The following is a 54,718-nucleotide window of genomic DNA, read 5'->3' on the forward strand; positions in this document are numbered from 1 at the left end:
GTTTCTGTAGCTGAAACGCTTACTCCTCTGCAAGCACCTCGTTCCCGAACGCCGTCAGCGCCGGCTTTGGATCGCGGCCGCTCAGACCGACGATCACGTGATCGACGCCCAACTGCGCTATTCGCTCGAAATACTCACTGAACCACTCGATACCGGCCCGGTATCCCTGATGGATCGGCTCGGGATCGGCCGTCGGATCGTCCGCGAGTTCGGCCTGCAGCGCCATCGCGAACGGCTTTTCGCCGCCGGCATCCCGCCAGTCACCGAGAAACGACGCCAGCGTCTCGTCGGGAAGATGATAGAACAGCCAGCCATCGCCGTGTTCACCGATCCAGTCGAGGTCCTGTCTGGCGTGGCCGGTCGGGAGCAGCGGAATCTCTCCCGTCGGCTTGGGGACGAGATCGACGTCGCCGTCGAGACGGCCCCACGGCCCGTCGAGCGCCGGGAATTCTTCGGTCCACAGGCTGCGCAGCCAGCGGACGCTCTCTCGGAACAGTTCCCCACGCTCCGCTGCGTCGATCCCGAAGGCGTCGTACTCCGGGTCGCGGTCGCCCGTCGCGACGCCCATGACGAGTCGACCCTCCGAGAGACGATCGATCGTCGCCGCACTCTTCGCGACGTGGATCGGATGCCGCAACGGCAAGACGACACTCGCGGTTCCGAGCGCGATGTCGTCGGTTCTGGCGGCGACAGTCGCCAGCCACGGCCAGGTATCGAACGTCTGGCCAGCGTCGCCGAATTTCGGCCAGTACAGCGGCACGTCCCGCGCCCACAGCGCGTCGAAACCGACGGACTCGGCGTGGACCGCGAGTTCGAGTTCCCGGCTGATCGAGGGCCGAGACGTTCGGGCGTCCGTGAGTGGGAAGCCGACACCGACCGTGAGTCGGTCGGTCTCGAACAGCGTCTGACCGCCCGAATCGGGGCTGTGCTGAGACACGTCTGTTGTTCGGGTCCGGACGCTCAAGTGGCCACCGCTGTCGGCAGTCTCGCGCCGGGAAGAGCCATCAGCTATCCCCCAGATGCGTACGTTTATGACGCTCTCGCTGCGAGAAGAACGCATGAACCGACGGACGTTCATCGCTTCGGGGCTGTGTGGGGTGGCGGGGGCGCTCGCGGGTTGTCTGGACACCGACGACGAAGACGGCTCCGAGGATGGACCGTCCGCGTCGGGTGATCATCGGGACGTAGAGGTCGAGGCGGAGAATCTCACGCGCGAGGCCGACAACCGAATCGTCGAAAACGGGCAGGTTTCGGTCATCCTCAAGGTGAAAAATGTCGGCACCGAACCCGAATACGCGGACGTTTCCTTACAGATGCGCGACCGCGAGGGGGCGGATCTCGGCTCGGTATACACCAGACAGTACGGCCCGATTGCACCCGACGATATCGCCGAACTGCGTTTCGATGTCGGAGAGGCTGAAGACCAGATCGGCGGCTACAGACTCGTCGTTCGCAGCGGGGACCCGCCCGACGACGACACTGACAACTCCTCGACGGAGTGAGTTCGACCCGGACCGAAACCGGTAATTAGGAGCCGTTCGGCTGGGCGGATATGCGAGTGGTGGTGAACGCGGCGACAAGTGCAGACGGCAAACTCTCCTCGCGCGAGCGCGAGCAGATCGCTATCAGCAACGCGGCGGATTTCGAGCGGGTCGACCGACTCCGCGCCGACAGCGACGCGGTGATGGTCGGCGTTGGGACGGTGCTCGCGGACGATCCCTCGCTGACACTGGACGACGAGGAACTGATCGCCGACCGGACCGACCGCGGCGACTCGCCGCAACCGGCCCGCGTCGTCGCGGATTCGCGGATTCGAACCCCGCCGGACGCTGCCGTCCTCGACGACGATGCCGAGAGCTATCTACTGGTCAGCGAGGCGGCCCCGGCCGATTTCGTCGCACAGATGGAAGAATCCGGCGCGACAGTGATTCAGGCCGGTCAGTCTCGCGTCGACCTCGCGGCCGCGTTCGACGACCTCGCCGACCACGGCGTCGACCAACTGATGGTCGAGGGCGGCGGTGAGATCATTTATTCGCTGTTCGAGGCCGATCTCGTCGATCGCCTCTCCGTGTTTGTCGGCCCGATGATCGTCGGCGGTCGAGACGCTCCGACGCTGGCCGACGGCGACGGCTTCACCGAGGATTTTCCGGCGCTGTCGCTCGAAGATATCGAGCAACTCGGTGAGGGGGTTGTCCTCACGTATACAGTCGAGTAACTAGGTTCGCAGTCGCCTGTTCAGTGCTCGTGACCGACCATGTCGGCGAAGGACTGGCCGAATCGCTCCTCGAACAGTTCCATCGTCTTCTCCTCGGCGGCCTCGACATCCTCGCCGACATCCTCCTGCGTGTGGTGGATGATGCCGTGGATCTGCTGGGCGACGCCGAGCAGCGCCAGATCGCCTAGCACTGTCGGAACGCCTTCGTCGCTCTCGTTGAGCAGCTCGATTGCGTCGACCGGAATCTCCAGTTCGTCTTCGTCCTCGTCGGTCTCGATGGTAACGGTGACTGTTTCGGTTGCCATACATTCGATAGGGAGTGGCGGACATAAACATCTCCGGATCGATTCCCAGACTCTGGCGTCGGAGGCGCTATCTGTCCTCCCAGTTGGGGTTCGAATTGTTCTCTTTCTGTATCGCCTTCCGTCCATTATGTTTCCGGATAAGACAACTAACAACCGTAGAATGCACGCTTCTTTGTCAGTTTGTCTGATCGTGGGCCGTAAGATTGAACACCGCAACCACCGACCACCAGATATGGCACGCGAGTACACCATGGATCGGCGAGCGTACCTCACGACGGTCGGTGCCGCGGGAGCGACCGCGATGCTAGCTGGCTGTACGCAGGAAGGTACCGGCGGCTCCGATTCGGAAACGCTAGTTCCCGGCACTGCCCCCGGATTCGCACCGTTCGAGTTCAAAGAGGGCGGCGAACTGACCGGCTTCGACATCGACCTCCTCGACGCCGTCGCCGAGGAGGCCGGCTACGAACTCGCCGAGTGGACTGAACTCGACTTCGAGACACTCATTCCGTCGCTGACCGAGGGCGATATCGACATCATCGCTGCAGGCATGACGATCACCGACGAACGAGCCGAGCAGATCGCCTTCTCTGATCCGTACTTCGAGTCAAACCAGTCGGTTCTCGTTCAGGAAGGCGGCAGCTTCCAGCCCGGGTCGGAGAGCGATCTGTCGGGCAACCGCGTCGGCGCACAGTCGGGAACGACCGGCGAGGGGGAGGTCGAACGGATGATCGAGGAGGGGACGCTCAGCGGTGACAACTTCCGGCAGTTCGAGAACTACCCACTCGCGATCGACGCACTCGAAAGCGGCGATGTCGCCGCCGTCGTCGCAGACGTTCCGGTGGCCGAGAACTTCGCTGGCTCCCGCGACGTGGAGATTGCCTTCACGATCCAGACGAACGAGAACTTCGGGTTCGGGATGCGACAGGACGACGACCGGATCGAAGACATCAACGACGGGTTGAGTGCAGTCCAGGAAGGCAGCACCTACGACGACCTCGTCAGCGAGTACTTCGGCTAAGTAGCGATGGATCCGATCGTCCTGCAGGGAAGCGACTGGGCGTTCATTCTCTCGAACTGGGACCAGCTACTGCTGGGGACTGCCGTAACGATTCTGCTGACGATCTCCAGTCTCCTCGTCGGCTTTCTGGCCGGATTTCCGGCCGGCGCAGCCGAGGTGTACGCCCCTGGCTGGCTCCGAACGCCCGTGAACACTGCGGGCGTGATCCTCCGCGGCACGCCGATCGTCGTGTTGATCTTCCTGTTTTTCTTTCTGCTGCCGATCCCGCAACTCGGGACGTTCATCATCATCGATGCCAAGGTGAAGGCCTTCGTCGTCGCCACGATCGCACTCGGCTTGCGGTCGGCGGCGTATCAGGCGCAGGTGTTCCGCGGCGCGATCCAGTCGATCGACGAGGGACAGATGGAGGCCGCCCGCTCGATCGGACTCACGAAGATCGGAGCGATCCGTCACGTGATCTTTCCGCAGGCGGTTCGGCGCTCTGTCCCCGGGTTTCAAAACGAGTTCACGATTGTCCTGAAGGATACGAGCATCGCTTTCGCGATCGGACTGGCCGAACTGCTCACCCGGTCCGAACAGCTCTATCTCCAGCCCGGTCACGATTCGGCAGTGACCGAGGTGATCATTACGATCTCAGTCATCTACTTCGTGCTCACTTTCACGACGAACCGCGCGCTCGACGCGCTCGAAGACAGATACGCGATTCCAGAGGGATCAGCATGAGTCTGTTAGACGTTGATTCTGTATACAAATCCTACGACGAAGAGGAGGTACTGCAAAACGTCAGCTTCGCGCTCGACCAGCAAGATGTCGAAGTGATCGTCGGCCCGAGTGGGTCGGGGAAATCGACGATGCTCCGCTGCGTGAATCGGCTGACAGAAATCGACGACGGGACCATCTCTCTCAACGGCGAGGACATCCACGACCTCGACGAGAACGAACTCCGGCGACGGGTCGGGATGGTGTTTCAGGACTCGAATCTCTTCGCTCACCTGAGTGCCCGCAAGAACATCACGCTCGGACTCCGCGAGGTGCTCGGCGTCCCCGCCGAGGAGGCCCGCGAGCAGGCGATGGAGTACCTCGAACAGGTCGGCCTCGCAGCGCAGGCCGACTCCTACCCTGCGGAACTGTCCGGCGGACAGAAACAGCGGGTCGGCATCGCCCGCGCCCTGGCGATGGAGCCCGAACTCATCCTCTTCGACGAGCCGACCTCTGCGCTTGATCCGGAACTGATCGGCGAGGTGCTGACGGTGATGCGTGACCTCGCCGAGAAGGGAATGACGATGCTCGTCGTGACCCACGAGATGGACTTCGCCCGGTCGGTTGCCTCCCGAATCATGTTCCTCGACGAGGGACAGATCGTCGAACGCGGTCAGCCAGAACAGCTCTTCGAGAACCCCCGCGAGGAACGAACGAGACAGTTCCTCGGCGAAATCGCCGAGATCTACTGATGGCGAGCACTGTCGAGACGCGCGGCACGGCGGTCGGTCGTGTTTCCGGGTCGGGACGGCTCCTCGTCGCCCTGCTCGGGGGGCTGTTCTGGTTGTGGCTGCTCGCCCGGTGGGCGTATCACAACACGCTGCTCGACTGGCTGTTCAGTACGCTCGGCTTTCCCGATCTGATCCAGTCCGAACTGGGGATTCGACGGCGCGAGCCGTGGATCCCGGCGGAGCCGTTCCAGTCGGCCGCGGACGCGATCGGGGGGCCGATCGGTGGCGTCTTCGAACTGGCGGCCTTTGCGACGACGACCGGCCCGGAACTCGCTGCCGGCGCGTTCATCACCGTCTACATGACGATTCTCGGTATGTTGTTCGGCCTCGTGATCGCAGTCCCGCTCTCGGTTGCACGGGTCTACGGCGACCGCCTCGCACGCACGGCCTCACTCGTGTACACGGAGCTGATCCGCGGGACGCCGCTGCTCGCACAGCTGTTTTTCTGGTTTTTCGCACTGCCGCTGGCCGGCTATTTCGAGGCCATCGGCTTCGTCGGCCGCGACGGAATCCCCCGGGCGGCGGTGATGGTCGCCATCGTCGCCTTCACGATCAACTCCTCGGCGTATCAGGCGGAGTATATCCGATCGGCGCTGGAGTCGGTCGAGGAGGGCCAACTCACCGCCGCCCGGTCGGTCGGCCTGACCAAACGACAGGCGATCCGTCACGTCATTCTGCCGCAAGGACTCCGGTACGCGATTCCGGGCTGGACGAACGAGTTCGTCTATCTGGTCAAATACTCCTCGCTGGCCGCCTTCATTACTGTCCCCGAACTGTTCCGGCGGGCGCGGAACGTCGCCTCGGATACGTTCCTCTACGAAGAGATCTACATCGTCGTCGGCGTCTTCTATCTCCTACTCGTACTGACGATTGCACTGGCGATGGGGGCGCTCGAAAAACGCGTTGCCCTTCCAGGCGTCGGCAAATCAGCAGATCAAAACTAACGTCGATCAGTCGTCGCCCGCCGCTTGCGTCTCTGCCGCGGCCGTCTCCGCTTCGGGGAGATCTTCGAGATAGTCGTCGATATCGAGTGCCGCTTTCGTCCCCATCCCACCGGCGGTGACCGCCTGCTGGTAGTGATGATCGACCACGTCGCCGGCGGCGAAGATGCCCTCGACGGCCGTCTTCGTCTGACCGCCGCCGTCGCCGCCTTTCGTCTCGACGTAGCCAGTCTCGTCGAGTTCGACGCCCGTGTCTTCGAGATACTCGGTGTTCGGCGTGTGGCCGATGGCGATGAAGACCGCGCCCACGTCGAGGTCGACCTGTTCGGTGTCCTCGTCGTCGAGATTCTCCGACGGATACCCCTCCTCGTTGCGGGCGAGGGTGACGTGATCGACGCCGTCTTCCTCGGAGCCGTGGACCTCCAGCAGTTCGGTGTTGCGCATGATCTCGATGTCGCCCTCTTCGACCTGTTCCTGCACCCGGTCGACCCAGTACTGCTCGGCGCGGAAGTTCTCGCGGCGGTGGGCGATGTAGACGGTGTCGGCGAACTTCGTCAGGAAGCTTGCTTCCTCCATCGCGGCGTCGCCGCCGCCGACGACGAGCATATCCTCGCCGCGGAAGAAGGCACCGTCACAGGTGGCACACGTCGAGACGCCGTAGCCCATGAGTTCGTCCTCGCCGGGCACGCCCAGCGTCCGGGCGCTGGCACCCGAGGCGGCGAGGAAGGCATCCGCGGTGTAGACATCGCCGTTGGTCAGTTCGACACGGATCTGGCCGTCGTCCTGTCGCTGCACGTCCTCGACGACGCCGTGAGCGAGGTCGGCCCCGAACTGGCTGGCCTGGTCTTTCATCCGCTGGATGAGTTCCGTGCCGCCGATGCCGTCCGGAAAGCCCGGATAATTGGCGACATCGGTCGTCAACGTGAGTTGCCCGCCGGGTTCGTCCCCTTCGAGAACGAGCGGATCGTTGTTGGCACGGCCCGCATAAATTGCGGCCGACAATCCTGCAATTCCCGTCCCAGCGATGATCAACCGCCGGTGTTCGACTGGCTCTGTTGTCATACCCGAAAATACGGTAACCGACCGTTTGTAGGTTGCGCTGTTGTGACTGTACTGTGCCAGACCGCTTATAGGACGAACAGCCCGGCAGTCCCGGCGAGTCCGCAGACGACTCCGACCGCCCCCAGCACGCGGCCGCCCAGTCCGTCAGCCAGCGGATCGAGGTCGACGGCAATCGCTACTGCGAGGACGGCCAACAGCCCTCCAGCCGCGACTTGCACTATCGCAGACGGGCGCGTAAATCCGTCGGCGAGAAAGATCGGCATCGCGGCGAACAACACTCCGACCAGTGCGTAACCACCGACAGCGAGCCACTTGTTCATATGCAGTGGGCTCTTGGCACCCACAAAATAATTTCGCTCGCTTCCAGAAACACACAACTCCCCGCCGCCCGAACGGCGGGTATGACCGATCTTCACGACAAGACCGATAAATACGAACAGTTGCTCGCTGAGGCACTCGACGCCGCAGAGATTGCGGCGCCCGAGGAGACGCCACTCGCAGAGGCGGCCGCCGATTGTGAGGAGATGGCTCGCTCTTATCTCGAAGACGGCCGCCATTTCCGGGAGAACGACGACGCCGTCAACGCGCTGGCGGCGTTTTCCTACGGTCACGCGTGGCTGGACTGCGGCGCTCGGATCGGCCTGCTCAACGTGCCGACTGAGGGCCATCTGTTCACTGTCTGATCAGATGAGCGGACAAGCATCCGCGAGCGAAGCGAGCGGTTCACTGAAGCCGACCGAAGGGAGGCTTCAGCCTTTTTAGCGTAGATTTTTGCGGTGAGCGGTGGGCGAGCGAAGCGAGCGCACCCGAGGCGCAAAAAGGTACTATCGCCCGGTCCACCTGAGCAGCAGTAAGGTCAACTCGAACAGGGCGATCATCGTCACCGCCACGAGGACTGGGGCCATCCCGGTCGGGTCGGGGCTGAAGAGAAAGGCCACCCCACCGAAGGAGGCCCAGAACAGGAGCCGGCGCTGTTCGAGCCACTGTCGGGTCACCAGTCCCATCATGATCGCGAGCATGATGAACAGGGGAATCTGGAACACTGCGGCGAACAGCCCCATCATCAGCAGGATCATGTCGAAGGTCTCCTGCAGGCCGAAAGCGATGGTCGCCACGTCCTGCGAGTAGTAGAGGAAATACGAGAAGATGATCGGGAGGATCAGGAAGTACGCGAAGGCGACGCCGACCAGCGCGAGCACCAGACTCGTCGGGACAGAAGCGAGATAATACCGCCGCTCTTTCGGATACAGCCCCGGCCGCATGAACAGATACGTCTCGTAGACGAACACAGGCAACGCGATGATGAAGCCAGCCAGCGAGGCGACCTTGAGTCGCGTGAGAATTAGCCCGAGGGGGTGATAGACGCGTGGGCAGGCGGTCGCATCTGCACCGGCCGTGACACAGGCCTCGGGGTCGTTCCCGCCGACATCCAGGAAGGAATACCACAGAAACTCGACGGCCCGGTCCGCGAAGGGCCGGGAGGGGTTGGGAATGATGAACATGATCGCGCTCACCGCCCCCATCACGAACAGAACGACGAGCAGCCGCTGAATCATCTCCCTGATGTGTTCGGTCAGGGGCATCTCCTCGTCGTCGGGCGCGCCGCTGAAGGAATCGGATTCGGGCGAGACGCCGCCGTCGCTGACCGGGCGGCTGTCACTATCGGCGTTGCCCTCCGCCATTGCTCGCTGGTTGTGTGGCTGTTCTTGTAAGCCTTCTTCTCTCGCGTACGCCGACAGGTCGAGAGGAATAGATTGATAACGACAAGTCAGTAAATGCCGAACAGATGTCTGGCGCTCTTGATGAAGATACTGCGCAGACGCTTGCGAGCGGCCGCCAGACCATCGGTGCCATGCTGTCAGCCGCGCAGGACAATCTCAAGCGCGCCTTCCTCGTCTTCCTGGTCTTCTGGCTGGGTTCGTTCTACGCTCTGCGGTTGTTCGTCTGGGATCGCCTCCGGCGTGATCTCGTCTACAACCACATGAACGACAAGGTCCGGGAAGCGACGGAAATCGTCACCACGAACCCCTTCGAGGTCATCCTCTTGCAGGTCAAGATTGGGGTTGCCGTCGGAATCGTCGGCACCATCCCGGTTCTGATCTACTACAGCCGCGATTCACTCAAGCGACGGGGTTACTGGCCGGATTCGTACATTCCGCGCTGGAAGATCTGGGGGTTCATCACGGCCGTTATTCTGCTGTTTCTCGGCGGCATGGCGTACGCCTACTTCCTGTTTTTCCCGATTATGTTCAACTTTCTCGCACAGAACGCCGTCCAGTCGGGATTCACCCCAACGTGGTCGATTGCGATGTGGACGGAGTTCATCTTCTTCCTCGCACTCTCCTTCGGGATTGCCGCCCAACTGCCGCTGTTGATGAGTTCGCTGGCGCGGTTGAATATCGTCGGCTACGAAACCTTCCGTGACAAGTGGCGCTACGCCGTCGTTGCGATTTTCGTCTTCGGCGCGATGTTCTCCCCGCCGGATCCGTTTACTCAGATCATGTGGGGGGTGCCGCTGGTTTCGCTGTATTTCATCAGCCTCGGTATCACCAAGGTTGCCGTCCTCTCGAAACAGGCCGGTGAGCAGGTGTCGACGAAAGCCATCGCCCGCGACCGAATCAATATCCTCGGCGGCGGATTTCTCGTCCCCTTTGCGGCGATATACATGTACCTGCTGGAGGGCGGACTGGAGGCGACCAACGGCCTGCTCAGCGCCGTTGGATCCTCCTACCGGTTCCCAACGGCAGGCGACCTCGGTGTCTTCGGCGGCCCGCCGGTTGCCACCGCAGTCGCTGTCGGCGTGTTTGTCGGCCTGCTCGCAGTCGTTATCCTGCTGTTCTATTACCGGATCGTCGAACTCGAACGGCTGACGACCGAGGAGGAACGACAGGCGGCGCTCGCCGGGGAACTCGACGAGGACGAAGAGGAGGAGGAAGAAGAAACGACTCCGGATCCCGGCGACCCAGCGACGGTCAACATCGGCGCGGCGAGCGCGGGCGCGCTGCGACAGATTCCGCTGGAGGAGTTCGCCAGACTCGATCAGGAGCGAGCCCTCGAATACGCACAGGCGGCCGTCGACAATGATAACGCCGAGAAGGCCCGCGTGATCATGGATCGCTTCGAGGAGAGCCAGCAACTCGACCTCGAAGAAGAGGAAGAAAACGTCGTCACTTCGACGACGACCGGGATGCTCGATGCCTTCACCGACGACGACACCGACGAGGACGATATCGGCGGCTACTACTACGATCTGGCCTTCATTCTCGATTCGCTGACCTCGAAGACCATCTGGATCGTCGCCGTCTTCATGACCGTCCTCGCCGGCTCCTTTATGTTCCTGTTCTACGGCGGCATCGAGCAGGCACAGAGCGTCTTCTTCCGGAACGTCCCGGACGAACTCTTTCAGGAAGTCGAGATTGTCGTGCTCCACCCGGTCGAGGCACTGATCTTCATGATCAAGTTCTCGACGCTGCTCGCTATCGTTTCGATCCTGCCGGTGGTGCTGTACTTCGCGTGGCCGGCCATCGAGGAACGATTTGGCACCGACGGCGACCGCAACATCCTGCTGGTCTGGGGCGGGACGCTGTTCGCCGCGCTGGTCGGTGGGAGTGCCCTCGGGTTCGTCTATATCGCGCCGACGGTCATCTCGATACTCGCGCTGGATGTTATCTCCTCGAACATGATTATCGCCTACCGGATCAACAGCTTCGGCTGGCTGGTCATCTATCTCACCGTCGGCATCGGATTCATGACGATGATCCCCACGACGATGTTGCTGTTCCATCACGGCGATATCATCCCGTACCGACGGATGCGCGAGAGTTGGCGCGGGGCCGTGCTGGCCTTCTTCGCCGCTGCCGGCTTGCTCTCGCCGTCGGGTATCTTCACGATGTTCATCGTCGCCATCCCGGCGAGTCTGGCCTACGGCTTCGGGCTCGGACTGCTGTGGATCTACGACAGCGTCGACCGCCGCATCTCGACGACGCGGCGAGGCGAGAGCGAGGCCGCCGACTGACGTTCAGTTCTCGCCGTGTCCTGCCCAAAATGAGTCGATTTTCCCGCCAAGAAACTCCGGCGTGAGCCTGACGAACTCCGACTGCTCTCCCGGTGAGAGATACGGGTGGACTGAATGGCGGGCATCCGGAACGTATCGGCGGCCGACCAGCGCCCGCACGCCTACCTCGTCGACGCCGCGGATCACCCGGCCGAGAGTCTGGCGCGCTCGTCGGACCGCCGGCACGGTCAGGGCGTACTCGAAAGCGTCGCCCTCGCCGAAGGCATCGCCATAGGCGCGCTGGACCGCCCGAACCCGGGGCGAACCGATATTCACCAGCGGCACCCCGACCACGGCACAGGTACTCAGCTTCTCGCCGTCGTAATCGACGCCCTCGGTGAGCGTCCCGCGCGTGCTCGTGACGAGCACCTTCCCATCCCCGGCGAAAAAGTCCTGTTTCAGCGCCTCGGTATCTTCGTTCGAGGAACTCTCGTCGACCAGCACTGGCTTGTCGACCACGTCGTCGAGATACGAGCCAGCCCACCCGGCTTCCCGGTAGTTCGGCATCGCGATCAGGACGTTGCCCGGCGAGCGGGCAAGTGTCCGAAGAACGTGGGCGTACTCGTCGCGGGTCCGATTCCACGTCTCTGGATTGCTATTCTCGTCGGGGTCGCCGCGATTGCGGGCGGTAAATGGCGTTGTATCGACCAACAGACTCGCCCGGTTCTCCTCGGGGAAGGGCAGGTCGTAGGTCCGCTCGACGACCGGCCGGTTCGACTCCCGCAGCGCTTCCAGCCCCGAGACTTCGGTGAACACGTCCAGCGGCTCCAGGGTGGCGCTCATCAACATTCCGCCGCCCAACCCATCAAAAATCTGCTGGAGGGTCTCGCCGGGCATGCACTCGAAGAGGATCAGTCCGGCCGTGTAGTTGGCCTCCCACGGCTCGCTGACTGACCGCGGATCCTTCGGCGCGTGTTCGAGTTCGATCTCTCGGAGATGGCTCGCGTGATCGGTCTCCCACCAGCGAGCGAGCAGCGCGCCGACGGCCGTACAGACCGGCGTCCGACTCAGTCCGGCGGCATCGATGGTTTCCTCGACTGCAAGTCCGATCTTCGACAGCGACCGCCAGAGATCACCCGTGTACCCCTGCTTCTCGGCCCACGCGGTCAGGTCGTCCTGTTGGACGGTCTCGGGATCACGCAGGGGAATCTCCATCGAACGGTCGGGAAGGTTGTCGGGCGCGCCGGCCCGCCAGCCCTGTCCGACCTCCTCGTCGAGATGGCGGGCGATCCGGTCGTCCAGCCACGAGAGCAGATCATCATAAAAATCGTGAGCGCGCTGGACCGCTTGCAGCGGTACGTCGTGACTGGCGAGTTCGTCACGCAGTTGGGATTCGTTGCCGCTGCTCTCTCGGGCCTGCGTGAGAATCGTGTTGAGGTCGTTGCGCGCTCGCGTCAGTGTCGACCGGCCGAGTCGATCCGAGAGCAGGTCACGGACACGCTCTTCGAGGCGGTGGGCCTCGTCGACGATCAGGAAGGTATCCTCGTCGAGAATCGCCTCGACCAGCGGCCGGGAGTTGGGGTCGAACAGATGGTTGTAGTTGCCGACGACGATGTCGGCCGACTCCAGCAACACGCCCATTGCGCGGTGGGGACAGATCCCCCGCTCGGTCGCCTGCGGGAGGTACTCGTCGGCGGTCAGGACGTGGTTCTCGCCCGCGGAGAAGTCGAACGGCGAGCCCTTATTGCGGGCGTACCAGTCGGCCTCGAACGGACAGAACAGTGGCTCGTCGTCGCCCTCAGTCATCGAGTCGGGAGCACTCGGTTGGCTCCGAAAATATGGACTGGAGGCTCCCGCAGTTTCGAGCGTATCGCCCCCGATCTGTTGCTGGCCGGCCCCGCCCGGGCGGGCGTGCTTCACGAGATCACTGGCTCGCTGGGGATCCCACCAGATCTCTTCGGTTTGTACACCCACGGCAGCGTCCGCGGCCGGAAACTCGTCGGCCTCGCCGTCGCTCTCGATCAGTCGCGCCGTGTTCTCTCGCAGATCCTCGCAGCGCTCGTGGACGCCCACGTCGTCGGGGAAGACCCCCTCGCGGCCGTACGGACAGAGATCGCGCTTGCCCACGAGGGCAATCGAGTCCATCGGCTCGTCCAGGCCGGCGTTGAGCGCCCGGAGGTCTTCGATAAACTGCAGGCGCTGTTGTTTGACCGGTGTGACGACGAAGGCTCGCTCGAAGGTGCCGTCTTCGATGAGCGTCGTCGCCGCGGTGAGCGAGGCCATGGTCTTACCGGTCCCGCAGGGGCCTTCCATGGCGAGATAGCCGCGGGATTCGCCGACCTCGATGGCCGCCTCGATGGCGTCGGCCTGGTTGTCGTAGGGTCGGTCGAAGGCGAAATACTCCGCCCACGCGGCGTCAGTCATTCGGGCGTGACTGGGGCGGCCTCCGGTTTGAACCCACGGATCCGTCGCCGTCAGTCCTCGCCCTGTTTGGTCAGTTCGTACTGCTGACCCTGATACTGGAATGCACCCAGCGGATCTCTCACGTAGCTGTCAGCCGTGTATCCGTCGAGTCGGACGCGGTCGGCGTCGTACTGCTGTGCGAGCGCGACGGCGTCGCGCCGGTGGGGATTGCGCACGAGTTGCTCGGTGATGACTCGATTCCCGCCGGACTCTTCGACGCGTTCGAGGACGTACGCCTGGTTCGCCTGGCCGTCTCCCGCTGACTCGGCGACCAGCGTCTCGCCCTCGAAGTTCGTCTCGCCAACGAGGGTCGTCGTCGTGAGTTCGAGCGGGTCGGCGTCGTAGTCGTACATGGCGGCAAAGGCGAAGTCGTCCTCGTGGTCTTCGAACCAGCCACGGGCGCGGAACGCGTACCGTCCACCGCCCACTCCTGCCAGCGTCAGGTCGTCTGTTCCAGACGCTCGGGGAACCATTTCGCCTCCTTCGATTGCGCTGTTGTCGATCTGGACTGACCACGTGTGACTCTTACCCGCTGGGACCGACATCAGCGGCTCGTTGATCTCGAACGGGGCGACGTGGTACCACTTGCCGTTGACTTGCTTGTCCAGCCGCCAGTTGTAGAAGTTCGTCGACAGCGCCACGTCGCTCTGGTTCGACAGCACGAATTCGATCGTTTCGTCCGGGGCGAGCGACCGGCTGGCGGGTTCGAGAATAGCGGGGACGTTCTCGACGCCGACCGCGTCGCCGTCATCGCTGCCGACGACGGCCTCGTAACAGATCACGCGGTCTGTCTCGTACTCCGGACACGTCCCCGGATAGCCCTCCCTGGGGAGATCGTCGACGCCGGCGGTGTCCGGCTGGTCGTCTGGTTCGTCTGTGTCGTCTCCGTTTTCGGGTTCGTCACTCGATCCATCGTCGACGCAGCCGGCGACAAGTGCGCCGCCTGCTGCAAGGCTCGCGAGTAGTTCGCGGCGGCTTCGGGCCATGGCTGAAGTTTCTATCGGTACTGATAAACGGCTTCTGTCGGTTCAAACGACGATTTACCGACGGATTTGTACACTCATCCGGGCCAGCGACTCCCCCCAACCGAGGCTCTGCGCGGTCGAGTCGATCCACCACGAATCGCTCTGTGTCGGTCCCCGGATGCGGCCTCCGAGAGTGCGCTATTTCGTGGGGACCGTAATCTCGATCCGATTCCCTCGTGGCTCGACGGTCTCGTAGTCGAGGCTCCCTCCGGAGCGACTGACGATCAGATTCACGAGCCACAGACCGAGCCCACTCCCGTGATAGATCGCTGTCTGATCTTCGTCACCGAGCAGCACCGCCCGCTCCATTTCCGGAATCTCTGGCCCGGTATCACTAACGTACAGTCGCGTCTGATCGTCCTGTTCGACGGTGATCGTTACCGACGGGTCCTCGGCATCGTTGTGGATGACGGCGTTGCGGACGAGTTCTTCGACCGCAGTCTCGAAGTTCGCCAGAACAGTCGCAAGCAGCCCCGACGGACAGTCGACGGTGACCGTCGCGTCAGGGTGTTTGGTTGCGATGGTCTCGGAAATATGACTGAGAAGTTCTTGCAGTTCGGCTTCGATTACCTTCGGTTGATCGGTCAACACGTCCGTGATCGCTTTCTCTTTCTCGGCCAGTTCGCTCAGTTCGTCGCCTTTTTTGATGATCTCATCCGGGCCGGTGAGTTGGTGCTCGTGGTTTGCCTGGATCGTCTCTGCCCAGCCTTGAATGACGTTCATCCCGTTGCGGACGTTATGCCGTAACACTCGCCCGAGAACTTTCAGTTGTTGCTCGCGCTCTTTGCGCTTTGTCGCGTCCTGCTGGAAGCCAACGTAGTTGACGACAGACCCGTTGTCGTCTCGCACTGGTGCGATCGTGAGTTGATTCCAGAACTGCGTCCCGTCTTTCCGGTAGTTCAAGATATCGACCGAGACCGACTCCTCGGCTTCCAGTGCGGCCCGAATCTTGTCGACCTGTGCCGGATCTGTCTCCTCGCCCTGTAGAAACCGACAGTTCTCCCCGACTACTTCGTCCTCGTCGTAGCCAGTCAACTCCTCGAAGGCTTCGTTCACGTAGATTAGCGGGTTATCGGGCTGGTCAGGATCCGAGATGGTGATGCCAACGGGGGCTCTGTCGATGGCTTGGTTCAGCCGTTCGAGTTGCTGCTTGCGCTGCTTTCGCTCTGTGATGTCTGTCTGGATCGCGACGAATGCTTTCGTCTCCTCGCCCTCAGTGATGGGGGCGATGGTCTGTGAGGCGTAGTACAACTCTCCGTCTTTGCGGCGGTCGACGACATCGGCCTGCCAGATCTCGCCCCTCGTCACCGTGTCCCACAGCTCCTCGAAATACTCCTCGGGCATCTCGCCGGAGTTGAGCATGCGAGGTGTCTGACCGATCGCTTCCGCACTGTCGTACCCCGTGATCTCCTCGAACGCCGGATTGACGTATTTGATCTTCCCGTCGGGGTCGGTAATGTAGACGGCGTATCCAGCCTCGTCGACCGCTTGCTGGAACAGTTCGAGGGTGTTCGTTCGGCGCTCGAGGTCCAGCGACTGGACGCGAAGTCGGAGTAGCGCCTGAATCCGCCACTCGAGTTCAGCCTGTTTGATCGGTAGCGAGACGATTTCGTCGATTGTCGTCGCGAAGACGTTGTCGGCGATCCGTCCGCCGTCGACGTCGATCACGTCGGTTCGCTTCTCCGGCAACAACAACAGCACCGGGAGCAACACCGGCTGGGCCTCGGATTTCACCTGTTCGAGCTGATCTCTGTGCTCTGTGAGCGCGGCTTCGTCGACGATACAGAGATCGAATTCCGCGTCCGTGATGGGGCGGTCGGTCTCGACTGCCTGGTGGGTTTCGTGGTCGTCGAGCCACTGCTGGAGCACCCGGAGATTACCGCTGTTGCTGACCAGCGGATAGATCCGGGCGGACTCTGCCACACTTTCCGGATCGTGTCTCGAACTGACGAGATCGTCGAGTTGGTTTAGCATAGTACTCAGGGTGATTCGTCGGTCCACTCCGGTGTTCCCGTCAGAATCCCTCGCAGTTCGGTCAGCGGCTCCCCGATCTCGACGCCAGCGCTCGTGATTTCGAGTTCTCGAAGCCGCGGTTCGTAGGCGCTCGTGCGCTTTTTCAGGACGCCGATTACCTTCCGGAGTTCGCCTTTGTATTCGACGTGGCGGAGAATAACGATCGTATCCGCCAGGTGGCTGATCCGCTGTTCGGTCGCCTGGAACGACCCGGTGATCTGGTGGACCTCGTTGGTGACCAGCCCCGTGACACCCCGGTTGCGAAGATACTGCCCAATCTTGACGAGTTCGTCACTTGGATCGTCGAATCCGATGAGTCCCCGCTCGAATCCAGTCGTGCCGTCGATCATCACCAGCTCTGTCCCGCGCTGTTCGACCTCCTCGCGAAGGTGGGCCGTGAACTCGTCGACTGTCTGCGTTCCCGAGTCGATCTCTCGGATCGTCAGTGTTCCGTCGTCGAGGAGGTCACGAACGGGGATGTTTACGGCCTCCGAACGGGCGAGCAACGTCTCCGTATCCTCCTCGAAACTGTAGAGCACGGACCGAATGTCCTGCTTGGCAGCCTCCGCGATAAACTGCAGTCCGGTGGTCGTCTTTCCGACACCGGTCGGTCCACTCAAAAACGTCACCGTCCCGGTCGTAACGCCGCCGGAGAGCATCTTGTCGAGTTCACCGATCCCCGAGGAGAGTTCCCTGTGCTGTCGCGGTTCGTTCGCAGCATCCAACTGCAGTTTGGGAAAGACCTGCATCCCGCTGTCGCTGATCCGAAGGGTGTGCCGACCGCGCTGTGCCGAGGAGCCCCGAAACTTCGAGACGTGTATCGTCCGGTAGTCGGGATTCTCCTCGACGTTGATCACCGCGTCGACGAGAAACTGGAGGTCGTCGTCGGGCATCGACGCTGCTGCCTGTGAAGTGAGGACGACCGTTGCGTCCTCGGCTTTCAGAAAGTCGAGCAGGCTCAGAATCTGGGACCGAAACTGGTGTTCGTCGGTCGTCAGATATCGAAACTCCGTCGCCGGATCGATGACGACGCGGTCGATTTCGTTCCCGTCGACTGCCTCTCGAATGTCCTCGACGAACGACGGCCCCTCCACTTCGGCGGAACTGAACAGATCGTACGTCTCGCTGGTCTGGAAGGCCTCGCCCGATGGCGAGAGACTGAGGAAACTGATCGGCTCGATATCTAACCCGAAACTCGCTGCCGAATCTCGGATGTACTCCCCCGGTTCGCCGAGATTGATGTACAACCCCGTTTCTCCGGCGCTGACACCCTCTGCGAGGAAGTGCAGCGCGAAGATGGTCTTCCCTGACCCTGGCGGACCGCGGACCAGCACCGCCGACTGCTCACGCAATCCACCGCTAAGTACCGTGTCCATCCCCGGAACCCCGGTCGAAAGGCGCCCATCCGGGCTACTCTGCCCTGACATACTCACGTATGTAACGGACGGCCCAGGATTAACTGTTGGCATCGCATCGAGGTTGTGGTCTCTCTCAGGACTCGAAAAACGCCGCCAGTCGATCCGCCGCCTCCTCGACCCGTGGTGTGACGAGCGCGAACCGTATCCACTCGCTGCGGGCGTCGCTGAAGGCTTCACCGGGCATCCCCGCGACGCCTGCGTCGTCGATCAGTCGCTCGACGTTGTCCATCGTCCCCTCGAAGTCGGGGAACCGCGCCATCACGTAGAACGCGCCCTCCGGTTCGGTGTACTTCGCTCCAGCGTCGTCGAGTGCGTCTGTGAAGGCGTCGATCCGCTCGGCCAGCAGTTCCCGGTTGGCCTCGTAGTAACTCGGATCCGTGTTCTGCAGCGCGTGCAGCACCGCCGCCTGCGCCGGCCGGGAGCTCGTGACGTTGGTGAGCATGTGCCGCGAGCGCGCGCCCTCCATCAGTTCGCCGTTGGGGCCGTCCGGGTGGGGAAAGACCGCGTAGCCAACTCTGAAGCCCGTGATCGCCATCGATTTCGAGAACGAGTTGGTGACGATCCGGTGGGGAGAGTCGGCCGCCAGCGCAGACTCGAACCGGCCGGAGTAGTCGAAGTGATCGTAGACTTCGTCGCTCAACAGCATCGCGTCGTACTCCTCGGCGACGGCGACGAGTTCGTGAATCGTCTCGGCGTCGTAGGTCACACCGAGTGGGTTGTTCGGGGAGTTGACGACGACAGCGGCAGTCTCTGCGCTGATCTGCTCGCGCACGTCCGCCGGATCGATATCGCCGCGGTCGGTGACCGGGACGAAGTCCATGTCGGCGTCGAGCATCTCCGCGCGGCCGGCGTAGTAGGGATAGACCGGGTCGACGAGCAGCACCTCCGACCCCGACATGTGTTCGAGACTTTCCGCCATCGCGAGATGATTGGCCTCGCCCGCGCCGTTCGTGATGATGACCTGCTCGATATCGACGCCGCGTCGGGTTGCGATCTCTTCGCGTAGTTCCCGGAGGCCGACGCTGGCGGGGTACTGAAACTCCTCGGGGTCGCCGTCGGCGTAGCTTCGCAGCCCCTCCCGCAGGGCCTGTGGTGGCTCCCAATCGGGATTGCCGCTCACCATGTCGACGACATCGCGGTCGGCCCGCTGGGCGTACTGCATGACGCGGAAGAACTGGGGCGTCTCGTAATCCATACCTTCCGGTGGGTGTTCGTCCGACTTTGACGTTTGGACTTCAGTGTGGTCTCCGCACTGTGTCAGGACAGCCGAATCGTTCGGTCACGGCTCGACCGAACAACTTTCTTCGCAGTCGCCGGGACAGTCACACGACCACTCTCCGCACTGGTCACAGCAACTCGTCCGATTGATCGTAGCGAGTGAAACAGCGATTCCTAACCCACTAACTGCGGCGCCGGGTACGGAACCGATCACTGGCACGACCACGGTGTCTCCGAGAATACTGAGGCTATACCCCGCGACGATCCCCGCAAGAAGCATTACGAGAAATCGGCCGCTGAAGACGCGGTCGAGGAGGGCTCGGCCGTCGAATCGGCCTCTCAGCGGGTCCGTTTTCGCTGGCATGTCAGTACTGGCAACGCGGCTTCAAAAGAATTCTTTGATACGATAACTGGCTGTCGGCTGTTTTCAGGTACGACCTTACATCGCTTGCCACGCGGTCGTCGCCGTGTCGACCACTTCGAGCGCGCTCTTGCTTCCGTTCGCTTCGCCTTTCTCGAAGTCCTCCTCGGCCTGACCCATCTGATTAGTCACGTGCGCGAAACAGACGACTGGCCGGTCTCGAACTGCAGCGAAGGTGTACAGCGCGGCCGCCTCCATCTCGACGGCGAGGATGTCCTCCGCACGGGCCTGCTCGATTGCCGTCTCGGTCTCCCTGAACGGCGCGTCGGTCGTCCACGTCGCACCCGTGTAGACCGGCCGGGAGACGGCGTCACACTCCTGTTCAACAGCGGTCCGGAGGTCCTCGTCGAGCGTCGCGTACCGTTCCGGCTCGCGGTAGTGGTGGCTGGTTCCCTCGTCCCGCAGCGCCCGATCGATCAGCACGAAATACGGCGGGTCCTCGCGGGGCTGGATCTGGCCGGAGGAGGTGATGCTGATCAGCAACTCACAGCCGGCGGCGAACAACTGCTCGGCGACGAGGACGGCGAAGGAGGAACCGACCGCACAGCCGATGATTCCGTAGCTCTGGCCGTTCCGCTCGAACCGGTAGAGATCGGTGTGATAGCCCGGCCACGTCGGGTCCTGTTCTGCCTGTCCTGTCTCGCGGAGATGTCGGACGATATCGCCGTCCGGATCGAGCACGCAGATCTCGGGCACTGGTTCGTCGGGGAGATCCTTCTGCCGGCGGGCCTCCGACAGCAAGGCGCTCGGGTCGAAGACTGACGGCTCTCCGTAGGCTTTGGCCGCGAACAGCGGCGACTCCGAATCCTCACTCATGGTTCGAAGTCCACGACGATGCTGTCTGCTGTGTCTGTCTCCTCCGGTCCATGTCACAAGAGGCGACTGGCCTCGTTGTAACCGTTGTGCCTCCTCGGCCGGGAAGCCGTGACCTTTTGAGTCCCAACCGCCTAGCCCAGTCAAATGCGGATCGAACTCCGGGTCTGTCGACACTGTTTCGAGGGCGAACACGAGAACGAACACAAGACGAAGATCACGCGGGATCTCGTTGCCTGTGCGGAGATCATCGAGGAAAACGTTCAACACACCGAACTCGACGATATCCACATCCGGTGGGTTACGGAGGACGAAGATGACGACGGGCGTCCCGAGGCGATTCCCGCGGTCGCTGCAACCATCCAGAACGAGCAGATCATGGTCTCGGATACCCAGCTCATCACGATGGGCGAGAACGGTTACATGATGGTCTACCCGAACCCACAGGACGCGCTGAAGGTGCTGTCAGGGAACATCAACGAGATCAACGGAGTCATAGACAAAAACGTCGTGCCGAAACTCTCGGAGGAGGGCGCCGAAATCCTCACCAACGCGGGGACGGCAGCAGTGGAGCGCGACGAAGACGACGCAGATTACTGATCGGCTGACGGCTCGACTGCGAGCGTGTAGACGCGCTTGCGAGCGTCGTTGAACGAAAAGCGCGAATTGACGACTTCGATCTCTTCCAGTCGGTTCAGGGCGTATCTGACCGTCCGGGCCGGCAACAGCGTCTCCTCGGCGAGTTGGCTCTGGGTGAGTGGACCGTCGTATTCCAGCACCTTCGCCACCAGTTTCGCGCTGGGCGGCAACTCCGCCACTGCATCCCAGCCAGTCGCCGAAACCTCTGCAGATCCTGCTGACTCTGATGTACTCATGTTATCCCTTCGGTGATGCGGGAAAATAATACTTACTACTCCGATGTATTACCACAGAGAATCTACCGGCTAGTATCGCTGGCTCTTCTCCCCGATTTGCACGCCCCAACGGCTGTGATTTCAGCGTTTTCGAGGTGGGGCCTCCGACCTCAAGGAGCGACCGAAGCGTAGCAAAGGGAGTGAGTAGGCCGGAGAGGAAACCGACATGGTACGACACAACCGGCATACTGCGACCGACTGACTCCCGAATATATAAGTACCGTCAAGTACTCTCTGAAGTTATGGACGTGCGTCGAACTGCCGTCGTGAAACTCGACCTTTCCGACGAGCAACGTGATGCACTCCACCGAACTGCCGAGCAATACCTGTATTGCGCGAACCGAACCGCCGACTACTGTTGGTCCGACACCACCTACACTGAGTGCAGAACCAACAAGAGACAGGTTCGTGACGTACTCTACTCCGAACTTCGTGAGGAGACAGACCTACAGGCACAACTCGTCCAAGCCGCCATCAAACGCGCCGTCGAAGCCGTCAAAGCGTGTGTCGAACGGTGGAAGAAAGGGCAGCGTGTCTCTTGCCCGACGTTTACCGCTGAAACGATGGACTACGACGCACGGAGCGCGACCTTCTACCGCAACAAGGTGTCGCTGGCAACCGTCGAGGGGCGGGTAGAACCATCGTTCGTTCTCCCGGCAGACAGCCCGACGCCTTACGAGCGGTACGTTCTCTCCGAGGACTACGAGTTCCGCGAAAGTACGGTTCGATACGACGCGGTGGACGACGAGTTCTACATCCAACTCTCGACGCGGCGGATAGACGGTGACGCAGAGGTTTCGGAAGATACCGGGCACCCCGACCAAACGGTCCTCGGTATCGACCTCGGCGTCAACTCGTTGGCAGTCTCGTCGACCGGTACGTTCTGGCAGGGAGACGACTACGACCACTGGTGCCGTGAGTTTGAGAAGCGGCGTGGTGAGATGCAACAGCGCGGCACACAAGCCGCGCACAACGCCTTGCTTCGCCTCGGGAAGCGCGAAGAAGCGTGGCGGAAACAGTACATCCACACGGTCGCTAACGAACTTGTCGCGGAAGCTGTCGAACACGACTGCGACGTTATTGTGTTCGAGGAGTTGACCGACATTCGAGAGCAGCTTCCGCAGGCGAAGTGGCACCACGTTTGGGCGTTCCGACGCCTCTACGAGTACGTCTCCTACAAAGCACCCGAACAGGGCATCTCCGTGGAGCAAGTCGAACCGAACCACACGTCTCAACGCTGTTCTCGGACGGATTGTGGGTTCACGCACGAGGACAACCGCCACGGAGAACACTTCTGTTGCCAGAAGTGTGGCTACGAGGTGAACGCGGATTACAACGGTGCAAAGAATATCGGGCTACGGTACGCCCGAAAGCGGACACACAGACTCCGTTCCTCGCCCAAGTCGGGGAGCGGAGACGCAGAAGTAGACCTGCGTGTGAATGGTGGGACGTTGAACGGCGAGAGTCACCGGCCTATTGCTGGTGACTGATTGCCGGGAGTCCACATCAAAGCCCCACCCTCAAGGACCGAGGCGCGTATGCGCCGAGGGAGTAGGTTGGGGTAGTTTACATATTGGGGTTGACCCGAAGCCTCTTATTACTGAGCCCCCTATTAAATAGTAATGACTGACAAGGTGGACGACGTCGATATGCCGTTCGACGACGACGCGTCCAAACAGGAGAAAATCGAATCGCTACAGGAGCGCCTCGAAGTCCTCGAATCCCAGAACGAGGAGATGCGTGACAAACTGCTGGACGCCAACGCCGAGAACAACAAATACCAGCAGAAACTGGAGCGACTGACTCACGAGAACAAGAAGCTCAAACAGTCGCCGCTTTTCGTCGCGACCGTGCAGGAACTGACCGACGAGGGCGTCATCATCAAACAGCACGGCAACAATCAGGAAGCGCTGACCGAGGTAACCGAGGAGATGCGCGAAGATCTGGAACCGGACTCCCGCGTCGCGGTCAACAACTCCCTGTCTATCGTCAAATCGCTCGACGACGAGACCGACGTGCGCGCTCGCGTGATGCAGGTCGACGAGAGCCCCGACGTGACCTACCAGGACATCGGTGGCATCAGTGCACAGATCGACGAGGTCCGCGAGACCGTCGAGATGCCGCTGAAAAACCCCGGCATGTTCGACGACGTGGGGATCGACCCGCCGTCGGGTGTGCTGCTGCACGGCCCGCCGGGTACCGGGAAGACGATGCTCGCCAAAGCGGTCGCCAACCAGACCGACGCCACGTTCATCAAGATGGCCGGCTCGGAACTGGTCCACAAGTTCATCGGTGAGGGCGCGAAGCTCGTTCGCGATCTGTTCGAGCTCGCCCGCCAGCACCAGCCCGCAGTGATCTTCATCGACGAGATCGACGCAATCGCCGCCAAGCGGACGGACTCGAAAACGTCCGGTGACGCCGAGGTCCAGCGGACGATGATGCAACTGCTCAGCGAGATGGACGGCTTCGAGGACCGCGGTGACATCCGCATCATCGCCGCGACCAACCGCTTCGATATGCTCGACCGCGCGATTCTCCGCCCCGGCCGGTTCGACCGCCTCATCGAAGTGCCGAAGCCGGACGCCGCGGGCCGCGAGCAGATCTTCCAGATCCACACTCGCTCGATGAATATCGCCGACGACGTGGATTACGCCGAACTTGCCGAGATTGCTGTCGAGGCTTCCGGTGCGGACGTGAAAGCCATCTGTACCGAGGCCGGGATGTTTGCCATCCGCGACGACCGGACAGAAATTCGTATGAAGGACTTCCAGGAGGCCTACGACAAGATCGAGGCCGAAGAAGAGGAAGCAGACGACGTGTCTCGGACGTTCGCCTAATCCGGATTCTCATTTTCGCGGTTTGTGCTCGCTTAGCGATAGCCACGGACCGATGCAGACAAGCCGCTGGGGAGTGCACTCTTCTGACAAATGGTTCGCAACTCCGAGTGGGGCCAGGAGGATCCGACGGCGACAGACGCCGAGTGCTTCGGTGATATCATCGAATCGACGACGCCCGCGGATGCGGGGGAGTACGACGTTGTACTCCTCGGGGAGCCGTACGACGGCGGTACTACAGGACGAGCGGGCGCGCGAGCGGCCCCCGCGGCAATCCGCGACGCCCTCGACGGTGTCGAGACACACCACCTCGACGCCGGGCCGGTCGACTCGGTCGGTGATCTCGGGACGGTTGCGATTCCCGCCAGTGCCTCCGTCTCGACTGCACGGGAACGGGTTCGTGCGACTGTCGACGAACTCCACGACGCCGATACCGTCCCGATAATCCTCGGTGGCAGCGGCTCGCTGACCTACGCCAACGTCGCTGGGTTGCTCGAAGCGACCGCCGTGACGGATGGTAGCGGTGAGCAGATCGAAGATCTGCGATCCTCGTCGGAGCCTCACTCCGATGGCGGGTACGTCACTGACGGCGGATTCGGCGAAGACGAGGAATCCGTCGGCGATGTCGAGCACTTCGATCCGACTGGCGATGAGGAGACCACCGAGGACGAGAGCGAGGACTCTGCAGACTCCGAGGTAGCCGACGGTGAGGAAACGGACGAGACTGAGAAAACGGACGACTCCGAGGTGGACGAAGCCGAAGCGGACGGTGACGAAGCGGAGTCAGCAGCGGACGACGAGAGCACGGAAGATGCCGAACCGGGGTCGGAAACCGACGACGAGGAGCCTGAAGAAGACGAGACGGCGGAAGACACCGACATGGAAGAGGACGACGAGCCAGAGGACGAGGGGGAAGAAGTGGCCGAGGACGAGGATAACGAGCAGGAGGCTGACGAGACAGTAGAAGAGTCCAACGAGGCGATGGAGACACCCGAGGACGAAGAGATGACCGAACCGAGCGACGAAGAGGCCGCCACCGACGACGCCGAGGCAGAGTCGGCGGTCGACGACACGGCCTTCGCGATGCCTGACAGCGAGGCTGAGACGGAAGTGATCGAGGAGAGTACAGCCAGCCCCGACACGGATGCGGACACAGCCACGAGCGCAACGAACAGCGTCGGTGTCATCAGCCTCGACGCACGGCTCGACTGTCGGCCAGTCGATGGTGGGCCGACGAACCGCAACGGCTACCGCCAGTTGTTCGAGACCGGAGTGGACGCGCTTGCTGTTCTCGGCGCTCGCCACTTCGAGAGCTCGACGACCGAAGCCGAGTATCTCCGCGACCGCAACGGGATGGTCGTCACCGCAGAAGAGGTCGGCGACGATCCGGTTGAAGCGGCCGACCGCGCGCTCGGCGCGATGGAGGAGGTCGAGCAGATCTACGTCAGCATCGACCTCTCGGTGCTCGATTCGGCGACTGCGCCGGCTGTCTCCGATCCTGCGCCGGGCGGGCTGAGCACCCGCGAACTCTTCCGCGTCGTCCGACTGCTGGCCAGCGACGACCGCATTGCCGGCTTCGAACTCGTCGAGGCTGTCCCCGCGCTGGATCGAGACGGCCGGACCGTCGACGCCGCTGCCCGCACAGTCGCCCACGCAGTCGCGACGGTCGGCGAGTAACTCAGAACAGTCCTAGCCCGCTGGCGACGAGCCGAACGCCGATCACGGTCAACAAGACGAGCACACCGATTTTCCGCGCTCGCTCGCTGATCACACTTCGTAGCCGTCTCCCCACTGCGACACCGAGGACTGCCGGCACGGCTGCGGCGACTGAGAATCCGGCCGTCGTGAGGTCGGGATACAGTCCGAGCGCTCCAGCCGCGATGACCCGGACTCCGTTGAGCCCGAGAAAGACCATCGCCACGACGCCGACAAAGAGTCCGTGTGAGAGGTCACAGCTCCGTAGATAGGCGACTAGCTGCACGCCCACGTTCGTGCCGCCGAACAGGAGCCCGGAGACGCCGCCGACGCCGACCATCGCGGGCTTGCTCTCGACGAAACAGCCCGCTTTCGCCCGTGCCAGCCCGGGAATCTCTACGATCGACTGCAGACTGAGGACGAAGGCGAGGGTAATCACGCCGAGCCCGACCCGAAGCGGGGCCGTTGGGAGGCGGTCGAGCACGACCATGCCGAGGACGGTTCCGAGGAGTGCAGCGACGAGCAGCGGCGTGAACCGTCGGCCACAGGTCCGGAGGTCGTCGGCCGATAGCTCGCCGATCAGCGAGAGGTTCACCGCCAGAATCGGGACGATGACGAAGACGACGGCGACAGCAGGTTCGATCACGATTGCGAGCACCATCGTTCCGACGAGTGCGAAGCCGAAGCCTGCGAGCCCGTTGATCGCTCCGGCAACGAGAAAGAGGGCGACGATCAGACCCAGAAACGTCGGGGTGAGCGGAATCGACACGGGCTAGATTGCGGTGGGCGATGACTTAACACTGGGTTGGTGGTGTGGGCTGTACGCACACCGGCTCACTCCAGTAGCGTCTCGACGGCCTCGCGAACCTCTTGCTCGACAGCCTGCTGTGGCTGACTCGCGTCGACGCGGACGAATCGCTCGGGTTCGTCCGCGATCAACCGCTCGTAGTTCTCTCGGACGATTTCGAGATACTGTTCGGTCTCGAACTTGTTGGTCGCGCCGCTGCGCTCGGCCGCCGTCGCAGGATCGACGTCCAGATAGATCGTCGCGTCGGGCGCGCGGGTCCACGGCTCGTGCAACTGCTGGACGTAGGCGACACTGTCCTCGAAGCGGTCGGCGAGGGTGGCCCCCTGGTAGGCAAATCGGGAGTCAGAATACCGATCAGAGATGACGGTCCCGCCCGCTGTGAGTGTCGGTTCGACTGTTCGGCTCAGATGGGCCGCGTGGTCGGCGATATACAGAAACAGTTCCGCCAGCGGATCGGCAGTGTCGTCGTGGATCGACTGCTGGACGGCGTCGCCGTACCACGACTCGGTCGGCTCTCGCGTGAACGTCGCCTCGGGAACGGCATCCCGAAGCGTCTCCATACAGGTCGTCTTGCCGCTCCCGTCGAGTCCTTCGAGCGTGATGAGCATACGTAGGCGTTGCGCCGGGGGGCCGTAAACGTTCAGACCTCGGTTAGATCGAGCCGTTCATCGCGTCGAACAACCGCTCTTTCAACTCCTCGCGGGTCAGTCCCTCACCGGGAGCCAGCCCTTCCATGTGATCGAGCGGAATCTGCCCGCCGCCCATCCGGGCGTGGCCGCCGGCCTCGGCCATCGGCACCGACTGGACGGCCGTCTCCAGTACCTTCCCCATGTGGACCCGGTCGTCGGTCGACCGTCCCGAAAGCTGGATCGCGTCGTCGTTGTCCCCGAGGACGACCACCGCGTTGATCCCTTCGAGTCGCCGAAGTTCGTCCGCGGCCTGTGGGATCGCATCCGCGTTCGAGACGGTTCCCACATCGCTGACCGCAAAGGCTCCCTCGACGTGCCGGTCGGTGATCGCCCGGGCTTTCACCTCCAGTGACTCTACGTCGACCTCGGGATTCGCGATTCGGTCGAGTTTGTCTTCGTCGATCCCCCGGTAGAGAAAGCTCGCAGCCTCGAACTCCGCAGCCGAACAGCCACTCGTGAGGTGTTTCGTATCCGACTGGATTCCGTGGACCAGCGCTGTCGCGACTCGCGGCGAGACTTTGTCTGGCCGTTGCTCGCCGTTGTCGTCGTCGGGGTGGACCGGCTCCCTGCCGAGTTGTTGAAAGTACTCGGCGAAAATCGTGGCGCAGGCACCGTGATCGGTCCGAATATCAGAAAATTCCTCGCCCGTTCCGCCGCCGGGATGGTGATCGACGACCGCGATGGGATCGATCTCTGCGGCTCCCTCGAATCCCCGGGCCTCGTTGTGGTCGACGAGAACGACATCCGGTTCGTCGATCTCTCCAGCGGTCTCGATGCGCTCGAACTCCACGTCCAGCACCGTCTCGAAGGCGCGGTTCTCGTGGTGGCGGATCTGTCCCGGATAGTACACCGTCGCGTCGGTTTCGACACCGTTGGCAATCGCCCGCACCCCGAGCGCAGCAGACATCGCGTCGGGATCTGGGTTCGGATGCATCAACACGGCCACTTCCTCGACAGAGCCTACCAACCGCGCGAAGCGTTTGCCCGGCGGAGCGATGATCTGGCTGTAGACGAGGTAACCGAGGACGAGCACGAGGGCAACGACGCCCCCAATCCCTAGCACGACTGGGTCATTTATGACTGCTGATGGCAGGGACCCACCGACCGCATCAGCAACCAGCATACGCCTACTGGGTTTGTCCGGCTACTAAGTATTGTTGTTTTATTTCTGCTTAATTGATATATACCGCGTGACGGCGGTTGGTTGCGAGATACTTACGTTTCAGATTTCCGGAACTGATCGATTCGCTCACGATACCCCTCTCTGAACGTCGGATAGGTTAATTCGTAGCCGAATTCCCGGAGTTTTTGGTTGCTGCAGCGTTTGCTGGTCTGGATTCGCCGCCGTGCTGCTTCGGAGAGTCCTTCCTCGTCGAGCCGTTCTTCCGTCGTTCGTTTCGAGGGGGATTCGACGCCGCACTCCTCGGCTAGCCAGTCGGCGAACTCCCACTTTTGGATGGGTTCGTCGTCGACGATCAACACGACCTCGTCCCGGGCGAGATCCTCCGCGATGAGGTACTGGATCGCCCCGGCGATATCGTCGCGGTGGATCATGTTCAGAAAGCCCTCGGTGACCGGCCCCTCGATGTATCGGTCGAGTCGGTACCGATCCGGGCCGTAGATGCCCGCCAGCCGGGCGACCGTGCCGTCGATTCCGTGCTCGGCCGTCGCTTCGCGTGCAACCCGCTCGGCCTCGACGAGCACCTCCGTCTTGTCGGTCGTCGGCTCCAGCGGCGTCTCCTCGTCGACCCAGTCGCCGTCGTGGTCGCCGTAGACACCGGTACTGGAGGTGTAGAGATACCGCTCGGGCGGATTTTCGCGGTCGGCGAACTCCGCGATGGCCGCCTGCTGGCCCTCGACGTAGATCTCGCGGGCGGCATCGGCTCCCCGACCGCCGGAACTCGCGGCGTAGACGACGGTGTCGGCGTCGGGAAGTGTCGAGAGTGCGTCTGGGTCCGTGATGTCTGCCTGAATCCCGCGGAATCCGGCGGCTTCGATCTCCTCGATTCCCGAGTGCGAGCGACGGACGCCGACGACTCGCTCGCCGGCCTCGCTGAGTCGTCTCCCGAGTTCGATGCCGACGTAGCCACAGCCGAGGATGAGGACAGTCATCACTTTTCACGCTCGATGTAGTTGTGGATGATGGCGTACTCTGCGAGGCTGATCGGATACCGGCCCTCGACTTTCTGCTGGATCTCCTTCGGCTCGAGTTCGTCGTTGATCCCCGCGGCGATGGCCTCGACATCGAGTACGGCAATCGACATCCCCATCAGCAGGATATCCCGGGCGTCGGCCTCGATTGCGTCGGCGTCGGGGTACTGGTCGTCGGTTCCGAGAATCGCCGATGCGTCTTCGAGTGTTAGTTCGGGGCTGTCGCCAGCGACGAGCGCCCGAACCGTCTCCTCGTCGACGCCGGACTGGTCGGCGACTGCTGATTCGCCGACCGTTTCGACAGTTTCGACGATGGCATCCTCGTACTCCGAGCGCAACTCTCCCGGCGATAGGTCGCCGGCCGCCTCGAAACGTCCTCTGAGCATATCCGCAGTTGGCGGGCCGCGTATAAGTCAGTGTTCAACGTGGTGGGTGGTCTCCGGTGTCCTTACATTCGGCGGCGGCAACCGTACAGCCATGACCGATGCCGAGACCCTCGCCGACCGACTCGACAGCGGCGAACTCCGACTGTACGAACTCGACGACCACGCCGACGCCGAGACGGCCGCCGAGGCCCGACGACTGTACATCCAGCGCGAAACTGGTGTCGACCTGACCGCAGTTGGGGAGTATACCTTCGACGCCGACACGGCCGAGCCGAACATCGAGAACATGATCGGCGGCGCACAACTGCCGATGGGCGTCGCCGGCCCGGTCCCAATCGACGGGTCCGGCGCCGACGGGGAGTATTTCCTGCCGCTGGCGACGACCGAAGGGGCACTCGTCGCGAGCGTCAACCGCGGGCTCTCCGCGATTCGCTCCTCGGGCGGCGCGACCGCACGCGTGACTGACTCGGGGATGACCCGCGCCCCCGTCTTTCAGGTCGAGGGCGTCGCCGAGGCCGAGACGGTCGTCGAGTGGGTCGACGACAACACCAAACAGCTTCGGGAGGCTGCGGAATCGACGACCAGCCACGGTGAACTGCTGGAGATCGATTCTTACGTCGTCGGTGACAACGTCTTCCTGCGGTTCATCTACGACACGAAAGACGCGATGGGGATGAACATGGCCACCATCGCGACCCGCGAGGCCAGCGACCTCGTCGAATCGGAGACGCCGGCCCGACTCGTCGCGCTCTCCGGAAATCTCTGCTCGGACAAGAAACCCGCGGCGATCAACGCCATCGAGGGCCGCGGTCGCTCTGTCACTGCTGACGCCGTCATCGACCGCGAACTCGTCGAAAACCGACTCAACACCACGCCGGAGGCGATGGCCGAGGGCAACACTCGGAAGAACCTGATCGGATCGGCTAAGGCCGCCAGTCTCGGGTTCAACGCTCACGCCGCCAACACCGTCGCCGCGGCCTTCCTCGCGACGGGACAGGACGCCGCACAGGTCGTCGAAGGCGCGAACGCCATCACGACGATGGAGGCCCGCGAAGAGGGCCTGTATGCCAGCATCTCCTTCGCCTCGCTGGAAGTCGGCACCGTCGGCGGTGGGACCGGCCTCGACACACAGAGCGAGGCGCTGGATCTGCTCGGGCTGAGCGGCGGCGGCGACCCCGCCGGTGCGAACGCCGACGGACTCGCGGAAGTGATCGCTGTCGGCGCCCTCGCCGGCGAACTCTCACTCGTCGCGGCCTTCTGCTCCCGGCACCTCTCCAGCGCGCACGAAGAACTCGGCCGCTGAGCTACACCGACTGACTCTTTCCTGCGACCACGTCGACGCCGGGACAGTAGTACCGAACCGGTTCGCTGTCCGGGTGTTCGAAGCCGTTGGCAGTGAACAGGGTGTTCTCCTCCACGTCGGCCTCGGCCGGGTAGACTGTCCAGGGTTCGTGTTCGACGGGAGTATACTGGAGGTGGCCGCCGGGTGCTTCGGTGTACAGGCGGTAGCGTTCGAGCAGGAACTGCGAGAGCGGATCATCGGGCGCCTCGAAGGAGTCGCCGGCCGCGCCGTAGGTGGCCTCGTACTCCGCTGGCCGAGCGCCCGGATGGCGGCGCGTGCTTCGGAAGTATATTCCGTCGTCACTCGTTTCCATCGCAATTCGAGCGTAGTAATACGGTAACGACTGGGTCACACGCGCTCCGACGACCCCGGACAGTCCCTCCGCGTCGAGACTGAAAAAGTACACACCCGGCACGCCGTCGTGGGTCACGTACGTCCGGAGGTTGAGTTCCGGCAGCGGGACGCCGGCCCACTCCGGCAACCCTTTCGGCCGAACGTTGATGTTGGTGAAGGGCACGACGGAGAGATACGCCGATCCTTCGAAGGTATCGACATCGAGCCCTGTGGGGAGGTGGGCCTGCACGGTTTCCGGATCGACCGGATAGTTCTCGAAAAGCAACTGACGCCAACCCATTTCGAGCGAGACGACCATAGCTGAGGTTGGGGCTCACCGGTAAAAACCTCGGCGGCGATTCCAACGACGGATCCGGTGTCTCGTGCTGCCCTCGCGGGCATTAGCGAGCCAAGCGACACCAGTATTATTTCTCGGCCGCTCCAGATACGGGCATGGACACTGCGTACCGATTCGAGTACAACCCCGGGATCATCAGACAGGGGCGCAACTGCGTGGCATCGCTGAGCGACGAACTTGCCGGCCTCGACTGCGAGCGAGCGATGGTCGTCTGCGGCCAGACTGTCGGCTCGACAGATGCCGTCATGGATCCGATCACAGACGGCCTCGGTGATCGACTGGCTGGCGTCTTCGACGAAACAACCCCGAAGAAACGACTCGACACGGTCTTCGACGGCGCACGACGAGTCGACGAACTCGACGTCGACGCGCTCGTCGCAGTCGGCGGCGGGAGCAGCCTCGACGTGGCCAAGGGGATCAGTGCCGTCGCTCCGGCGGAAGCGGACGAAGACACGATCGCCGAGCAGTTCGCGGCTGGCGGACTCCTCCCAGTCCCCGACGACGACCCGCTTCCGGTCGTCGCGATTCCGACGACGCTCGCGGGAGCCGATCTCTCGATTCTCGGCGGCATCACGGCGAGTCCGTCTTCGGGACTGGTCGAGAAGCCAGTCGGCGGCGGGATCATGGACCCACGACTCATGCCCGACGTGCTCTGTTACGATCCCGCGCTGCTGGAGACGACACCCCGAGAGATTCTCCAGGCATCGGCGATGAACGGCTTCGACAAGGGAATCGAGTCTCTCTATGCTGCCAACGCGACGCCAGTGACAGACGCCGCGGCTGTTCGCGGACTCTCGCTTTTGTGGGATGCCTTGCCGACGCTGTCGGACGAACGCGAGTCGTGGGCGAGTTCGGATATTCTGGAGGGGATCGTGCTCGTCCAGTACGGCATCTCACAGCCCAGTGGGACGACCCTCTCGCTGATCCACGCCTTCGGCCACGGCCTAACGGCCCACAGCGACGTGCAGCAGGGCGCAGCACACGCGATGGTTGCGCCCGCGGCACTCGATTACCTCTTCGAGCACGCCGACGGCCGCCGGGAACTGCTCGCTCGCGCGTTCGATATCGACACCGACGAATACAGCCGCGAGGAAGTCGCGGCGGCCATCATCGAAGAGGTCGAGAGTGTGCGGGACGCACTCGGACTCCCGGCACAACTCCGGGACGTTGAGGATCTGGCGCGCGAGGATCTCGACGCCGTCGCCGAGACGACGATGAACGATTCGCTGATGGGCAACTGTCCGCCGGATCTCGACCCGACCGTCGACGAACTCCGCGGCGTCCTCGATTCGGCGTGGTAACATGGCGGGCCATAGCTACGTCTGCTCGGTCTGCGGCCAGCGCTACGAACCGGCGGTGGACCGGTGGCGGTGTGACTGCGGTGAACCGCTGGAATTCGCCGACGAACCGACTCCCGACGGTGATTCTCCGCCAGCACTGGACCGGGACCGCGGACTCTGGGCCTTCGAGGAGTTGCTCGCTGTCGATCGACAGGTTACGCTCGGTGAGGGGTGGACGCCGCTGATCGACGGCCTCGACCGCGATGTCGCGTACAAACTCGAATGGCTCTTTCCGACGGGGAGTTTCAAAGACCGCGGCGCGACGGCGACGATTTCCCACGCGCTCGAACTCGGCGTCGACCGCGTCGTCGAGGACTCCTCGGGCAACGCGGGCGCAGCCATCGCCACCTACGCCGCCCGCGCCGGCCTCGACGCCGAGATTTTCGTCCCTGCGGATGCCAAGCCCGGAAAACTCCGCGCAATCGAGCGCACCGGCGCGACGGTCCGAAAAATCGAGGGCGACCGGGCCGCCGTCACCGAGGCCTGCATCGATGCCGTCGAGGGCGACGAGACCTCGGCGTGGTACGCCAGCCACGCGTGGAACCCGGCCTTCTTCGAGGGCACCGCGACGATGGCCTACGAAATCGCCGCGCAGCGGGACTGGACTGCGCCGGATGCTGTCGTCACACCGCTGGGTCACGGGACGCTCTTTCTCGGGGCCTACCGGGGATTCCGGCGGCTGGTCGACGCGGGTTGGATCGACGAGATACCGCGGCTGTACGGCGTGCAGGCCGCCGGCGTCGCGCCCATCGTCGCAGAGCGCCATGGCGAGGCGGCCGCGGCGGGGTCGAACGACCTCGCCGACGGCATCCAGATCACTGCGCCGGCACAACAGCGAGCGATCCACGAGGCTATCGAGGACAGCCGCGGTGACGCGCTGGTAATCGATGCAGAGACGACAGAGGCGGAGTACGACCGCCTGCACAGACGGGGCCTGTACACCGAACCGACCTGTGCGGTCGCGCCGGCGGCGATGGACGACCTCCGCGAGCGGGGCGCCATCAGCGACGACGAGGACGTGGTCGTTGCACTGACCGGCAGCGGGCTGAAAACCTGAGGGTCAGTCCGTGAGCATAGCGAGCGCCTCAGTTGCGCTGTCGGTCGCGGCGTAGCCGCGCTCGCCGGCGACAGTCGTCTCTTCGATCAGACCGGCGGCTTGCAGTTCGGCGAGCAGGCCGTGGAGATCACTCTCACAGAAATCGTACGCCGAAAGCAACTGCCGGACGCCCATCGGACCCTCTGAGTCCAGTTCGAGTAGCACCGCCAGCGCACGGTCGTCGTGGACGGCGCTCAGAAGGGTCCGGACCGCCTCGGGAACGGGCGTGAGAATTGCATCGAGGGTCGACGTGTCTTCGAGTCCATCGAGTTCGTCGTTCGGGATGTGCTCACGCTCACCGGTTTCGATGTTGCGGACGAGACTCGACTCGCTGGATTGTTTGAGCAGCAGATACCGCGTCCCGGAGTCGTCTTCGACGGGGCGGCGGCTCACGAGTCGTCACCTGTCGGGTACTCCGTCGCATCCTCTTCGGACTGGACAGAATCGAACTCCTCGGAGTCGATGCGAGCCTTGCTCTTGCGGTACTGGTAGGCACCGTAGGAGATGAGCACAGCACCGAAGGCGAGAAACTGCACGCCCAGCGATTGATCGTTGCCGAGGGTGAGAAAGAGCGCGCCGAGGGTGAGACTGATCAGCGCGAACTTGACGACGAGGACGAGTTTCCAGAACAGTTGGCGCAGTTCCGGATCGACATCGCTGTAATCGACATCTGTCAGATCATCGGGCTCGGGTGCTTCGGGGACCGACTGCGACGTGTCGAACGTGCCCTCTTCGTACCGAGCAGCGGGGTTCGTCTGATCGAACTGCTGCTCACCGTACTCCGTCTCCGGCTCGTCGGGCTCGAAGACATCGTCCGGGTCACCGTCAAACGAATCGCTCACGGCGGCCCCTAGTGAGTCGAGCGCAAAATCCGTTCGGATTATCGCATCTCCGCGAGTTCGACCGCACCGTCAGACTGGAGCCACGCCAGCGGCTGCTCGGTGTCGTACAACACCACGCCCTCCGCCGTCTCGTAGGCTCCGGTCGCGTCGAGGGTTCCGTCCGCGGACTCCGTGGTCTCGGTCGCCGATGCCCCCGCAACTGAATCGGTTTGCTCACTCATGCTTCATACGGTGGCATGGTACAGTATCACAAATACTTTCGGGCCGTGACAAATGATGGCAGGCAGGTCGATCAGGACCGGATCAGTCTCACCAGCAGGTCGGCGACGAGCAGGTACAGCGGTCGCAGGAAGTAATTTACCATGCCGACCAGCCCGACAATCCCGCCGAGTGCCTGCAGTTCCGCTGCGGGGCCGCCGAGACTGACGAGCACGACGGGGGTGGTTCCGGCCGCGGCGAGCCAGCTATCTCGGGCGTACCAGCCGAGGTCGTAGCCGACGACCGACGGGAGGGTGCGGAGGCGGTCGCGGACTGTCCAGAGTCCACCAGCGAGCACGGCGAGACCAGCGACGAGCGGAATCGTCGCGCCGAGACCGACGAGACCGGGGCCGATGAGCAGGAAACTCGCCGCGAGCAAGATGTAAGTCACGCGCTGCGATCGGTGACGCCAGGCGTCCATATAGAGCCAGTCGGTGGCCGGGCCCTAATCGCTGTCGGAGCGAGCTACGTCCCCGCAGCAGCGGCTCTCCAACTGTAGGACAGGCTATATACTTCTCTCGGACACAGGCCATATTGTGAACACCAAACGCGTCACTGCGGATTTTCGCTCGCTGGTCGACGTTGTACAGACCCGTCAGCTTACGTTTCTCGCCGCCGCAATCGCCTACTACGCCTTTCTCTCGATCGTTCCCCTGCTCATCGTCGGTGTGACTGTCGCCAGCACACTGGCTGGCGAGACAATCGCAACGGAACTGCTCGAATCCCTCGACGAGTTTCTCACGCCGTCGACGGCGGGTCTCATCGAGGAGACGCTGGTCGGCGGCGAGGGACGCGGCGGCGTCACTGTCGCCGGGCTTGCGGTTCTCCTATGGGGCGCGTTGCGGGTCTTCCGCGGGCTCGACATCGCCTTCTCGCGGATCTACGGCGCGAAGATGCCGAAGGGACTCCTCTCCCAGGTCAGGGACGCGCTGCTGGTGTTACTCGGTATCGTCCTCGCAATCGCCGGAACGGTCGCGCTGAGCGCTATCCTCTCGCTCATCGATCTCCCCTTCGCGGGGATGACCGGGACGCTCGGACTGCTTGTCGTCCTGACGGCTGTCTTCTTCCCGATGTACTACATCTTTCCTGGGCAGGATATCGCGGTCCGAGAGGCACTGCCGGGGGCCGTCGTCGCGAGTCTCGGCTGGACGCTGCTCGGAGCCGGATTCGGTCTCTACGCTGCCAATGCTGGCTCGTTGCAGTTGTACGGCGTCCTCGGCGGTGTGCTGCTTTTGCTCATCTGGTTTTACTTCGGCGGGCTGATCATCCTGCTCGGCGCGGCCGTCAACGTCGTCCGGTCAGATCACGACGAAGACCGGCAACTACAACAGGGGGCGCTACGAGAGAACATGCAACGGAGTATGACTGAGGCTGACGGCCCGACTGACGGGGACACCCCTCGTGACGACGCTGACACCGACAGGGAAACGGAGCGAACAGCCACACCGCCGGCTGGCGATCCTCCCGAAGACGACCCCGGCGGCGACGGGCCAGCAAGTGGTCCCGACGGCGGTGACGACTCGGACGACGGCCCGACCGGCCGTCAGGACCCGGACGTGAGCGCACGCGTCACGCAAGAGGATATCGACGAACTCCGCCGCGAACTCGACGAGATGGAAGACCGCCTCGAAACCCGCACTGTCCACCGCGACGAACTCGAAGCGGATCTGAAACAGTACGTCCGCAAGCGCGCACGACGCGGCCACGCCACCGGCTGGGGTCCCTACCTCGTCTTGCTGTACGGCACCGTCATGACACTCGGCGCGTTCTACTTCCTGAGCAGCGGCTTCGCGGTGCTCGCCATGCTGATTATCTGGCTTTCGACACTCGGGCTGTACGCGCTGATGCTCATCGTCGGCGTCACGGTCAAGGGTGCGACGCTGCCGGGCCGCCTCCTCGATACCATCAGAAACCTCCGGTGAAACTGCCGGCGTCAGTGCTGTCGTTCGCTGATTTCCTCAGCGACGCGCTCGCCAGGGCGGCGCAGTTCGCCCGACTCGACCTCGTAGACGTATCCGGTGATCGCCACAGAGTCCGGAATCAGGTCGGACTGGCGGAGATGCTCGACCTGTGCGGCGCAGGCTTCGTCGATGTCGTCGGTCATCTTGACCCACTCCATCACGTCCGCGTCGCCGATGTTTAGTTCGGGCAGTGACGGGTCCAGATCGGTATCCTCTAGTCCCCCAGCCTGCTCTTCGAGACCGTCACGGACTGCATTATCGGGTGCGCTCATCATCCCGCAGTCGGTGTGGTTGATGACGATGATCTCCTCGGTGTCGAAGAAGTTCGTCGTCAGCGCCGCCGAGCGGATCACGTCGTCGGTGACTTTCCCCCCTGCGTTGCGGAAAATCTGTGCATCGCCGAGTTCCAGACCGAGTGCCTCCTCGACCGGGATGCGCTCGTCCATGCAGGCGACGACGAGCAGGTTCTCGTTGGTCGGGATCCCCTCGCGCCGGCGGCGTGCCCAGTGTTCCCGCTCGGTGACCGATTCGTCCACGTGTTCGTGTACGTGCTCTGAGTCAGACATCGGATACATATTGGCTGCTAGGTGCCTGATAGTTGTGCTACCCACCGAGATTACCGGGATCTACGACAGGCGGAACGCCGGAGCGGTCGGCCCCGTCGAGAGCCGTGTCAACATCTGTCTATCCTGCCCGTTCTCGGAAGATATTAGTACGTTCCTCCAAGAGACACACCTACATGACGCGGACCCACAGCACGGATCGACCGTCGGTCGAAAGCCGTGGGTCCGTACAGCCTCTCATTCTTCGGCGACGACGGCCGGGCCGTTAGGCCCGCATAATCACACTTCATCTCCGGCTGAATCGCCTTCCAACAACCGCCCACTGTCGGGCGGGGCGGATATCTCGCACCCGACACAACCACCATGTCAGAACAAGGATCCGAACGCGTCGCGCTCGCCTTCTCCGGCGGGCTCGACACCACAGTCTGTGTACCGCTGCTCGAAGAAGAATACGGCTACGACGAAGTCGTCGGCGTTACCGTCGATGTCGGCCAGCCTGCAAAGGAGTTCGACGAGGCCGAGGAGACCGCCGCGGCACTCGACCTCGAACACTACGTCGTCGACGCCAAAGAGGAGTTCGCCGACCTCTGTATGCGCTCGGTCAAGGCCAACGCCACCTATCAGGGCTACCCGCTCGGCACTGCGCTGGCCCGACCGGTTATCGCCGAGGCGATTCTGGAAGTTGCTCAAGAGAACGACTGCACCGCACTTGCCCACGGCTGTACCGGCAAGGGGAACGATCAGCTCCGGTTCGAGGCCGTCTGGCGTGACTCCGACATGGAGGTCATCGCGCCGGTCCGCGAACTCGGTCTGACCCGCGAGTGGGAAAACGAGTACGCCGAAGAGCGCGGTCTGCCCGTCGAAGGCGGCTCCGAAGGCCGATACAGCATCGACACGAACCTCTGGAGTCGCTCGGTCGAGGGCTCGGAACTCGAAGACCCGGCGACGATTCCAGAAGACGACATCTACGACTGGACGCAGAATCCGAGCGGCAAAGACGCCGAACTCGTCGAACTGGAGTTCGAGGACGGTGAACCCGTTGCACTCGACGGCGAGGCAATCGACCCAGTCGAACTCATCGAGACGCTCAACGAACAGGCTGGATCCCACGGCGTCGGCCGTACGGACATGATGGAAGACCGGATGCTCGGACTCAAAGTTCGCGAGAACTACGAGCACCCAGCGGCCACCGTACTACTCACTGCCCACGAGGCGCTCGAACAACTCGTTCTCACCCAGGAGGAGCGCCAGTTCAAACAGCAGATCGACCAGCAGTGGTCACAGAAGGGCTATCAGGGACTCGTCGACGCCCCGCTCGTCGGTGCCCTCGAAGGATTTATCGACACAACACAGGAGCGCGTCACCGGCACGGTGACCGTGAAACTGGAGGGTGGACATTGCCGACCGGTCGCCCGCGAGAGCGAGTACGCGGTGTACAGCGAGAGCGCCGCCTCGTTCAACGAGGAGGATGTGACCGGCGGCATCACCCAGGAAGACGCCACCGGCGTCGCGAAGTACCACGGCTTCCAGTCCCGCCTCGCGAACCGTGCGATGGAGCGCGCACGCAAAAAGGACGAGTAAACAGATGACAGACTCCGAGGGCCACGACGGCGCGGGCGAATCCGGCGACGAGGGCGTCGTCCGCCGAGAGCGATTCAGCGGTGGACCGGCCCGAGAGTTTCTCTCCTCGCTGTCGGCCGACGAGCGGATCTTCGCGGCCGATCTTGCGGTCGACCGCGCTCACGTCGTGATGCTCGCAGAGCAGGGAATCGTCGGCGACGAGACTGCCGGCGAAATCTTGCGCGCACTCGACGAAATCGAGGACGCAGGCCACAGTAGTCTGCCCGACGGCGAAGATGTTCACGAGGCCATCGAGACGGCTGTCATCGACCGCGTCGGGCCGGAAGGTGGTCGGATGCACACCGCCCGCTCCCGCAACGACGAGGTGGCGACCTGCATCCGCTGCCGCCTGCGCGAGGATGCCCTCGATCTGATCGAGACGGTGGTCGAGGCTCGTGAGCAAATGCTCGAAGTGGCCGCCGCTCACGACGAGACGGTGATGCCGGGCTACACGCACCTCCAGCCAGCCCAGCCGACGACCGTCGGCCACTGGCTGTGTTCCTACGAGAGTGCGCTGGCCCGAGATACCGCTCGACTACTCGATACCTACGAACGAATTAACCAGTCGCCGCTCGGCGGGGCCGCGTTCGCGGGAACGCCGTTCGACATCGACCGCGAGCGCACCGCCGACCTGCTGGGATTCAACGGACTCGTCGAGAACGCGATGGATGGCGCGTCGGCGCGGGATTTCCTCGTCGAGACGACCGCGGCGGTGACCGGACTTGCGACGACGCTGTCCGGACTCGCAGAGGACATGGTCACCTTCGCCAACCGCGGCCATGTCGAGATAGCCGACGAGTACGCCTCGACATCGAGCATCATGCCCCAGAAAAAGAACCCAGACACGCTGGAACTCGTTCGTGGTCGGACCGGTGACACGACGGCGGGGCTGAATGGTCTACTGACGACGCTGAAGGGACTGCCCCGCGCCTACAACCGCGACCTGCAGCGTGCCGGTTCCCACGCGTGGGACGCCATCGACTCGGTGACCGCCTCGACAGAAGTTGCCGTCGGGGCCGTCGTCACCGCAGAGTGGCCCGAGGAGGAACTCGCCGAGGCGGCGGGTGACGGATTCTCGACTGCCACTGGCGTCGCCGACCGACTGGCCCAAGCCGGACTCCCGTTCCGTACTGCCCACGAAGTCGTCGCTCGTGCCGGCGAAACCGCCGATCCGGGCATCGATGCCATCGAAGATGCGGTCGAAGCCGAACTCGGCCAGTCGCTGGACGACGTGGCGGACCGAGAAGCAATCGAGGCCGCACTCGATCCCGTCGAGAGCGTGCGGATGCGTGACTCCCGCGGTGGCCCCGCGCCGGAGACACTGTGTGCTCACCTCGACCGCGCCCGCGACAACCTCGACGAGGATCAGTCGGCTTTGGCCGACCGCCGGGACTCGCTGGCGGCGGCGGAGAGTACACTCGACTCGGAGGTGGACACGTATGTCTGAGCCGCCCCGGCCCCTCTGGGCCGAATTACCTAAAATCTGATATAGTGTTGCGGAATTGGGGCAAAATATCGTTCTAAGACCGTTAGGGCCGCCTATACAAGTAATTCTAATATGATATATTCGACGGGTTTAAGTAATCTCGTTCGTTATACGCGAGTACGATGACAGACGACACAGTGACCGCAGAGGATCCGATCACAGGAGAGGAAATCGATGTACCGGCAGACGTCGAGATCGGCGAGATCATCGACAGCCCAGTGACGGGCGCGGAACTGGAAGTAATCGCGGTCGATCCGGTCGAACTCGAGGAAGCGCCGGAACTGGAAGAAGACTGGGGTGAGTGACGTGACCAGCACTGGCGGTCACCTCGGCCGCCAAACGGCACGGAGAAAGTCATGAAAGTCGGAATCTGTTACTCACGGATCCGTCGCGACGAGAAACTCTTGCTCTCGGAGCTACGGGACCGTGGCCACGAGATCGCAAAGATCGACGTTCGCAAACAGACCTTCAGCCTCTCGGAACCGCCGGAGGCCTTCGCCGACGTGGACGTGCTCGTCGACCGCTGTCTGGCGACGAGTCGGAGTCTCTACACCACGCGGTTCGCCGAGGCCTACGGCATTCCGATCGTTAACAGCGCCGAGACGGCCGCTGTCTGTGCGAACAAAGTCAAAAACAGCCTCGCGCTCGAACAGGCTGGTGTGCCGACGCCCGCGACGGACGTGGCCTTCACCAAGGAATCGGCGATGGATATCGTCGAGAAGTTCGGCTATCCCTGCGTGCTCAAGCCGGTCATCGGCTCGTGGGGTCGACTGATGGCGAAAATCGACTCCGAATCAGCGGCAGAGGCCATCTTCGAGCACAAGGAGACGCTGGGCCACTACGAACACAAGGTCTTCTACATTCAGGAGTTCGTCGACAAGCCCGGCCAGGACATCCGCGTCGTTGCCCTCGACGGCGAACCGGTCGGCGCGATGGTCCGCAAGTCCGACCACTGGCTGACCAACGCCGCCAAAGGGGCCGAAACCGAGGAGTTCGAGTTGGATGACGAGGCCCGCGAACTCGTCGCCGAGGCCAGCGCGGCCGTCGGCGGCGGTCTGCTTGGCGTCGATCTGATGGAAACCGGTGACGGTTACACCGTCCACGAAGTCAACCACAACGTCGAATTCAAGGCCCTGAACGAGGCCGCCGACGTGGACGTGCCGGCGGCGGTCGTCGACTGGCTGGAATCCGACGTGGTGGAGGTGGACGCATGAGCTACACCGCGAGCGTCGTCGGCGGCAGCGGCTTTACTGGTGGAGAACTGCTCCGCCTGCTCGCCGGCCACCCCGAATTCGAGGTGGTGCAGGCCACGAGCCGCTCGAAGACGAACAAGACCGTCGGCCATTCACACCCGAATCTCCGGAATCTGGACCTCCGCTTTTCCAATCCCGAGGATCTGGAGTCGGTCGACGTGCTCTTCGCGGCGACGCCACACGGCGTCTCGATGGAGTCTATCGACCGTTTCCAGGACGCGGCCGATACGGTCGTGGACCTGTCGGCGGACTTCCGGCTCTCCTCGGAATCGCAGTACGACGAGTGGTACGACGGCCACGAACGGCCGGAACTGCTCGAAGAGTCGACCTACGCACTACCCGAACTCAACCGCGAGCAGTTGTCCGGCGCGGATCTGATCGCCGCCGGTGGCTGTAACGCGACGGCGACAATTGTCGGCCTGCTCCCGCTGGTCGAGGAGGGCATCCTCACCGGCGACGACCAGGTCGTCATCGACGTGAAGGTCGGATCGAGTGAGGGTGGTGCCGGCGGTGGCGAAGCGTCCTCCCATCCCGAGCGCTCGGGCGTCGTGCGTCCGTACGCGCCGACGGGCCACCGCCACGAGGCCGAAATCGAGGAGTTCCTCGGGCTGGACGTGTCCTTCACGGTACACGCGGTCGACATGATCCGCGGCGCCGCTGCGACTTGCCATCTGTTCCCCGGCGAGCCAGTCTCGAAAAGCGACCTCTGGAAAGCGTATCGGGGCCAGTACGCCGACGAGCCGTTCGTCGATGTCGTCGCCGGCGGTGGCGGCGTCTACCGCTATCCCGAACCGAAATCCGTCGCGGGCTCGAACCGCGCGGAGGTCGGCTTCGAACTCGATGCCTCGAACAAGCGCATCGTCGCCTTCTCGGCCATTGACAACATGATGAAAGGCTCGGCCGGACAGGCGGTCCACGCGGCCAACATCGCCTTGGGCCTCGACGAGACGACCGGACTCGAACTCACCGGATTCCATCCGGTTGGTGCGCCATGACGAGGTGGTTCGCGTGACGGTAGTAGTGAAAATCGGTGGCGCTCGTGCGGTCGACCCGGCGGGCGCGCTGGCGGACATCGCGACCCTCGCAGAAGCCGAAGACGTCGTCGTCACCCACGGCGGATCGACAGCCGTCGACGACACGCTCGAACGACTGGGTATCGAGCCGGAGTACGTCGAAACTCCTTCGGGCGTGGTCGGCCGGTTCACCGACGAGGAGACGATGGAGGTCTTCGAGATGGTGCTGCCCGGACTGCTGAACACCGAGATGGTCGCCTCGCTGCAGGGCGAGGGCGTCGATGCCGTCGGCCTCTCCGGTGTCGATGGGAAGTTGCTGCACGGCCCGCGCAAATCCGCGGTGCGAGTCATGGAAGACGGCAAACGGAAGATCCGCCGCGGCGATCACTCCGGGACGATCAAGGAGGTCAACACCGACCTGCTGGAGACGCTGCTCGATGCCGGACACACGCCCGTCGTGAGTCCGCCAATGGCCGGCGCTGACGAAGACGAGGACGGGAACTCGATCATCACTGCGGTCAATACAGACGCCGATCGGACCGCGGCGACACTCGCCGGCGAACTCGGTGCGCGCCTCGTCCTGCTGACAGACGTGCCGGGTATCCTCGAAGATCCGGACGACGAGTCGACGTTGATCGAGTCTGTCGAGACGCCTACAGAGTTCGACGACTTGGAGGCGGCCGCGGAGGGATTCATGGGCCGGAAAGTGATGGCCATCGAGGAAGCCCTCGACGGGGGCGCGAGTGCGGCAATTGTCGCCGACGCGAACGCGGCCCAGCCGATTACGAGCGCGCTCGACGGTGCGGGAACACACGTCACCGCGGGCGCAGTCGAGACGGAGGAGCAATCATGAGTGGATTCATCTTTTCGGAGAAACCGATCGAACTTGTCGAGGGTGACGGCGCCTACGTCACCGACAGCAACGGCACCGAGTATCTGGATATGGGCGCGAGCTACGCTTGCGTGCCACTTGGCCACGGCCACGAGGCGGTTCAGGAGGCCGTCCGAGACCAGCTCGACCGGCTGACCTACGTCCAGGCCTCTTACCCCGTCGAGATCCGGACGAAACTGTACGAACTACTCGCCGAGACGGCTCCGAAGACCGTCGACAAGGTCTGGCTCTGTAACTCCGGGACTGAGGCCAACGAAGCAGCACTGAAATTCGCCCGCTCGGCGACCGGGAACTCGAAGATTATCGCCACCAAACGCGGGTTCCACGGCCGGACGATGGGCGCGCTGGCGACGACCTGGAAAGACAAGTACAAGAAACCCTACGAACCGCTGATGGGCGACGTAGAGTTCGTCCCCTACGACGACGCCGAGGCGATGGCCGACGCTATCGACGACGACACGGCCGCAGTTATTGTCGAACCGGTTCAGGGCGAGGGCGGAATCAACCCCGCTCGGAAGGAGTTCCTCCAGCGGACTCGCGTCGAGACAGCCACCAGCGGTGCGGCGCTGATCTTCGACGAGGTCCAGACCGGAATGGGTCGAACCGGGACCCTGTGGGCCTCCGAGTGGGCCGACGTGGTGCCGGATATGATCACCAGTGCGAAGGGACTGGGCAACGGCCTGCCCGTCGGTGCGACGCTGTGTCGGGACTGGATCGCCGAGGATTACGGCTCGCACGCCTCGACGTTCAGCGGCGGCCCAGTCATCTCGGCGGCGGCCCACGCCACCGTCTCGACTATCGTCGACGAAGCGGTTCCCAGCCACGCCGCCGAAATCGGCGAGTACCTCCGCGAAGAACTGCGGGCCGAACTCGGCGACGACGTGCGCGATATCCGCGGCGAGGGGCTGATGATCGGAATCGAGGTCAAACGCGGAGCCAACCGTATCCTGCGTGACCTCGCTATCGACCAGCAGTTGCTCGCGCTGCCCGCGGGTCGGACGGTCGTTCGACTGCTGCCGCCGCTGACAATCACCGAAGCGGAAGCCGACGAGGCCGTCGAGGCACTCGGCGAGGTGATCGGATGAGGGGTGAGCCGTCGTGAGCGTCGTCCAGCAGACCGAGGCCCGGGAACTGCTGACCAAGTTGGTGAGAATTCCCTCGGTCACGGGCAACGAACGCCCCTGTGCGCAGCAACTCGCCCGCTTTTTCGAACGGCACGACCGCGAGGTCTGGATCGACGATGTCGGCAACGTGCGAGCGCCAGCGGACGACACCGTCCTTCTGACCTCACACATCGACACGGTGCCGGGGGACATCCCGGTCCACATCGAGGAGGAAGACGACGACGAGGTTCTCTGGGGCAGAGGCAGCGTCGATGCAAAGGGGCCGCTGGCCTCGATGGCCGTCGCCGCCGTCCACACCGGCGCGAGTTTCATCGGCGTCGTCGGCGAGGAAGTCGACTCCCGCGGCAGTCGCTACGTCATAGAGGACCGCGAGTCCGAACCGGACTATGTCATCAACGGCGAACCGTCCGGTTGGAACGGAATCACGCTGGGCTACCGCGGACTGCTGGGCGGGACCTACGTTGCGACCTCCGAATCAGGTCACTCCTCGCGGCCGGAGAACAACGCGATTCAGGACGCAATTGAATGGTGGAATCGTGTCGACGAGGAGTTCGAGCACGACGAATGGGTGCAGGTCTTCGAGCGCGTGACCTGCAAACCAATCGAGTTCGAGGGTGGCGTCTCCGACGACGGTCTCTCAGTCGAGGCGACCGTCGACGTGCAACTGCGGGTGCCGCCTGCCTACACCACCGACGAGGTGCGAGAGATTGCCGACGGTCACCTCGACACGGGGACGGTCAACTGGCACGACAAGGTCGAGCCAGTGATGGAGAGTCCCCGGACCTCCGTCGCGCGGGCGTTCCGGGCGGCGATCCGGCAGGAAGATGGCGATCCGCGGATGCTCCGCAAGACCGGGACCAGCGACCAGAACGTCTTCGCTCACGCGTGGGACGTGGAGACCGTTTCCTATGGGCCGGGCGACTCTGATCTGGATCACTCGCCGAACGAACACCTCTCGATGAACGAGTACGACAAAGCGGTGGCAGTGCTCGAAACCGTCACCGAACGCTTACAGGACGAATCATGACCAGAGATATCGTCGACGTGGACGACTTGACCGCCACAGAGGTAGAGGAGGTGCTGTCGCTGTCGGCCGAACTCAAGTCGGCACAGCGATCCAGTGCCGGACAGCGGCCGCTCGCGGACCAGACACTGGCGATGATCTTCGAGAAACCCTCGACGCGAACGCGGGTTTCCTTCGAGACGGGGATGACCCAACTCGGCGGCCACGCCATCTTCCTTGGCCCCGACGACATCCATCTGGGCCACGGCGAACCGATCAAGGACACCGCACGAGCAATCTCGCGGTACGCCGATTTCATCATGGCACGGGTGTTCGATCACTCCGACGTGGTCGAACTCGCCGAGTACGCGACCGTCCCCGTTATCAACGGGCTGACCGACGACGCTCACCCCTGCCAGACGCTTGCGGATCTGTTGACGATCCGCGAGCGGTTCGGTGGGTTCGACGTAGACGTGGCGTGGGTCGGCGACGGCAACAACGTTTGTCAGTCGTTCGTGGTCGGATCGGCGATGACGGATCTCGATCTGACCGTCGCGACGCCGGAGGGCTACGGTATCTCCGAAGACGTGCGCGACCGCGCGGCCGAACTCGGCAACGCACCTGAGGAGACGCACGACCCCGACGCGGCCATCGCTGACGCGGACATCGTCTACACCGATGTCTGGGTCAGCATGGGCCAGGAGGACAAACGCGAGGAGAAACTCGCGGATTTCGACGGCTTCCAACTCACGACCGACCGCGTCGGCGACCGCCCGGTGTTGCACTGTCTGCCCGCCCACCGCGGCGAGGAGATTACCGACGACCTGCTCGAAAGTGACAACGCTATTGTGTGGGATCAAGCCGAAAACCGTCTCCACGCTCAAAATGGGCTGTTGGCGTGGCTTTCTGAGTAGTCAATCGGAAAGTTCCTGAACGCGAGTGAAGCGAGCGTTCAGATCTTTTTCGCCCACGTTTTCATTCGAGTGGTAGCGAGCGAAGCGAGCCACCCGAGAATAAAAAGGTGGTAGAGGAATGGGCTGTTGGCGTGGCTTTCTGAGTAATTCGAGGGACACTCACTCACCCGAAGTCGAAGGCTGAGGGTGAGGACTCTTTCACCTACGTTTTGTTCGAACGGTGGCGGTCCGTCTGTCAAATCTGTAATTTGACCACAACTTTATCTGAACAGACCGATTAGCGGGACGAATGGCAGATAACAAGAGCGGACGGGACAAGCAAGCACACGACGAGGCGAAACGCCAGCAGAAACGCGAGATGATCGCGCAACTGGAGCGGATGGACGAGACCGAACCGCCGGTTCCTGAGTCCGATCTCGGCGAACTCAAAGAGGAACTCGAAGACGTAGAGTTTCCGGCGACGGGGGCCGAACTAGTCGCCGAAGTCGGCGGCGTTCTGGTGTACGACGAGTACGTCGCAGCGGATCTAATTCCGGAGACGGACAACGACCGCTACGAGACGCCGGGGGCAGTGACGGCACAGGTCCAGCGGCCGACCGTCGCCAGCGCGATGAAGAGGATTACCGAGGTGAGTGAGGGGGTTCGTGGGATCGAATTCGGCCGCTCGCAGTGGGATGCCTACCAGAAGACCCTGCGGGCGCTCGCCGCAATCGACGCTGACGACGACGACGAGACGGTGACGATGATCACCGAGTGGATCGTCGAGCAAATCGAAGGGAAAGAGAAACTGCCGGGGTCCCGTGACGTTCGCCGGCAGGCCGCGAAATTCTGCCGCGCGGAGGGCTACGAGATCAGTGACAACGACTGGCTGGGCGTGTAGCGCTGGCAGGTCTCACCGCTGATTCTTCGTGGGCAAAGCCCGCCCGAAGCGGACAACGGCTACTTATATCCAGTCGGCAAACGAGCCCTCGACCAGCGTATCCTGCTGGTTTTCGATGTATTCGGCCTGCATTCCCCAGATGGCCTCGGCGAGTGGGACGCCGGCGTCGACGCTCCCGCGGACGTGGTCGTGTTTCCAGCGTGCCGGCGTAGTTCGGCGGTCGAGTCGTTCCCGGAGCGGGCGGATGTACTCCCGTGCCTCGTCGGTGGAGAGTCCACGCAGTTCGAGCCCATCGCGGGCGAACTCGAAACACTCCCCGCAGATTTCGTCGATAGCGGTCGTCTCTTCGCCGTCGGCGGTGATCCACGTCAGATCGGCCTGGAGGCCATCTTTTGCGGCGGCGTAGAAGTTCTGCTTGGCGTCCTCCCAAGAGAGCTGTCGGATCAGGTGCTTGCGGCGCGGGAGACTCTCCATCAGGCCGGCGAAGACGGCCTCGAAGGCCACCGAGTCTCGAACGGTCGGCTGTGCGGGAAGCGGGCGGAACTCGATGCGAGCGTTCGCCGAGGACTGTGACCCACCGTCGAAGACCGGCCGAATCCACCGCCAGTAGCTCCCGTGTTTGTGCCGGAAATGCCGGAAGGCGTCGTCGAAGCGGTCCATCTCGGGGACAGCCATCGGAACGATACAGGTGTCGTTGGCGATGTCGTCGATAGCCTCCTCGACAGTCTCGAACTCCGGCGGGAAACAGACCTTCGGGTCTTCGGGGGAATCTTCGGGTGGGTTGAGAACGGACTCGAAGACGTGAATGCGGTTCTCCATGTGCGCATCGGAGACAATCTCGCCGTCGGGGGCGTCGTCGTAGAGATCTGGTGGGAAAAACGGGGAGTTGATTCCGAGCGCGAGCAGTGGAGCGGCGACCCGGAGCGCGTAGCTGAAATACTCCGGGAGGTCGGGCGCGTGAGGAACCTGATAGTGTGGCTGGATCGAGGTGATCAGACTCTCGGGCATCACCGTCTCGGCGTCGAGCGAGACGTGCGGGGCGTCGAGGCGACGGCCCGAGGGGTAATCGGTGTTGGCCATCGCGTGGTACCGGACGGCATCGCTCATGTTGGTGGCGATTTTGATGCCGTCTTCCTCGACCGAATCGGTGAGATAGGCAGTGGCCGTCTCGCCCGTCGGCGGGACGGTCCACATCCCATCGGAGACGAGCAGGATATCCTCCGCGGCAGTCTTGTCCAGTGCCGGGGCGATGTGGGCCTGGATTTCCTTTTCCTGTGCGTCCAGCCCGTAGGTCGTCAGCGGCAACGGCGTCGTCTGCATCTCGGCGTTGTGCAGACCGAGTTCCTTCTCGAAGCCGATCAACCCCAGCAGTCCGCGGGGCATCCGTCGGAGCGCGTCGGTGCGGGAATCGACGGCGTATAGCTCCAGTTCCAATCCGATCAGCGCCTGAGAGTTATCGAAGGTTCCTTCAGTGACTGCCGATTTGAGCTGTTCGGCCTCTGTCTGTGCCTGTGACCGAAACTCTTCAGCATCCACATCGAGAGCCTCCCGGACCGCCGCGGCGAGTTCCGAGGCTGACATGACCCACTGATTTGGTGGGCGGTGGCTTCAATGTCGCGGTCTCGGTAGAACCGGGAGGAAAATCTGTGCCTTTTTATCTGTGCTCCCGGAACTGCCAGACATGAGCAAAGCAACCAAGATCGTTCTCGGAACAGTCGGTGTCTCGCTGGTGATCGCAGCGGCGATGGTCGCAACGATCGCAGTCGGACTCTGATGTTCAGCAGTCGGGAAGTAAGCGACGCCGTCGAGAGGGTCAGAGCCGAGCACGCCCCCGACGCGCTCGTCTTGAGCTGTGAGACCGACTTCGAGACGATCCCACCGGCACAGGCCGAGGAACTCGGGCTGGTCGTCGATAGCCTCGATCCGGTGAGCTACCCCGGCGAGTGGCTCCCAGCGGACGCCCCGGACGTGCTGGCGACGTACGCCAGTTCGGAACTCACCATCGGGATGCCCGGCGACGGAAGTGTCGCCTGGAGCCGACAGACCGAGCCGCCAGTCGTCCTCTGTAAACCGCGACTCGACGGCTCGCCCGATTCGTTCGTCGACTTTCTGATCGCCGAGGCCCTCGTCGAGGTCGGTCTCGACGAACCGGAGCACATGCTCGGCTTCTTCGGCGAAGCGTATCCGAAATTCGCCGAGGCGGTCGAAGGGCCGCTCGATCCCGTCGGCACCTATCAGCTCGCAGTCGCCTGTTATGACGCCTATCTCGGCTTGCAGACCCGGGACAGCTTCGCCGAGTGGGAGGGGCCGCTGTTCGAGGCGTGGGTCGATGCTGGTGACCGACTCGCCAGCCGCCTCGAGGAGTTGCCCAGCGCCATCGCCAGCGACGAACTCTCCTTTCCGGAGGCTGCCGAGCTAGCCTGCAACGGGATCAAACACGCCAGCGAACTGCCCGCACCCTTCGATGCACTCGACGCGACGGCGTATGTAGATCACGGCCCGTCGTACGCCATCGAATGGGCCGACCGTGTTGCGGAGACGCTTGAGTAACAGCGCCCGGGAGACGAACCACGGATATTTATTCGGCGATAGATAGCTTCGAACTACGATGGCAGGGACAAACAGCTCCGTCGGAGCGAGGTGACCGCGATGCGCCGAAGTGACCTCACACTGTTCACGAGCCGCGAGCCGGGAAGTCAGGACAAGGAGACGGTGAAACTCGCCCTGCGGGCGGGACTGATCCGACAGTTCGGCAGCGGCCTGTACGGGTTCGCCCCGACGGGCCAGCGTATCCGCCAGCGTATCATCGACCACGTCGACCGGGAGATGCGCGCAATCGGGGCACGGGAAGTCTCCTTGCCGCAGTTGAACTACAGCGGGATGTGGGAGGAAAGCGGCCGCTGGGGTGAGTTCGGCGGCGAGATGTTCTCCTTCGAGAACCGCGACGGCAAACGCATGTGTCTCGCACCATCCCACGAGGAAGGTATCGTCCATCTCCTCTCGGGAACGATCCGCTCCTACGAAGACCTCCCCGGCCTCTACTACCAGATCAGCCGAAAACACCGGGACGATCACGCCCGTGGCGGACTCCTTCGCACGAAGGAATTTACGATGAAAGACGCCTACAGCGTCCACGCGACCGCAGACTCGCTCGACGAGCAGTACGAGCGCGTCCGGGAGGCGTACTTCCGGGTGTTCGAGGATCTCGACATCGACTTCGTGATCGCAGACGCGGAGAACAATCTCATGGGTGGGTCCGCATCGGAGGAATTCCTCGCCGTCGCGGAGACTGGGACTGCCGACCTCTGGTACTGTCCCGAGGACGACTGCCGATTCGGCGTGACCAACGAATCGCCACGGTCCGATCTGGCGGCGGGTGACGACTGCCCCGACTGCGGCGGGACGCTCGTCGCGGGCGAAGGCGTCGAAATCGGACACATATTCAAACTCGGGACGCGGTACTCAGAGCCGATGGGGCTGACCGTCGACCTGGCCGACGGGAGCCGCCAGGACGTGCTGATGGCGAGTTACGGCATCGGCATCGAGCGACTCCTCTACTCGCTGATCGAGCAACACGCCGACGACGAGGGCTGTCGCTGGTCAGCGGATGGCTCCGGTATCGTCGCGCCCTATGCCGCCTCGATCATCCCACTGCAGTACGACGACGAACTCGCGGCGGTCGCGGATTATCTCTACGAGGACTGCGGGGCAGACCAGACGCTTCTGTTCGACGACCCCGACCAGTCCATCGGCGAGCGTTTCGCCGAGAGCGACCTGCTGGGCGTGCCGTACAAGATTATCGTCGGCAACGAGTTCCGCGAAACCGGCGAAGTCGAACTCGAAAGCCGCGACGGCGAGACCGAGTACGTCACCATCGAGGCAGTCCCTGAACGGATCTGACACCCGACTGTTCGGCTGATCTCGGTCTCTGTATACGGTGTATTCTGTTGCAAACAAACCACAATCTACATGTCATCTCTCGGTTATTTTCTGCTATGGAAACCCTGACAGTCCGCGAGGCCGTCCCCAGCGATACGCCGGAGATTCTGTCAGTTGCCGAGGCCGGATGGGAGGAGACGTACGGCGATATTCTCGCCGAGGAGACCATCTCGACGGCGCTCGACGAGTGGTACGACGAGGCCGAGACGCGAGAAGCGATCGAACACGACGCCGTGGGCTACTTCGTCGCCGAGCGTGACGGGTCGGTGGTCGGCTATCTTAGCGGGAGTGTCCGAGACGATTCGATCGGCCATCTCGGCGCGATTTACGTTGCGCCCGATCAGTGGGGCGAAGGAATCGGGACCGCACTCCTTCAGCAATTCGAGCAGTGGTGTGCCGACCGGGACTGCCCCGAAATTCGACTCCACGTTCTCTCGGACAATGCGATCGGACAGTCGTTCTACCGGAGTCACGGCTACGAGTCGGTCGAGAGCGAACAGACCGAACTGTTCGGCGAAGAAGTGTCCCAGCAGCTATTTCACGGCACCGTCGAGTGAGTCAGAGTCGGTCGGTGACTGCCTCGGCGTCGTAGTTGAGCGTCAGTTCCCGCGAGCGGCCGCGACCCTCCACATCGGTGTAGCTGGCGTCGATGATGCCCAGTTGGTCGAGTTTGTTGATGATCTCCGAGTACCGAGTGTAACCGAGGTCGGTCTCGTCGTTGAAGATGTCGTAGATGTCGCCGGCCTGTTTGCCGTCGTGATCAGCGATCACTCGCACGAGGGCAGTCTCCGAATCGGAGAGTTCCTGCAGGCGTCGGGAGAGGTGGACGTACTTCGAGGTCTCGTAGGCTTCCTCGACATCCTGCAGTTCGACGTGTCTGCTCGCCCGCATCTCGGCTTTCAATCCGGCGCGCCGGAGCAAATCGATCCCTACTCGGAGGTCCCCGCCCTGTTCGGCGGTCAGTTCGGCGACCCGATCCAGCACCGATGTCGTGATCACGTCGTCGTGAAAGCCCCGTTTGGCCCGCTCGCTCAGGATCTCGGCGATTTCGGCTTCGCCGTATTTCGGGAAGTAGACATCCTCGGGACGGAAGACGCTCTGAACCCGGCCGTCGAGTTCCTCCAGAATGTCGAGATCCAGATCCGAGGAGATGAGCACCACGCCGATTTTCGCGCCGCTGTGCTCCTCGTGGGCGCGCAACAGTGAGTACAGCGTATCGGAGGCCTCGGACTCGTAGAACAGATAGTTCACGTCGTCGAGTGCAACGACGAGGACTTCGTCGTCCTCGACGAGTTTGTCCGTGACCTGTGAGAACAACTTCTTGAAGGAGATACCCGAGGAGGGCGGTTCGTACTCGAAGACGCCCTTGAATAGCTGTGAGAAGATGGCGTATCGGGTCGAGTTGACCTGGCAGTTGACCCGGATCGTCTTCACGTCGGTCTGGGCGCGCAGTTCGTCGAAGAGGATCTGGACCGAGGTGGTCTTGCCCGTGCCGGGTGGCCCCTGCGCCATCACGTTCAACGGCCGCGAGCCCCGGACTGCGGGCTTGAGCGCGTACTTCAGACTCTCCATCTGGCTCTCCCGGTGCAGGAAACTCTCCGGGACGTAATCGATCTCGAAGACGTGCTCGTTGCGGAAGACGGACTCATCCCAGGACAACATCTCCTCGTCCGAGTCGTCTGCCATTATACTTTCACCGAGCTTGCGGCGACACTTAACAGTATTGGGGCAGCGGACCGACCGCCAACACAACAACTTTGTTCCGCTCGCCAAAAGCGTCAATTATGGATCCTGAACTCCGCTGGCGGCTCGATCTGATCATCGGGTTGCTGACCTTCGTCGCCCTCTCCGTTGCGAGTCTGGTCCTCTGGACTGTCGGCGTCCCGGGACTCGCGTTCCTCGTTGGCGTCGGCCTACTGCTCGGACTCCTCCTCCAGGGGCTGGGCATGTCACCGAACCCGCGGACACGATAACACCTACGTCGGCCCCGATCAAAACTTCTCAAGCAGCGCCTCGTAAAACCCGTCTTCGGCAGCGCGGTCCTCGGCCAGTTTCTCGACGATCAACTCGGGCGTCGAGCGGGCGAGTTGGCCCTTGACCGGCGTCCGGTCGACTTTGAGTTCGCCGTCCTCGATGCCGTCGGCCTGAATTCCGTCGACGGTCAGTTCGGTGTCGGCGGCGTCGATGATCTCCCGCGCCAGATGCGAGACGAATACCGCCGTCGCGCCGCGTGCGTCCAGCGCTTCGAGAATCCCGGCCATGATGTTCGCGCTCGCGCCCGGTTCGGTGATGCTTTCGAGTTCGTCGACCAGCACCAGCACGGAGCGCTGTTCGCTGACACCAGTCACGAGGTCGCCGAACTCTCGGAGGGTGGACTCGAAGGCTCCGGCGTCGAGCGTGCCCTGCGTCTTTGCGTGGTAGTGGAGTTCGTCAATCCGTTCGAGGCGGACCGACTCTGCCGGGACGGGCAAGCCCATGTGCGCCAGCGTCACGACCAGCCCCACGAGATCCAGCGTCGAGGTCTTCCCGCCGCTGTTGACTCCCGACAGCAGCGCAACGCCGCCGACGTGGTACTCGATCGGTTCGACCTCGGCGAAGGGCACGTCGAGCAGCGGTGAGCGACCGCCC

General features: G+C 62.9%; 58 protein-coding genes (1 of these 58 cut by a window edge). 31 read left to right on the forward strand and 27 right to left on the reverse strand.

Annotation, left to right across the window (positions count from 1 at the left end; translation table 11 throughout):
• Positions 1-19: 19 nt before the first annotated feature.
• Positions 20-937, reverse strand: a complete 918-nt coding sequence (locus V8P86_RS07250) for a TIGR03571 family LLM class oxidoreductase (RefSeq protein ID WP_336326583.1) — start codon at positions 935-937, stop codon at positions 20-22.
• 121 nt (positions 938-1,058) lie between these two features.
• Between V8P86_RS07250 and V8P86_RS07255 the strand changes: the two genes are divergently transcribed.
• Positions 1,059-1,502, forward strand: coding sequence for a hypothetical protein (locus tag V8P86_RS07255; RefSeq protein WP_336326584.1), 444 nt, complete (start codon positions 1,059-1,061; stop codon positions 1,500-1,502).
• A gap of 50 nt (positions 1,503-1,552) precedes the next feature.
• Positions 1,553-2,215 (forward strand): 2,5-diamino-6-(ribosylamino)-4(3H)-pyrimidinone 5'-phosphate reductase, encoded by a 663-nt coding sequence (locus V8P86_RS07260; RefSeq protein WP_336326585.1) that lies wholly within the window; start codon positions 1,553-1,555, stop codon positions 2,213-2,215.
• 20 nt (positions 2,216-2,235) lie between these two features.
• Here the strand turns inward: V8P86_RS07260 and V8P86_RS07265 are convergent, their stop codons facing one another.
• Positions 2,236-2,520 carry a DUF7545 family protein gene (locus tag V8P86_RS07265; protein WP_336326586.1) on the reverse strand — a complete coding sequence of 95 codons (285 nt, stop codon included), beginning with the start codon at positions 2,518-2,520 and terminating at the stop codon, positions 2,236-2,238.
• 232 nt (positions 2,521-2,752) lie between these two features.
• Here V8P86_RS07265 and V8P86_RS07270 point away from each other — a divergent pair, with 232 nt between their 5' ends.
• The 4 genes from V8P86_RS07270 to V8P86_RS07285 are packed head-to-tail and all read left to right on the forward strand — an operon-like array spanning position 2,753 to position 5,972.
• On the forward strand, positions 2,753-3,538 hold the full coding sequence (locus V8P86_RS07270) for a transporter substrate-binding domain-containing protein (protein WP_336326587.1): 786 nt from the start codon (positions 2,753-2,755) through the stop codon (positions 3,536-3,538).
• A 6-nt stretch (positions 3,539-3,544) separates the two neighbouring features.
• Complete coding sequence (locus tag V8P86_RS07275) at positions 3,545-4,261, forward strand: amino acid ABC transporter permease (RefSeq protein WP_336326588.1); 717 nt, start codon at positions 3,545-3,547, stop codon at positions 4,259-4,261.
• Positions 4,252-4,989: an amino acid ABC transporter ATP-binding protein gene (locus V8P86_RS07280; protein ID WP_336326863.1), complete on the forward strand. Its 738-nt coding sequence runs from the start codon at positions 4,252-4,254 to the stop codon at positions 4,987-4,989. The genes V8P86_RS07275 and V8P86_RS07280 overlap by 10 nt, the downstream gene beginning before the upstream one ends.
• Positions 4,989-5,972, forward strand: a complete 984-nt coding sequence (locus V8P86_RS07285) for an amino acid ABC transporter permease (RefSeq protein WP_336326589.1) — start codon at positions 4,989-4,991, stop codon at positions 5,970-5,972. Before V8P86_RS07280 ends, V8P86_RS07285 begins: the two co-directional genes overlap by 1 nt.
• Before the next feature lie 6 nt (positions 5,973-5,978).
• On the opposite strand, the gene V8P86_RS07290 is transcribed toward V8P86_RS07285, so the two are convergent.
• Together V8P86_RS07290 and V8P86_RS07295 are read right to left on the reverse strand one after the other, a co-directional pair.
• Positions 5,979-7,031 carry an NAD(P)/FAD-dependent oxidoreductase gene (locus V8P86_RS07290; RefSeq protein WP_336326590.1) on the reverse strand — a complete coding sequence of 351 codons (1,053 nt, stop codon included), beginning with the start codon at positions 7,029-7,031 and terminating at the stop codon, positions 5,979-5,981.
• Between the two features lie 65 nt (positions 7,032-7,096).
• The gene (locus V8P86_RS07295; protein WP_336326591.1) at positions 7,097-7,351 is read right to left on the reverse strand and encodes a hypothetical protein; all 255 of its coding nucleotides are present in this window, start codon (positions 7,349-7,351) and stop codon (positions 7,097-7,099) included.
• An 81-nt stretch (positions 7,352-7,432) separates the two neighbouring features.
• Between V8P86_RS07295 and V8P86_RS07300 the strand changes: the two genes are divergently transcribed.
• Positions 7,433-7,714 (forward strand): DUF357 domain-containing protein, encoded by a 282-nt coding sequence (locus V8P86_RS07300; protein ID WP_336326592.1) that lies wholly within the window; start codon positions 7,433-7,435, stop codon positions 7,712-7,714.
• Positions 7,715-7,855: 141 nt separating this feature from the next.
• On the opposite strand, the gene tatC is transcribed toward V8P86_RS07300, so the two are convergent.
• Complete coding sequence (tatC, locus tag V8P86_RS07305; protein ID WP_442909373.1) at positions 7,856-8,713, reverse strand: twin-arginine translocase subunit TatC; 858 nt, start codon at positions 8,711-8,713, stop codon at positions 7,856-7,858.
• Between the two features lie 104 nt (positions 8,714-8,817).
• On the opposite strand from tatC, the gene V8P86_RS07310 reads away from it, so the two are divergent.
• Entirely contained in the window at positions 8,818-11,046 is a 2,229-nt protein-coding gene (locus V8P86_RS07310; protein ID WP_336326593.1) for a twin-arginine translocase subunit TatC, read from the forward strand.
• 3 nt (positions 11,047-11,049) lie between these two features.
• Here V8P86_RS07310 and V8P86_RS07315 read toward each other — a convergent pair whose 3' ends face one another.
• The 7 genes from V8P86_RS07315 to V8P86_RS07345 all read right to left on the reverse strand — a co-directional run bounded on the left by V8P86_RS07315 (position 11,050) and on the right by V8P86_RS07345 (position 20,399).
• Positions 11,050-13,449: an ATP-dependent DNA helicase gene (locus tag V8P86_RS07315; protein WP_336326594.1), complete on the reverse strand. Its 2,400-nt coding sequence runs from the start codon at positions 13,447-13,449 to the stop codon at positions 11,050-11,052.
• Between the two features lie 50 nt (positions 13,450-13,499).
• Positions 13,500-14,474 carry an immunoglobulin-like domain-containing protein gene (locus V8P86_RS07320; protein WP_336326595.1) on the reverse strand — a complete coding sequence of 325 codons (975 nt, stop codon included), beginning with the start codon at positions 14,472-14,474 and terminating at the stop codon, positions 13,500-13,502.
• Positions 14,475-14,651: 177 nt separating this feature from the next.
• The gene (locus tag V8P86_RS07325) at positions 14,652-16,487 is read right to left on the reverse strand and encodes a hybrid sensor histidine kinase/response regulator (RefSeq protein ID WP_336326596.1); all 1,836 of its coding nucleotides are present in this window, start codon (positions 16,485-16,487) and stop codon (positions 14,652-14,654) included.
• A gap of 5 nt (positions 16,488-16,492) precedes the next feature.
• Complete coding sequence (locus V8P86_RS07330) at positions 16,493-17,953, reverse strand: ATPase domain-containing protein (RefSeq protein ID WP_336326597.1); 1,461 nt, start codon at positions 17,951-17,953, stop codon at positions 16,493-16,495.
• 64 nt (positions 17,954-18,017) lie between these two features.
• On the reverse strand, positions 18,018-19,139 hold the full coding sequence (locus tag V8P86_RS07335) for a pyridoxal phosphate-dependent aminotransferase (protein ID WP_336326598.1): 1,122 nt from the start codon (positions 19,137-19,139) through the stop codon (positions 18,018-18,020).
• An 84-nt stretch (positions 19,140-19,223) separates the two neighbouring features.
• Complete coding sequence (locus V8P86_RS07340; RefSeq protein ID WP_336326599.1) at positions 19,224-19,526, reverse strand: hypothetical protein; 303 nt, start codon at positions 19,524-19,526, stop codon at positions 19,224-19,226.
• A 75-nt stretch (positions 19,527-19,601) separates the two neighbouring features.
• Positions 19,602-20,399, reverse strand: coding sequence for a nucleoside phosphorylase (locus tag V8P86_RS07345; protein ID WP_336326600.1), 798 nt, complete (start codon positions 20,397-20,399; stop codon positions 19,602-19,604).
• A 144-nt stretch (positions 20,400-20,543) separates the two neighbouring features.
• Here V8P86_RS07345 and V8P86_RS07350 point away from each other — a divergent pair, with 144 nt between their 5' ends.
• Positions 20,544-20,996, forward strand: coding sequence for a hypothetical protein (locus V8P86_RS07350; protein ID WP_336326601.1), 453 nt, complete (start codon positions 20,544-20,546; stop codon positions 20,994-20,996).
• Here the strand turns inward: V8P86_RS07350 and V8P86_RS07355 are convergent.
• Positions 20,990-21,271: a helix-turn-helix domain-containing protein gene (locus V8P86_RS07355; RefSeq protein WP_336326602.1), complete on the reverse strand. Its 282-nt coding sequence runs from the start codon at positions 21,269-21,271 to the stop codon at positions 20,990-20,992. The two genes, V8P86_RS07350 and V8P86_RS07355, sit on opposite strands and share 7 nt — an antisense overlap.
• A 281-nt stretch (positions 21,272-21,552) precedes the next feature.
• Between V8P86_RS07355 and V8P86_RS07360 the strand changes: the two genes are divergently transcribed.
• The 3 genes from V8P86_RS07360 to V8P86_RS07370 all read left to right on the forward strand — a co-directional run bounded on the left by V8P86_RS07360 (position 21,553) and on the right by V8P86_RS07370 (position 25,821).
• Entirely contained in the window at positions 21,553-22,800 is a 1,248-nt protein-coding gene (locus V8P86_RS07360; RefSeq protein WP_336326603.1) for an RNA-guided endonuclease InsQ/TnpB family protein, read from the forward strand.
• Between the two features lie 132 nt (positions 22,801-22,932).
• Positions 22,933-24,147 (forward strand): proteasome-activating nucleotidase Pan1, encoded by a 1,215-nt coding sequence (pan1, locus tag V8P86_RS07365; protein ID WP_336326604.1) that lies wholly within the window; start codon positions 22,933-22,935, stop codon positions 24,145-24,147.
• A gap of 90 nt (positions 24,148-24,237) precedes the next feature.
• Positions 24,238-25,821 (forward strand): arginase family protein, encoded by a 1,584-nt coding sequence (locus tag V8P86_RS07370; protein WP_336326605.1) that lies wholly within the window; start codon positions 24,238-24,240, stop codon positions 25,819-25,821.
• Between the two features lies 1 nt (position 25,822).
• On the opposite strand, the gene V8P86_RS07375 is transcribed toward V8P86_RS07370, so the two are convergent.
• The 5 genes from V8P86_RS07375 to V8P86_RS07395 all read right to left on the reverse strand — a co-directional run bounded on the left by V8P86_RS07375 (position 25,823) and on the right by V8P86_RS07395 (position 29,873).
• The gene (locus V8P86_RS07375) at positions 25,823-26,608 is read right to left on the reverse strand and encodes a sulfite exporter TauE/SafE family protein (RefSeq protein ID WP_336326606.1); all 786 of its coding nucleotides are present in this window, start codon (positions 26,606-26,608) and stop codon (positions 25,823-25,825) included.
• A gap of 65 nt (positions 26,609-26,673) precedes the next feature.
• Positions 26,674-27,255, reverse strand: coding sequence for a dTMP kinase (tmk, locus tag V8P86_RS07380; protein ID WP_336326607.1), 582 nt, complete (start codon positions 27,253-27,255; stop codon positions 26,674-26,676).
• Positions 27,256-27,298: 43 nt separating this feature from the next.
• Positions 27,299-28,459: a DHH family phosphoesterase gene (locus V8P86_RS07385; protein ID WP_336326608.1), complete on the reverse strand. Its 1,161-nt coding sequence runs from the start codon at positions 28,457-28,459 to the stop codon at positions 27,299-27,301.
• 92 nt (positions 28,460-28,551) lie between these two features.
• On the reverse strand, positions 28,552-29,448 hold the full coding sequence (locus V8P86_RS07390; protein WP_336326609.1) for an SDR family oxidoreductase: 897 nt from the start codon (positions 29,446-29,448) through the stop codon (positions 28,552-28,554).
• The gene (locus V8P86_RS07395; protein WP_336326610.1) at positions 29,448-29,873 is read right to left on the reverse strand and encodes a DUF5791 family protein; all 426 of its coding nucleotides are present in this window, start codon (positions 29,871-29,873) and stop codon (positions 29,448-29,450) included. The genes V8P86_RS07390 and V8P86_RS07395 overlap by 1 nt, the downstream gene beginning before the upstream one ends.
• Positions 29,874-29,964: 91 nt before the next feature.
• Here V8P86_RS07395 and hmgA point away from each other — a divergent pair, with 91 nt between their 5' ends.
• Positions 29,965-31,176, forward strand: coding sequence for a hydroxymethylglutaryl-CoA reductase (NADPH) (gene hmgA / locus V8P86_RS07400; protein WP_336326611.1), 1,212 nt, complete (start codon positions 29,965-29,967; stop codon positions 31,174-31,176).
• A gap of 1 nt (position 31,177) precedes the next feature.
• On the opposite strand, the gene V8P86_RS07405 is transcribed toward hmgA, so the two are convergent.
• Positions 31,178-31,867 carry a YqjF family protein gene (locus tag V8P86_RS07405; protein ID WP_336326612.1) on the reverse strand — a complete coding sequence of 230 codons (690 nt, stop codon included), beginning with the start codon at positions 31,865-31,867 and terminating at the stop codon, positions 31,178-31,180.
• Positions 31,868-32,001: 134 nt separating this feature from the next.
• Here V8P86_RS07405 and V8P86_RS07410 point away from each other — a divergent pair, with 134 nt between their 5' ends.
• A complete protein-coding gene (locus V8P86_RS07410) occupies positions 32,002-33,207 on the forward strand; it encodes an iron-containing alcohol dehydrogenase family protein (protein WP_336326613.1) in 1,206 nt (401 codons plus the stop codon).
• A 1-nt stretch (position 33,208) separates the two neighbouring features.
• Positions 33,209-34,303 (forward strand): pyridoxal-phosphate dependent enzyme, encoded by a 1,095-nt coding sequence (locus tag V8P86_RS07415; protein ID WP_336326614.1) that lies wholly within the window; start codon positions 33,209-33,211, stop codon positions 34,301-34,303.
• Between the two features lie 3 nt (positions 34,304-34,306).
• Here the strand turns inward: V8P86_RS07415 and V8P86_RS07420 are convergent, their stop codons facing one another.
• The 4 genes from V8P86_RS07420 to V8P86_RS07435 all read right to left on the reverse strand — a co-directional run bounded on the left by V8P86_RS07420 (position 34,307) and on the right by V8P86_RS07435 (position 35,863).
• Positions 34,307-34,735, reverse strand: a complete 429-nt coding sequence (locus V8P86_RS07420; RefSeq protein ID WP_336326615.1) for a DUF7346 family protein — start codon at positions 34,733-34,735, stop codon at positions 34,307-34,309.
• On the reverse strand, positions 34,732-35,184 hold the full coding sequence (locus tag V8P86_RS07425) for a DUF7322 domain-containing protein (protein WP_336326616.1): 453 nt from the start codon (positions 35,182-35,184) through the stop codon (positions 34,732-34,734). Before V8P86_RS07425 ends, V8P86_RS07420 begins: the two co-directional genes overlap by 4 nt.
• Positions 35,185-35,222: 38 nt before the next feature.
• Positions 35,223-35,405 (reverse strand): DUF7331 family protein, encoded by a 183-nt coding sequence (locus V8P86_RS07430; protein WP_336326617.1) that lies wholly within the window; start codon positions 35,403-35,405, stop codon positions 35,223-35,225.
• Positions 35,406-35,476: 71 nt separating this feature from the next.
• A complete protein-coding gene (locus V8P86_RS07435; RefSeq protein ID WP_336326618.1) occupies positions 35,477-35,863 on the reverse strand; it encodes a hypothetical protein in 387 nt (128 codons plus the stop codon).
• A 115-nt stretch (positions 35,864-35,978) separates the two neighbouring features.
• Here V8P86_RS07435 and V8P86_RS07440 point away from each other — a divergent pair, with 115 nt between their 5' ends.
• On the forward strand, positions 35,979-37,364 hold the full coding sequence (locus V8P86_RS07440; protein ID WP_336326619.1) for a YihY/virulence factor BrkB family protein: 1,386 nt from the start codon (positions 35,979-35,981) through the stop codon (positions 37,362-37,364).
• 11 nt (positions 37,365-37,375) lie between these two features.
• On the opposite strand, the gene V8P86_RS07445 is transcribed toward V8P86_RS07440, so the two are convergent.
• Positions 37,376-37,969, reverse strand: a complete 594-nt coding sequence (locus V8P86_RS07445) for a beta-class carbonic anhydrase (RefSeq protein WP_336326620.1) — start codon at positions 37,967-37,969, stop codon at positions 37,376-37,378.
• Between the two features lie 360 nt (positions 37,970-38,329).
• On the opposite strand from V8P86_RS07445, the gene V8P86_RS07450 reads away from it, so the two are divergent.
• The 10 genes from V8P86_RS07450 (at position 38,330) to V8P86_RS07495 (ending at position 48,151) form a co-directional block, all read left to right on the forward strand.
• A complete protein-coding gene (locus tag V8P86_RS07450) occupies positions 38,330-39,547 on the forward strand; it encodes an argininosuccinate synthase (protein ID WP_336326621.1) in 1,218 nt (405 codons plus the stop codon).
• Between the two features lie 4 nt (positions 39,548-39,551).
• Positions 39,552-41,033, forward strand: coding sequence for an argininosuccinate lyase (gene argH, locus V8P86_RS07455; RefSeq protein WP_336326622.1), 1,482 nt, complete (start codon positions 39,552-39,554; stop codon positions 41,031-41,033).
• 161 nt (positions 41,034-41,194) lie between these two features.
• The gene (gene lysW / locus V8P86_RS07460; protein ID WP_336326623.1) at positions 41,195-41,377 is read left to right on the forward strand and encodes a lysine biosynthesis protein LysW; all 183 of its coding nucleotides are present in this window, start codon (positions 41,195-41,197) and stop codon (positions 41,375-41,377) included.
• A 51-nt stretch (positions 41,378-41,428) separates the two neighbouring features.
• Complete coding sequence (gene lysX / locus V8P86_RS07465; RefSeq protein ID WP_336326624.1) at positions 41,429-42,286, forward strand: lysine biosynthesis protein LysX; 858 nt, start codon at positions 41,429-41,431, stop codon at positions 42,284-42,286.
• Complete coding sequence (gene argC / locus V8P86_RS07470) at positions 42,283-43,320, forward strand: N-acetyl-gamma-glutamyl-phosphate reductase (protein ID WP_336326625.1); 1,038 nt, start codon at positions 42,283-42,285, stop codon at positions 43,318-43,320. The genes lysX and argC overlap by 4 nt, the downstream gene beginning before the upstream one ends.
• Before the next feature lie 13 nt (positions 43,321-43,333).
• Positions 43,334-44,191 (forward strand): acetylglutamate/acetylaminoadipate kinase, encoded by an 858-nt coding sequence (locus V8P86_RS07475; protein WP_336326626.1) that lies wholly within the window; start codon positions 43,334-43,336, stop codon positions 44,189-44,191.
• A complete protein-coding gene (locus V8P86_RS07480) occupies positions 44,188-45,315 on the forward strand; it encodes an aspartate aminotransferase family protein (protein WP_336326627.1) in 1,128 nt (375 codons plus the stop codon). The genes V8P86_RS07475 and V8P86_RS07480 overlap by 4 nt, the downstream gene beginning before the upstream one ends.
• Before the next feature lie 13 nt (positions 45,316-45,328).
• Positions 45,329-46,381, forward strand: a complete 1,053-nt coding sequence (locus V8P86_RS07485) for a [LysW]-lysine hydrolase (protein ID WP_336326628.1) — start codon at positions 45,329-45,331, stop codon at positions 46,379-46,381.
• The gene (gene argF, locus V8P86_RS07490; protein ID WP_336326629.1) at positions 46,378-47,271 is read left to right on the forward strand and encodes an ornithine carbamoyltransferase; all 894 of its coding nucleotides are present in this window, start codon (positions 46,378-46,380) and stop codon (positions 47,269-47,271) included. The genes V8P86_RS07485 and argF overlap by 4 nt, the downstream gene beginning before the upstream one ends.
• A 289-nt stretch (positions 47,272-47,560) precedes the next feature.
• Complete coding sequence (locus V8P86_RS07495; RefSeq protein WP_336326630.1) at positions 47,561-48,151, forward strand: hypothetical protein; 591 nt, start codon at positions 47,561-47,563, stop codon at positions 48,149-48,151.
• A gap of 63 nt (positions 48,152-48,214) precedes the next feature.
• Here the strand turns inward: V8P86_RS07495 and V8P86_RS07500 are convergent, their stop codons facing one another.
• Complete coding sequence (locus tag V8P86_RS07500) at positions 48,215-49,732, reverse strand: glutamate-cysteine ligase family protein (RefSeq protein WP_336326631.1); 1,518 nt, start codon at positions 49,730-49,732, stop codon at positions 48,215-48,217.
• A gap of 100 nt (positions 49,733-49,832) precedes the next feature.
• Here V8P86_RS07500 and V8P86_RS18910 point away from each other — a divergent pair, with 100 nt between their 5' ends.
• From V8P86_RS18910 to V8P86_RS07515, 4 genes are all read left to right on the forward strand, one after another.
• Positions 49,833-49,925: a hypothetical protein gene (locus V8P86_RS18910; protein WP_442909374.1), complete on the forward strand. Its 93-nt coding sequence runs from the start codon at positions 49,833-49,835 to the stop codon at positions 49,923-49,925.
• Positions 49,925-50,701 (forward strand): DUF7089 family protein, encoded by a 777-nt coding sequence (locus tag V8P86_RS07505; RefSeq protein ID WP_336326632.1) that lies wholly within the window; start codon positions 49,925-49,927, stop codon positions 50,699-50,701. Before V8P86_RS18910 ends, V8P86_RS07505 begins: the two co-directional genes overlap by 1 nt.
• A gap of 99 nt (positions 50,702-50,800) precedes the next feature.
• Positions 50,801-52,051 carry a proline--tRNA ligase gene (locus tag V8P86_RS07510; protein WP_336326633.1) on the forward strand — a complete coding sequence of 417 codons (1,251 nt, stop codon included), beginning with the start codon at positions 50,801-50,803 and terminating at the stop codon, positions 52,049-52,051.
• A gap of 95 nt (positions 52,052-52,146) precedes the next feature.
• Positions 52,147-52,647: a GNAT family N-acetyltransferase gene (locus V8P86_RS07515; RefSeq protein ID WP_336326634.1), complete on the forward strand. Its 501-nt coding sequence runs from the start codon at positions 52,147-52,149 to the stop codon at positions 52,645-52,647.
• A gap of 1 nt (position 52,648) precedes the next feature.
• Here V8P86_RS07515 and V8P86_RS07520 read toward each other — a convergent pair whose 3' ends face one another.
• On the reverse strand, positions 52,649-53,776 hold the full coding sequence (locus V8P86_RS07520) for an ORC1-type DNA replication protein (protein WP_336326635.1): 1,128 nt from the start codon (positions 53,774-53,776) through the stop codon (positions 52,649-52,651).
• Positions 53,777-53,874: 98 nt separating this feature from the next.
• Here V8P86_RS07520 and V8P86_RS07525 point away from each other — a divergent pair, with 98 nt between their 5' ends.
• Positions 53,875-54,063 carry a hypothetical protein gene (locus V8P86_RS07525; protein ID WP_336326636.1) on the forward strand — a complete coding sequence of 63 codons (189 nt, stop codon included), beginning with the start codon at positions 53,875-53,877 and terminating at the stop codon, positions 54,061-54,063.
• Positions 54,064-54,081: 18 nt separating this feature from the next.
• Here V8P86_RS07525 and V8P86_RS07530 read toward each other — a convergent pair whose 3' ends face one another.
• On the reverse strand, positions 54,082-54,718 hold the end of the coding sequence (locus V8P86_RS07530) for a helix-hairpin-helix domain-containing protein (protein WP_336326637.1). It continues 1,346 nt past the right edge of the window; only the last 637 of its 1,983 coding nucleotides appear in the window; the start codon falls outside the window, past its right edge; it ends in the stop codon at positions 54,082-54,084.

The sequence above is a fragment of the Halovenus anhuiensis genome, assembly GCF_037080055.1.
Classification (GTDB): domain Archaea; phylum Halobacteriota; class Halobacteria; order Halobacteriales; family Haloarculaceae; genus Halovenus.

What these genes read in the sequence shown, in the direction of transcription:
- argH (WP_336326622.1), top strand. Translation starts at nt 39,552, where the DNA reads ATGACAGACTCCGAGGGCCACGACGGCGCGGGCGAATCCGGCGACGAG.
- V8P86_RS07335 (WP_336326598.1), bottom strand. Translation starts at nt 19,139, where the DNA reads ATGGATTACGAGACGCCCCAGTTCTTCCGCGTCATGCAGTACGCCCAG.
- argF (WP_336326629.1), top strand. Translation starts at nt 46,378, where the DNA reads ATGACCAGAGATATCGTCGACGTGGACGACTTGACCGCCACAGAGGTA.
- hmgA (WP_336326611.1), top strand. Translation starts at nt 29,965, where the DNA reads ATGACCGATGCCGAGACCCTCGCCGACCGACTCGACAGCGGCGAACTC.
- V8P86_RS07285 (WP_336326589.1), top strand. Translation starts at nt 4,989, where the DNA reads ATGGCGAGCACTGTCGAGACGCGCGGCACGGCGGTCGGTCGTGTTTCC.
- V8P86_RS07415 (WP_336326614.1), top strand. Translation starts at nt 33,209, where the DNA reads ATGGCGGGCCATAGCTACGTCTGCTCGGTCTGCGGCCAGCGCTACGAA.
- V8P86_RS07350 (WP_336326601.1), top strand. Translation starts at nt 20,544, where the DNA reads ATGCGGATCGAACTCCGGGTCTGTCGACACTGTTTCGAGGGCGAACAC.
- V8P86_RS07290 (WP_336326590.1), bottom strand. Translation starts at nt 7,031, where the DNA reads ATGACAACAGAGCCAGTCGAACACCGGCGGTTGATCATCGCTGGGACG.
- pan1 (WP_336326604.1), top strand. Translation starts at nt 22,933, where the DNA reads ATGACTGACAAGGTGGACGACGTCGATATGCCGTTCGACGACGACGCG.
- V8P86_RS07500 (WP_336326631.1), bottom strand. Translation starts at nt 49,732, where the DNA reads ATGTCAGCCTCGGAACTCGCCGCGGCGGTCCGGGAGGCTCTCGATGTG.
- V8P86_RS07385 (WP_336326608.1), bottom strand. Translation starts at nt 28,459, where the DNA reads ATGCTGGTTGCTGATGCGGTCGGTGGGTCCCTGCCATCAGCAGTCATA.
- V8P86_RS07450 (WP_336326621.1), top strand. Translation starts at nt 38,330, where the DNA reads ATGTCAGAACAAGGATCCGAACGCGTCGCGCTCGCCTTCTCCGGCGGG.
- V8P86_RS07525 (WP_336326636.1), top strand. Translation starts at nt 53,875, where the DNA reads ATGGATCCTGAACTCCGCTGGCGGCTCGATCTGATCATCGGGTTGCTG.
- V8P86_RS07405 (WP_336326612.1), bottom strand. Translation starts at nt 31,867, where the DNA reads ATGGTCGTCTCGCTCGAAATGGGTTGGCGTCAGTTGCTTTTCGAGAAC.
- lysW (WP_336326623.1), top strand. Translation starts at nt 41,195, where the DNA reads ATGACAGACGACACAGTGACCGCAGAGGATCCGATCACAGGAGAGGAA.
- V8P86_RS07505 (WP_336326632.1), top strand. Translation starts at nt 49,925, where the DNA reads ATGTTCAGCAGTCGGGAAGTAAGCGACGCCGTCGAGAGGGTCAGAGCC.
- tmk (WP_336326607.1), bottom strand. Translation starts at nt 27,255, where the DNA reads ATGCTCATCACGCTCGAAGGACTCGACGGGAGCGGCAAGACGACCTGT.
- V8P86_RS07275 (WP_336326588.1), top strand. Translation starts at nt 3,545, where the DNA reads ATGGATCCGATCGTCCTGCAGGGAAGCGACTGGGCGTTCATTCTCTCG.
- V8P86_RS07355 (WP_336326602.1), bottom strand. Translation starts at nt 21,271, where the DNA reads ATGAGTACATCAGAGTCAGCAGGATCTGCAGAGGTTTCGGCGACTGGC.
- V8P86_RS07330 (WP_336326597.1), bottom strand. Translation starts at nt 17,953, where the DNA reads ATGTCAGGGCAGAGTAGCCCGGATGGGCGCCTTTCGACCGGGGTTCCG.
- V8P86_RS07445 (WP_336326620.1), bottom strand. Translation starts at nt 37,969, where the DNA reads ATGTCTGACTCAGAGCACGTACACGAACACGTGGACGAATCGGTCACC.
- lysX (WP_336326624.1), top strand. Translation starts at nt 41,429, where the DNA reads ATGAAAGTCGGAATCTGTTACTCACGGATCCGTCGCGACGAGAAACTC.
- V8P86_RS07310 (WP_336326593.1), top strand. Translation starts at nt 8,818, where the DNA reads ATGTCTGGCGCTCTTGATGAAGATACTGCGCAGACGCTTGCGAGCGGC.
- V8P86_RS07370 (WP_336326605.1), top strand. Translation starts at nt 24,238, where the DNA reads ATGGTTCGCAACTCCGAGTGGGGCCAGGAGGATCCGACGGCGACAGAC.
- V8P86_RS07435 (WP_336326618.1), bottom strand. Translation starts at nt 35,863, where the DNA reads ATGGACGCCTGGCGTCACCGATCGCAGCGCGTGACTTACATCTTGCTC.
- V8P86_RS07260 (WP_336326585.1), top strand. Translation starts at nt 1,553, where the DNA reads ATGCGAGTGGTGGTGAACGCGGCGACAAGTGCAGACGGCAAACTCTCC.
- V8P86_RS07480 (WP_336326627.1), top strand. Translation starts at nt 44,188, where the DNA reads ATGAGTGGATTCATCTTTTCGGAGAAACCGATCGAACTTGTCGAGGGT.
- V8P86_RS07255 (WP_336326584.1), top strand. Translation starts at nt 1,059, where the DNA reads ATGAACCGACGGACGTTCATCGCTTCGGGGCTGTGTGGGGTGGCGGGG.
- tatC (WP_442909373.1), bottom strand. Translation starts at nt 8,713, where the DNA reads ATGGCGGAGGGCAACGCCGATAGTGACAGCCGCCCGGTCAGCGACGGC.
- V8P86_RS07325 (WP_336326596.1), bottom strand. Translation starts at nt 16,487, where the DNA reads ATGCTAAACCAACTCGACGATCTCGTCAGTTCGAGACACGATCCGGAA.
- V8P86_RS07515 (WP_336326634.1), top strand. Translation starts at nt 52,147, where the DNA reads ATGGAAACCCTGACAGTCCGCGAGGCCGTCCCCAGCGATACGCCGGAG.
- V8P86_RS07295 (WP_336326591.1), bottom strand. Translation starts at nt 7,351, where the DNA reads ATGAACAAGTGGCTCGCTGTCGGTGGTTACGCACTGGTCGGAGTGTTG.
- V8P86_RS07520 (WP_336326635.1), bottom strand. Translation starts at nt 53,776, where the DNA reads ATGGCAGACGACTCGGACGAGGAGATGTTGTCCTGGGATGAGTCCGTC.
- argC (WP_336326625.1), top strand. Translation starts at nt 42,283, where the DNA reads ATGAGCTACACCGCGAGCGTCGTCGGCGGCAGCGGCTTTACTGGTGGA.
- V8P86_RS07265 (WP_336326586.1), bottom strand. Translation starts at nt 2,520, where the DNA reads ATGGCAACCGAAACAGTCACCGTTACCATCGAGACCGACGAGGACGAA.
- V8P86_RS07395 (WP_336326610.1), bottom strand. Translation starts at nt 29,873, where the DNA reads ATGCTCAGAGGACGTTTCGAGGCGGCCGGCGACCTATCGCCGGGAGAG.
- V8P86_RS18910 (WP_442909374.1), top strand. Translation starts at nt 49,833, where the DNA reads ATGAGCAAAGCAACCAAGATCGTTCTCGGAACAGTCGGTGTCTCGCTG.
- V8P86_RS07430 (WP_336326617.1), bottom strand. Translation starts at nt 35,405, where the DNA reads ATGAGTGAGCAAACCGATTCAGTTGCGGGGGCATCGGCGACCGAGACC.
- V8P86_RS07510 (WP_336326633.1), top strand. Translation starts at nt 50,801, where the DNA reads ATGCGCCGAAGTGACCTCACACTGTTCACGAGCCGCGAGCCGGGAAGT.
- V8P86_RS07390 (WP_336326609.1), bottom strand. Translation starts at nt 29,448, where the DNA reads ATGACTGTCCTCATCCTCGGCTGTGGCTACGTCGGCATCGAACTCGGG.
- V8P86_RS07320 (WP_336326595.1), bottom strand. Translation starts at nt 14,474, where the DNA reads ATGGCCCGAAGCCGCCGCGAACTACTCGCGAGCCTTGCAGCAGGCGGC.
- V8P86_RS07270 (WP_336326587.1), top strand. Translation starts at nt 2,753, where the DNA reads ATGGCACGCGAGTACACCATGGATCGGCGAGCGTACCTCACGACGGTC.
- V8P86_RS07410 (WP_336326613.1), top strand. Translation starts at nt 32,002, where the DNA reads ATGGACACTGCGTACCGATTCGAGTACAACCCCGGGATCATCAGACAG.
- V8P86_RS07360 (WP_336326603.1), top strand. Translation starts at nt 21,553, where the DNA reads ATGGACGTGCGTCGAACTGCCGTCGTGAAACTCGACCTTTCCGACGAG.
- V8P86_RS07315 (WP_336326594.1), bottom strand. Translation starts at nt 13,449, where the DNA reads ATGACTGACGCCGCGTGGGCGGAGTATTTCGCCTTCGACCGACCCTAC.
- V8P86_RS07495 (WP_336326630.1), top strand. Translation starts at nt 47,561, where the DNA reads ATGGCAGATAACAAGAGCGGACGGGACAAGCAAGCACACGACGAGGCG.
- V8P86_RS07340 (WP_336326599.1), bottom strand. Translation starts at nt 19,526, where the DNA reads ATGCCAGCGAAAACGGACCCGCTGAGAGGCCGATTCGACGGCCGAGCC.
- V8P86_RS07300 (WP_336326592.1), top strand. Translation starts at nt 7,433, where the DNA reads ATGACCGATCTTCACGACAAGACCGATAAATACGAACAGTTGCTCGCT.
- V8P86_RS07345 (WP_336326600.1), bottom strand. Translation starts at nt 20,399, where the DNA reads ATGAGTGAGGATTCGGAGTCGCCGCTGTTCGCGGCCAAAGCCTACGGA.